The organism is Shewanella sp. MF05956, assembly GCF_059758055.1.
Map to the genome: position 1 here is coordinate 57672 of NZ_JCAYNV010000016.1, position 52887 is coordinate 110558.

Sequence of the window (52887 nt, forward strand, 5' to 3'; positions counted from 1 at the left end):
AGATGCACTTAAACTGTTGTCTGATAAGCTCGATGAACGACGAGAGTCTATTGTATTGCTAGATAATGCACTCGGAGTTGATAACGCGCTCGGTCGATACATTCGTCTGCGACCCAACGCTTTGATGCGCTGTTGTAGCAAACTAATTGCATCATCTTTATTGGTCGCGATGTCTTCAAAACGTTTCGGGAGAAAGTCGAGCGCGCCAGCTTCTAGCGCATCAAGTGTCGCTTTAGCTCCGTCATGTGTTAACGAAGAAAACATTAAAATAGGTGTAGGATTGTTAGCCATGATCTCACGGACAGCACTAATACCGTCCATAACCGGCATCTCGATATCCATCGTGATCACTTGAGGGTTTAACTTTGCAGCCATCTCAACCGCTTCTTTGCCATTAACAGCAACAGCAACGACTTCGAGATCAGGATCTTGATTAACAATTTCACTGACTCGACGTCGAAAAAAGCTAGAATCATCTACAACTAATACTTTTATGGCCATTTAATTCCTTAATTTATGGAACTTTTTTATTTTTTGTTTTTATTTTTGGCGTAATGTTTAAGTAAACCGGGAATATCTAAAATAAGCGCAATGCCGCCGTCTGAAGTAATTGTTGCTCCAGCCATACCAGGCGTGCCTTGCAACATACTGCCTAAGGGCTTAATCACCACTTCTTCTTGACCAATAAGTGCGTCGACAACAAAACCAATCTGCAAAGTGCCAAGCTGCACAATAACAACATGGCCATGCTTTTTATCACCATGCTTAAACGTCGTTTTCTTGCTATGAAGCCAATGCTCAAGATAAAACAATGGCACAGCTTTATTACGGAAAATCACCGTTAATTGGCCATCGACAATATTAGTTTTAGTTAAATCTAAATTGAATATTTCATTCACACTCGACAGCGGCAATGCGAATACTTGCTTAGACACATCGACCATTAAGGTTGGCATAATCGCCAAGGTCAACGGCACTTTAATTTCAAGAACCGTGCCTTTGCCTTTCATTGAATCAATGTGAACAGTACCGTTTAACTGATTAATGCGAGTTTTAACCACATCCATGCCCACACCACGGCCTGAAATATCAGATATCTCAACTTTAGTTGAGAAGCCTGGTGCAAAAATCAGATTATACGCTTCGTTATCAGTCATTCTTGATGCGGCATCTTCGTCTAACACGCCGCGAGTGATAGCAATTTGTTTTAGCTTTTCAGGATCCATCCCTGCGCCATCATCCTCAATTTTAAGCAGGATATGGTCACCTTCTTGACTCGCAGAAAGCGTAATGGTGCCTGTTCGAGGCTTGCCATTGGCTTCACGCGTAATCGGCATTTCAATACCATGGTCTACCGAGTTTCGCACTAAGTGGACTAATGGATCGGCTAGTGCCTCAACTAAATTTTTATCAAGATCGGTTTCTTCACCAATCATGATCAAATCAATTTCTTTATTTAATGTTCGAGCTAAATCGCGGACAACCCTTGGGAAACGGCCAAACACTTTCTTAATTGGCTGCATGCGGGTTTTCATTACCGCACCCTGCAAGTCAGCGGTAACGAGATCAAGGTTGGCCAACGCTTTAGACATTTCTTCGTCTTCGCGGGTAATGCCTAAACTCACCAGGCGATTACGCACTAACACTAATTCGCCAACCATATTCATAATCTGGTCTAAACGAGCAGTATCTACACGAACCGTCGTTTCGCCTTGTGGGACTGCATTGGCTTTAGCCGCGACAGGTACAGGCGCTTTATCTTTGGCGACTTCAGCTTTAGGTACGGGCACTGCTGCCGGCGCGGCTTTGGCAACGGGGGCTGGTGTAACAGCTTTCGGTGCGTCAGGAACTTTAGGAGGTGTAGGCGTAGCCGCTACGACAGGGGCTGCTGGTTTAGCAACGACTGGAGCACTGCCTTTACCATGTAATTCATCTAATAAGCGTTCAAATTCATCATCGGTAATTTCATCAGAGTCGACTAATGGTTCAACAACCGGTTCTGCTGGCTTAATGGGTTCGCTAGTGGTTTCAGCTTTGGCTTTAAACGATCCAGAACCATGAAGCTCATCAAGTAATGCTTCAAACTCATCATCGGTAATTTCATCACTATTGCTTGATGATGCACTGGCCGATTTAGGTGCTATGGTGTCTTGATTTACAGCGGATGTAGCTGTTGAGGTTGGGCTTTTACCTGAGCCATGCAAGGCATCGAGTAATGCTTCAAATTCAGATTCGTCAATTTCATCAATACCAGTTGAGCTAGGTGCAGAAGTAGATTGCACACTAATGTCTTCGACATATTCAGGTTCAGAGACTTCAGCGGCTTCTTCTATGATTTCAGGTTCAGCAGTTGATTGACCCATTTCAGACGGCAGTGGAGCGCCAGAGCTTAATAATTTTAGTTTTGCTAACAAGTCTGAATCGGCAGGGTCTTGTTGTTGTCCCTGTTGAGTTTGAGCAAACATGGTATTAATTGCATCAACCGCTTGCAAAATTATGTCCATTAGCTCTGCATTGACTACACGTTTACCAGTACGTAAAAGATCAAACGTGTTTTCTGCTTCGTGACACACATCAACCATGGGTTTAAGGCTTAGAAAACCTGCCCCACCTTTGACGGTGTGAAATCCACGGAAAATAGCATTAAGTAAATCACTGTCATCAGGATTATTTTCAAGAGCGACCAGCTGCTCTTGTAGAAGCTCTAAAATCTCACCAGCTTCAATTAAAAAGTCCTGGAGTATCTCTTCATCAACATCAAATGACATTAAATTGACTCCTAATTAGAAACCCAGACTTGATAGCAGATCATCAACTTCATCCTGACCCGTGACCACGTCTTCACGTAACTCAGCGTTCATGATTGGGCCTTCTGCCTCTATCTTATTATCTTTAATTGTAGGTAATGACTCAGTAGTATGGTCACCAAAAACGGTCAACATGGATACTAAATTACTCTCTACTTCGCGCACTAGTTCAATCACTCGGCGGATCATCTGACCGGTTAAATCTTGGAAGTCTTGCGCCATCAATATCTGAGTGAGCAATTCACGAAGACGGTTAGAATCATGCTCGCTATTAGACATAAACTGCTGAACATCATGACAAAGTGATTTAAATTCACCCAGTTCGATGTCGCGACGCATCAGTTTATCCCACATAGGCGTTACAGATTGAATGTTGCTTATAATGGTATCGGCCAAAGGCAAACATTCTTCAACCGCATCCATGGTTTTATTAGCAGCTTGTTCTGTCATCTCAATAACATAGTTTAATCTTTCTTTAGCATCCGGAATTTCAGTGTTCGCTAATTCAGATAAACGGTTATCAACTTGGAAATCTTTTAGTGCGCTGTGCAATTGGCGAGTGAGTTTACCGACCTCTTCAAACAGCTCACGCTGCAGAGGAGTCGCTAAATCTCTAATTAATTCGTCAGCTTTACCTTGCTCTCCCGCCGATAGCAGTTCAACAAGTTGCTGGGCCTGTTCGAGAGTAATTAACCCCGATATTGATGCCTGCATGACTTATCCTTGCTTAAGCGAGTCGTTCAAAGATTTTGTCTAACTTTTCTTTTAACGTAGCGGCTGTGAACGGTTTAACAACATAACCATTAACACCAGCTTGAGCCGCAGCAATGATTTGCTCACGCTTAGCTTCAGCCGTAACCATTAATACAGGTAAATGTTTTAGTGAATCGTCTGCACGGATTGCTCTAAGTAAATCAATACCCTGCATTCCCGGCATATTCCAGTCGGTTACAACAAAGTCAAAATGACCTTTTTGTAACATAGGTAGGGCTGTTGAGCCATCATCTGCTTCTTGGGTATTATTAAATCCCAAGTCTCGCAACAAGTTCTTAATGATACGTCTCATTGTTGAAAAATCGTCAACAATAAGAATCTTCATATTCTTGTCCAAGGTTTCCTCCGGTGAGCTGACACTCGTTTGCTCTATAATTAGTTATTATTCTTGTGTCCAATGCTTGAGTTTGGCTTTTAGTCTGAGCATGGCCTGACTTAATATCTGGCTAACTCGCGACTCACTTACCTCAAGGATGGCACCGATTTCTTTTAAGTTTAATGCTTCGTCATAATATAACGACAGCACTAAAGCATCTCTTTCTGGCAAGGTTTTAATTGCTTCAACCAGTGCAGATTGGAACTGAGTCTCGGCGAGAGAATCAAAAGCTTCATTTGGGGATTCGTCGTCTGTGGTTAACACATCCTGGGAAACACCAAGGTCTTCTATGCCTATGATTTTACCGACAGAAACATCATTTAAGATATGATGGTACTCATCGAGAGACATATCAAGTTTTTCAGCAATTTCTGTGTCTCGTGCATCGCGCCCTAACACTTGTTCAAGTTCGTCAATGACATGGGCTACACGGCGATTATTACGATGAACTGAGCGTGGAACCCAGTCACCGCGGCGAATTTCGTCAATCATTGCGCCACGAATACGAATGCCAGCAAAGGTTTCAAATTTAGCCCCTTTGGTGCCATCAAATTTTGATGATGCTTCTAGAAGCCCCATCATACCTGCTTGTAATAAATCATCCAGTTGCACTGATGCTGGCAGCCTTGCCAACATATGATGAGCAATGCGTTTCACCAACGGTGCATACTGTTCAACAATCGATGTTTTGTTATCGAACTGAGTATACGCTGCGGCTTTATTCACTCGCTCTCCCCTCTTCTACTGGTTTACGTTGTACTAAGCGTTCAACAAAAAACTCTAAGTGACCACCAGGTTGTTGCGGTACAGGCCAGGTCATAATTTTATTGGCCAACCCTTGGTATGCAATCGCAGAAGGTGATTTTGGAAAGGCTTCTACGACCAGTTTTTGTTTACGAACTGCTTTGCGCAAATTTTCATCGAAAGGAACACTAGCGACAAGCTCTAAGGCCACATCTAAAAATCTATCTGTTACTTTACTGAGTTTAGCAAATAATTCCATGCCTTCGCGTAAACTACGCACCATATTTGCCACAATTTTGAAGTGGAACACACCGTGTTCACGACTTAAAATTTTAATCAGGGCGTAAGCATCAGTAATCGATGTAGGTTCATCACATACAACGATTAATACATCTTGTGACGCCCGCGAAAAACTCAGCACCATATCTGAAATACCCGCAGCCGTATCAACAATTAAAATGTCGAACTGGGTGCGCATTTCACTAAAGGCACGAATTAAACCGGCATGCTGCGCTGGGGTCAATTCAACCATCGCTTGTGAACCAGACGTGGCCGGCACAATACCGATCCCTTTTGGCCCACGGACAATGATGTCATCTAATTCGGCATCGCCAGACAAAACATGAGATAAATTTTTCTCTGCACGGATCCCTAGCATCACATCAACGTTGGCTAAACCTAAGTCAGCATCAAGCACCAGTACACGCTTGCCCTTTTCGGCTAATGCGACTGCGGTATTAATTGATACGCTTGTTTTACCGACTCCGCCTTTACCACCGGATACGGCAATTACTTTAACTTTATCGTTATTTGGTTGATTCATCATACGTAAACCACTTGCTTGATCCCGAGTCATATCTTTACTCAAATGCATAGGCAGTGTCATTTGACCATGCCGTGTCTTGTGACGTTGGTTGTTCTGTTTCGTTTAATGCGGCTAGTGCTTGTTTGGCTAATTCTAGTGTATCAGCCACTTTCATGTCTTCTGGAACACGTTGACCGTCAGTAACATAACTCAATGGTAACTCATTTTGAATCAATACGCTCAATGCACCTGCAATTGATACTGATTCATCTAATTTAGTCAAAATAGCACCCGATAACGGAATGCGTTTAAAGTGTTCAACTGCATCTTGCAATACACGACGCTGGCCAGTGGCAGACATCACTAAATAACTGCGAATTGGGATCCTACTATTTGCAGTCAAATTATCAAGTTGTTGATAAAGACGCATGTCTCGTTGTCCCATTCCCGCAGTATCAATTAACACTAGCTTACGATTTCTAAATTGATATAAAATCTGCTCTAATTCGCTTAAATCATGTGCTTGCTTAACAGGGCAGCCCATAATTTTACCATATGTCGCTAATTGCTCATATGCTCCAATTCGATAATGGTCTGTCGTAATCAACGCGACTTGTTCAGGACCATGATGTGCAGCAAACCGCGCAGCAATTTTTGCTAAAGAAGTCGTTTTACCGACACCCGTTGGGCCAACAAAAGCAACTACACCACCACGTTTAACAATATCATCACCTTGATTATCAAGTAAATTAGCTAAACTTTGTGGTAATGCTCGCACTAAGTCTGCTGGCGTGTAGTGTTGGCTCAGCCCAGCTAGTTTAGCAGCAACAGCGGGAGAAAACTCAGCTGCAATTAATTTACTTTCTAACATGGCGCCAACTGGATCAGAGCGCTTTTTGTGATCTTTCATTAAAGAAGACACCTGGTGGGTCAGTAAGCTTCTTAACGATGCCATTTCCTCACGCAATGAGTCTAGCTCGGCAGATTGATTTTTATTACTTTTATTGGGTTTTTCAAGATGATTTACCTGTGGCGCACTTGGGGTAGGCTTAGCCGTTTTAGCCCCTTGTAATTGGCGAGCCCATTCAGGTAACTCTGGTTCATCTTGATGCACAGACATTTGCTGTGCCATGCGATTGTGCTGCTTTTCAAGTAATGCTTGTAACGAGTCCGCTGCAGGCGGTGGGCTCACTTTTGAATGTGCCTTAACGGCAGGTTTAGCGCCCAATGAAACTCTATCTTCACTGACATCCATAAAGCTATTCGTTGGCGCTTGCGACGCCATAGCGGCTTTTGGTTCGTCATAATCAACCGCGGCAACAATTTCGATGCCACCAGCCACTTTTTTATTAGACATAATGACAGCGTCAGACCCTAAGGTGTCTTTAACTTGTGCCAATGCTGCACGCATATCTTTGGCAAAAAATCGTTTAATTTTCACGTACGCACCTCTTTAAACTGACGTTATCACTATTGACCTACTGCAGAAACAATTCTGATTTGTTTCTCGTCGGGGATTTCTTGGTAAGAAATCACTCGTAAATTTGGAATAGTGTATTTAACAAATCGTGACAGCGTGGATCTCAGCATACCAGATGTCAATAATATGGCTGGTTGCCCAACCATTTCTTGCTTCTGTGCAGCATCTAAAAGTGACTGCTGCATGCGTTCTGCGAGTCCGGGTTCAATATTTGGCCCTTCTCCACCTGTCGCCTGCATAGACTTATGCAACATCTGTTCCAACTCAGGCGCCAATGTAATGACAGGGATTTCAAGTTCTGGTCCAGAGATCTCCTGGACTATCATCCGTTTTAGGGCGATACGCACTGCGGCTGTCAATACTTCAGTATCATTACTCTTACTACCATACTCTAATAACGTTTGGACGATTGTGCGTAAATCTCGAACCGATACACCCTCATTTAATAAGTTCTGCATGACTTTAACCACAGAGCCTAAAGGCATAACGTCGGGTACAAAACCATCTACTAATTTTGGTGAGTTCTTTGCCAGCATATCCATTAACTGCTGCACTTCTTCGTAGCCTAATAGTTTAGCGGCATTGTTGCTTAACAACTGGCTAATATGGGTTGCGACAACGGTCGCGGTATCTACCACTGTGTAGCCTAATGTTTGTGCATGCTCACGTTGCTCTGGCGAAATCCAAACGGCCTCTAAACCAAATGCAGGATCGCGAGTTTCAATACCGTCGAGCTTGCCATAAACTTGACCTGGGTTAATTGCCAGTTCACAGTCATGTCTCACTTCGGCTTCACCCACCACAACCCCCATCAATGAAATCCGATAAGCATTGGGTGATAAGTCTAGATTGTCACGAATATGCACTGCTGGCACTAAAAATCCTAACTCTTGAGATAATTTCTTACGAACACCCTTAATACGGCCTAATAATTCGCCACCCTGGGATTTATCAACCAATGGAATTAACCGATAGCCGACTTCAAGACCGATGGTGTCAACGTGGCGCACATCATCCCAGCTCAAATCTTTAGGTTCTTTATCTTTGGCTTCCGCAGGGCCTTTAGTCGCGACGACTAACGCGGCTTGCTTTCTTTCAATATTACGTTTGTAAACAAAATAAGCGGCGCCGGCGGTGATAAATGCAAACGTTAAAAATGCCACATGCGGCATGCCGGGTACAATACCCATAATAAACAGTAGACCTGCGGCAATCGCTAAAGACTTATGATTGTCAAACATCTGACTCATCATCATCTGGCCCATATCACCAGATTCATTTTGACGCGTTACCATTAAGGCCGCAGCAATAGACAATAGTAAGCCAGGTATTTGCGCCACTAAACCATCACCAATGGTCAGTAAGGTATAAATTTCTACCGCACTTGAGAAATCGAGATCATGTTGCACTATACCAATAACAAAACCGCCGAGGATGTTGATCACTAGGATCATAATACCGGCAATAGCATCACCTTTTACAAACTTAGATGCACCGTCCATTGCGCCATAAAAGTCAGCTTCACGGGTCACTTCAGCACGGCGAATACGCGCTTGGTCTTGAGTAAGCGTTCCCGCATTTAAATCTGCATCAATGGCCATTTGTTTGCCGGGCATTGCATCGAGGGTAAAGCGAGCACTCACTTCTGCAATACGCCCAGCACCTTTAGTTACTACAGCAAAGTTAATGATAATTAGGATAATGAACACCACCAAACCCACAGCATAATTGCCGCCAATTACCACAGAGCCGAAGGCTTCAATCACCTTACCCGCGGCATCTCCACCGTTATGGCCTTCTAACAATACAATTCGAGTTGAAGCGACGTTTAACGCTAATCGCAACAACGTCGCGACAAGTAACACGGTAGGAAAGGCAGCAAAATCAAGGGGTCTGTCGGTATAAATCGCGACGAGTAACACCACTAACGCTAAGGCTATATTGAAAGAAAACAAGATATCGAGCAAGAATGGCGGGATAGGCAAAATCACCATCCCTAATGCAGCCAAAACTAATACAGGCGTACCGATACCTTTAAAAGTAGATGGTCTTATTTGTTTAAATTGCCCAAAAGCTGCTTTTGCATCCATATTTAGATGAACCCTTTCTGTCAGTCTACTGCGTCAATGGACTGTTAATTGACGCGAATAAACTTAGAAAGCAAGAATTAAGCCAAAAATAGCATTATCTAAAAACACGCTGAGCTTAATATTTTAAATCATCGGGGATAGGCTGTTTGTAAGGAATAGGTTTAGGCTTACGTCCCTTACCTTTTTGATACTGTCTGAGTTGAAACACGTAGGCTAATACTTGAGCTACTGCAGTAAAGAGCCCTTCTGGCACTTGTTGGTCAATCTTGGTGGTATGGTAAATAGCCCTGGCAAGAGGAGGAGCTGACACAATAGCGACGTTATGTTCACGAGCAATTTCTCGTATTTTAAACGCAACATCGTCTACGCCTTTGGCAATTAAAAATGGAGCCGATGAACGGGTCACATCATATTTAACCGCTACTGCATAATGCTCGGGGTTAACCACAATCACATCCGCTTTTGGCACTTCTGTCATCATTCGGCGCTGAGCCAATTCATGCTGCATTTGCCTAATACGCCCTTTGACTTCTGGTTTACCCTCAGAGTCTTTATATTCATCTTTGACTTCTTGCTTGGTCATTTTAAGCTGTTTATTGTGATTCCAAATCTGGAACGGCACATCAATAATGACAATCAGCAACATTGAACTGCATAAAACAATAAACATCCATACCAGCAGATCTAACGCATGGTACACATTACCCGGCAAATGGTCGTTCGATAACATTAAAATATCGTAAAAATAAAACCTTAATAAAAAATATGCCGACAGCGCAACAACAGCAAACTTAGCGATACCTTTAGTTAACTCAACCAACGCTTGAGTACCAAACATGCGTTTAAAGCCATTCATCGGATTAAGCTTACTGCCTTTAGGCATAAATGCTTTGACCGAAAAAGACATTCCACCTAATACGATATTGCCTAAGAAAGACACAAACGCCAACAATACAATAAAACTCAACAGTGGCCAGGCAAGCTCATTACCCACGACGCCCCAAACACGAAACATCGAGTTGGTATCGAATATTTGATCGCGCTCCATGGAGAAAATTTGTTTCATGATGTTGTAAAGACTAATCGCAATAGAAGGTCCAGTCATGGCAAAACCTACTGATGCAGCCAATAACACCGCGGCGGTTCCGAGTTCTTTTGAGCGAGCAACTTGACCCTTTTCACGTGCTTGTTCAAGTCGCTTACTGGTGGGTTCTTCTGTGCGTTCTTGACTGCTGTCATTTTCGGCCATTTTCCCTCCTTAGAACACGATTGCAGCGTCGGTTTGACATTGAAGTTGTAACACATCACACATCAACAGCTGTGCCGCCTGCCAGACTTCATCAAAATGCGCCATGATAGGGCCAAGGGTTAACCATAAAATCAGCAAACCACTGACCATGGTAACGGGGAAACCAATAGAGAAAATGTTTAACTGAGGTGACGCTCTGGTCATCACACCAAAAGAGAGGTTAATCAGTAATAAGGCCACAATCGCCGAGATTGACATGGTTAATGCCGCCCCAAACATATAACTGCCCCATTCAGCTAACGCGCGGTAATTGGCAATTGAAATACCTTGAGTCGATATAGGGATCGTTTCAAAACTGGCCACCAGCATTCTGAACATTAATAAATGGCCATCAACGGCTAAAAATATCAGCGTCGCGAGCAGTAAAAAAAAATTACTCACCACAGGTACTTGCTCACCTGAACCAGGGTCGACCATAGAGGCAAACCCTAAGCTGGTTTGCATACCAATAATTTGCCCTGTTAACACAAATGTCTGCATCACCATTAAAGTAACAAACCCCATCGACACACCAATAAGAATTTGTTGAGCAATCACAAATACTGAGCTAAACGCCACGAGCTCAATGGATTCTACTGGTGGTAATACCGGCGCAACAGCAACGGTAATGGCAACCGATAACATTAAACGTACACGCGATGGTGTAGTATTAGCACCAAAAACTGTCATCACCATCAACATCGATGAGATGCGAAAAAACGGCAACAGGTATGCGGCAATTGTTTGACTTATTTCATCAAACAAAATATCCATAACCTAACCTATCACTAAAGGAATGAGGTTTACCATATCAAGGAAAAAATCCATCATCGTTTGTACTAGCCAGTGACCTAAAAACATTAGTGCAAACAAGGTCACTAAAAGACGAGGTAAAAAACTTAAGGTTTGTTCATTAATCGAGGTTGCCGCTTGAAACACTGCCACAATCAAACCAATAAACAAACCGGGCAAAATAATCGCCGACACAATCAGTACAATGACCGACAATGCTTCTCTAAAGATATCTATTAGCGATTCTGGAGACATAAATAGGCGGCCTTATATTCCGAAGCTATTCGCTAATGTGCCCATCACTAGGCCCCAACCATCAACTAAAACAAATAACATAATTTTAAAAGGTAGTGACACAATCATCGGCGATAACATCATCATACCCATAGCCATTAAGATACTGGCGACCACTAAATCGAGCACTAAAAACGGCACGAACAACATAAAACCAATCTGAAAAGCGGTTTTTAGTTCACTGGTAATAAACGCAGGGATCACCACGCTCATTGGCGCTTGCTCTGGAGATTGAATGTCTTTGTAGCCCGAAATTTCAATAAAGGTTTGTAAGTCTGTGGTGCGAACTTGCGACAACATAAACGTTTTTATCGGTTCTTTGCCAACATCATATGCCTGGGTTAAGGTCATGGTTTCATTAACATATGGTTCAACCGCCTCGACATAAATCTTATCAAATACTGGCGCCATAATAAAAAACGTCATAAACAAGCTAATGCCAATAAGCACTTGATTTGATGGTGTTTGCTGTAAACCCAATGCTTGCCTTAATATCGATAACACCACAATGATACGCGTAAACGATGTCAGCATAATCACCATTGCTGGGATAAAGCTCATCGCCGTCATCAGCAATAAAATTTGTAATGTTACTGAATATTCTGTTGCACCGTCGGCGCCTGTGGTCACAGTAACAGCCGGTAAAATACCATCTTGCGCGAACGCATCAGGAGCCATCAATAACCCGAGCATTGCCATAATGGCCATCAGCAACATGCTAGTGTATTTATTCATTATTGCTGTTCCTTAGCTTTTCTCAAACGGCTGGCAAATGAAGTTGCAGAGACGTCTACCGCGGTGTCTAATTTGTCGATGAGATTAATACTTTGCGGAGTAACACCGAGAAGATATTGCTGGCCATTAACGTCAATAAGCATCACTTTTTCACGTTGGCCAATGGGCGTCACCGCAAGTGTTTTAATGACCCCACCATTTGATGGCACAAGATTTAGACGTTTTACAATGTAAGCTAAGACAAAAATGATCGCCAGTACCACAATTAATCCACCCACCATATTGGCAAGTGTTGCAGTATTTGAAACTTCAGAGGTGCGAGTGAGTACAGCGGTAGTTGCAGAGTTTGCAGCATTGGGCACTTCGGCATCGGTCAATGCTTGGGCCATCACACTGAGCATTGAGATCATATTTGCCACGGTCATTCCTTGTGTTGTGAACCTTTAGCAAAACCTGTACAAGGCCGGTTTTGCTCATCAAGATTATTTAAGCTTTTTAATACGTTCAGTTTGGCTGATCACGTCGGTTAAACGGATACCAAACTTATCGTTCACGACCACCACTTCACCATGCGCAATTAACGTACCGTTTACCATCACATCAAGCGGCTCACCGGCAACACGATCAAGTTCAACCACTGAACCCTGGTTTAGCTGCAATAAATTACGAATGCTAATAAAACTGCGGCCCACTTCCATTGAAATGGTCACCGGGATATCAAGAATCGAATCCAGTTTAGCGGCTTCTTCTTTGGTTATCGGTTTAGAGTCATCAACTAACTCATCTAGCTCAACCTGCTGCGCTTCTTCTAATGCTTGCTCAGCCATCGCTGCAGCCCAATCATCACCAGTATCTTCTGTACTCATTTATATCACCTTATAAATCTGAAATTTCACGAGCCTTACCTTTACGCGTAACCAGTTGGAGTTCTGATTTGACCGTTTCTGGTCGAGCTATTTTCTCGCTAATTTTTAATGCTAAATTATCGCGTGACTTACCGAGTTTACAACGATAAGTCGGCAAGTCTTCAATGCGCATCATAATATGTTCAGGCAAGTCGATAGGAATAATATCCCCGGCTTTAAAGCCCATCACGTCGCGTAATGTCACTTCGTGTTCAACGATATTGGCATCAAAGCCAACCTGTACGTCCATAATTTCATCACGAAGCGCTTGCGACCAACGCATGTCAGTATCTTGCTTATCACTTTGCACACCCGCGTCTAATAACTCACGAATAGGCTCAATCATCGAATACGGCATGGTAATATGGAAATCACCGCCGCCGCCGTCAACTTCAATGTGAAATGAGTTAATGACTACCACTTCAGTTGGGCTGACAATGTTAGCCATTGCAGGGTTCACTTCCGAATCAAGATATTCAAACTCAACATCCATCACTGGCGCCCATGCATCTTTATAATCTTCAAAGATGATTTTTAGCAACAACTGAACAATGCGACGCTCTGTTGGGGTGAATTCTCGCCCTTCAATTTTGGCATGAAAACGGCCGTCACCACCAAAGAAATTATCAACCAAAATAAACACTAAACGTGCTTCCATGGTGATAAGTGCAGTACCCTTCAACGGGCTAAAACGCACCATATTTAAACTGGTAGGGACAAATAACGTATGAACGTACTCGCCAAACTTAAGCATTTGTACGCCATTAATAGACACTTCTGCCGCGCGGCGCATCATGTTAAACATGCTTATCCGAAGATGACGTGCAAAGCGCTCGTTAACGATTTCGAGCGTGGGCATACGTCCACGTACAATTCGGTCTTGAGACGAGAAATCATAAGAGCGCGCATCTTCGCTATTCTCTTCAATATCATCGTCATCAACGTCGTCTACTCCATGAAGTAGCGCATCGATTTCATCTTGGCTTAATAAATCACTCACATCGTAGCCTTAGCAGTTAATGCATTTGGTTATTGCATCACAAAACCAGTAAACAGGACTTTTTCAACCACTTTTTTGCCCGTTATTGGTTGCAGCGTATTTTGCACATTAAGTAATGCTAATTGACGAAGCTCATCTTTACCGGCTTGGGTACTGAGCTTTTGCACATCTGCACCACTAAATGTAGTTAACAGTGCATCTTCAATTAAAGGAATATGTTTCTTAGTTAAGATACTGTCGTCTTCACCGCGTACCATTAGCTGCACTTTAATCTCAACTAACCGCGCACGATCAACGCCAGGCAAGTTGAATAAAAAAGGTCTCGGCATACCGACATAATCTGCTTGAGCAGAGACAACCGCCTCAGCTTCTGACTGGGTAGCATCTGCACCTTCAGCAACCGGTGTAACAGGAGCAGGATCATCTGACCCCATAAAAAACCAGGCACCACCCGCGGCTAATAAAAGCACAACCAAACCTATGCCACCAAATAACACCAGCTTGTTCTTCTTTTTCCCGCCGGTTGCAGTCTCTTCTAACTCTAATTCTTCAGCCATAAAGGTTCCCAATAAACAATGTGACTAACTTGATGACGAGCTCAATAACCCATTGTTATTAAAAAGTCATATTATGTGTATAGGTTACCTGCTTAAGCATAATAATCTATAGCAGAATGTAAACTCCTTGATGTATTTGTCATCAAGCTGATGTCTTGTGTTGATATTTCGTCCAATTGACCATCAGATGACTGGCCTTGATGTTCAGATGACTCTTGTTGCTGCTCTCGTCCGCTACCGCCTTGCGATACCTTGCTGTCGGTCAGTTGTAACCCTTCACTTGCAAGCATGTCACGTAAACGAGGAATAGCTTGCTCAACAAGATCGCGAGTTTGCGACTGCGCAACATGGAATTGCACTTGAGTTTGATCACCCTGAATTTGTATTTTTACCGTTAAATGACCTAGCTCTGGTGGATCAAGACGAATTTCGGCTTGCTGAATACCATTACTCACCATGGTGATTAACTGTTGCTTCATGACAGGAGAAAACTTTTGGATCATCTCCTGCATCTGGCTGCCCGCCTCCGACTGTGGCCTTAATGAGAGTTGAAATTGCGGTACCTCACTCTTGTGCACAGGCGTAAAGCTACTTTGATTTTGTAACGACTTATTGTCAACTTCACTGACATCAGCAAACATATCAAGTCCGTTATTGGCGGAGTTAACGTTTACACTAGATTCATTAGCACGCTTACCTGCAACAGAATCTAACACCACCGAAAAATCAGCTTTTTCTAAGGCTTTTACCTCAGCAGCAACAGGTTGAATATTACCATCGATCCGCGTTTTATCACCTAAAATAGCTTTAGCATCTGCAGCCAAAGTTGATGTCATATTCTGATCAGACTGAGAGGCGCTTAACTCCGCGCTGAATGATGATGCGATACTCGCACTCAGTGTCACTGAAGATGGGATTGATGTTAACTCAACATCCAATTGCGCCATAGTAGCGCCTTGATCTTTAACTCTCGCATTCACAACAAGCGCTTTATCTATCTCGCTTTGCTGGTAAGTATTAAGCACATTAACCGAAGTATCATCAATACTTTCAAGTTCGAGCTCAGCCATCGCTAAAATAGACTCATCCACAACGGGCATTTGTAAATTAAAATCGCTCACTAACTCACCTAATGCTTCAGCATCTAGTGCTTGTAATTCAGTGCGAGAAAGTTTGCTAAATGCCATTAAATTGGCTAATTGCTCGGGATTAAGCTCTGAGATAACGAGTGAAGATGAAGACGAAGGAGATAAATGAATTGTTTCGGTAAATAACTCATCGACATTGAATTCACTGCTTTTACTATCAAGAGAATCTAAATCAATTTGTTCAAACGTTAAGTCACCTAATGTATTTCCGATTACATTAGGCGAATTAAAAATGGGTTCTAAAGTGGCGCCCTGTTGCGTGTAAACACCGCTCTTATCGACATACGGCAATTCATTTCCGCCATGAGGATTACGCTTACCTAAAGTATCGGCCATCGTCAGCTGAGCAAAAATCATCTCTGCATCTGAATTTTCATCAGAAAGTTGCTCAGCTGTTTTATTGAGTTCGTTTTCGATATCGGCATCATATATTGGCACTTCGACATTTGAGTCTACGGTTTTAACGCTAGCATTTTTTACTTCTGCACTTGATTCGCTCGCCTGATTAAAAGTAGATAAGAATGACGTATTTTCAACATCTTGCTTGTTACCTTTCAAACCCACATCGGCAGATTTACTGCTATTGCTAAGTAAGATATTGCTCATCTGCTGCATAATCGGCTCCACTTAAATCAAATCAAGTTTGGTGAAATATCATCTCGAAAGGGGTCAATATCAAGTACGTTATGCACTGTCACATTGGTATGTAGATAACCCGACAGCAACTAACATGGACTTTAAAAATCCACTTAGTACTGTCACTTCGCTGACGATGTGTTTTTCTATGAACAGAATCAAGCAATTTAAGTGCCACTTGTTTAAAAACACTAAAGTTAAACATTGAGGCCAAAAACTGAGGTAAAAATAAGGTAAAAATACTAATAATCTAATGCTGACAATCTAATGCTGACAATCTAATGCTGATAATCTACTGCTGACAAGCAAACCTTGATAAATTCTGATTCAACAAACTACTTCATCTTCTGCCGAAAATATTGCTGCATCGCAAACTCATCAGACATTTTTTGTTCGCGTTTTGACTCAGCCATTTGCTCTTTGGTGGCTTTTTTAGCCAACAACATCTCAACCGCTTTACGCTTTTGTTGAGTCTCTTGCCAATGTTGCTGACGATAACCCACTTGTTTTTCACCGTCTTTAACCACGGCCACTTGTTGTAAAATGGCCTGATCAACCTGGCGAATAAATTGATGAAACTGATGATATTGATTAGCACGTAATGTGGTGCCGGTGTGGCCTTCCATTTGCTTCATGTAATCTAAGCGGTAATTATTTAGCGCATCAAGCTGCCCCTGGCGCTTTTGGCGTTCAAATTGAGCGGCTTTTAATTGCAACGCGGCTTTCTCTTCTGCGGCAACAGCTAATTTAAGTACGGTGACTAACGGATCTGTTTTAGCCATGGATTAACCTTGGCACTGCGCGGCAATTTGCGTCAGCATGAGTTTACTGTCATCAAAGCTCACAGGTTCTTTAAAGCCCTGACGTAAAAATGCATTCATTGCAGGCTGTAAACGAATGGCATTATCAATGCGCGGATCGCTGCCTTGTGAATAAGCGCCGATAGAAATCAAATCACGATTTTGCTGATACAACGAATACATTTGTTTTACACGACGCATCGCTTCTAGATGCTCACCACTTATCACCATTGGCGCCACACGACTAATAGAGGCTTCCACATCAATAGCCGGGTAATGCCCAGAGTCTGCGAGCTGGCGAGATAACACCACGTGGCCGTCTAAAATGGCACGAGAAGCGTCGGCAATCGGATCTTGCTGATCATCACCTTCTGTTAGCACAGTATAAAATGCGGTAATAGAGCCTTGACCAGGACCGCCATTACCCGCTCGTTCAACGAGTCTGGGTAATTTTGCAAACACCGATGGTGGATAGCCTTTAGTGGCTGGCGGTTCACCCACCGCTAACGCAACTTCACGCTGAGCCTGGGCATAACGGGTTAAACTGTCCATCAGCAATAACACGTCATAACCTAAATCACGGAAATACTCGGCAATACGCGTAGAGGTTTCACACGCGCGTAAACGCATTAATGGTGAAGTATCTGCTGGCGCGGCAACGACAACAGAACGTGCTCGGCCTTCCTCACCTAAAATCTCTTCAATAAATTCTTTAACTTCACGGCCACGCTCGCCCACCAGCCCAACCACAATAATGTCAGCGGTAGAACCGCGAGTCATCATGCCAAGGAGCACACTTTTACCGACACCAGAGCCAGCAAACAAGCCCATACGTTGACCTTTACCAACGGTGAGCATCGAGTTAATCGCTCTTACACCGACGTCTAAAGGCTCGGTAATCGCTCGTCGAGACAAGGGATTAATATTGGGTCCGTGACGAGCAGCTTGGTGGTCAGTATTCAATGGTCCTAAACCGTCTAACGGTGCACCACTGCCATCGAGCACTCGTCCGAGTAACGACATGCCTACATTTAAACTCGATTGCTCACCTAACGGTGTCACTCGAGCGCCTGGTAATACGCCGCGCAGCTCTTCAATTGGCATCAAGTACAGTAATTTATCATCAAAACCGACCACTTCAGCCACTAACTCGCCCACCATGGTTTCAATTGAACACAAGCTGCCTACAGGCGCACGACATCCAGTGGCTTCAAGGGTTAACCCGACAACACGCACTAATTGACCACTGGCCACAGGGCGCAGAGGCAACACTTTTTTGTGATGAACGCTAAATTTATTCAGCAACTGCTGTTGACGATGGTTCATCCATTGTCCTTAGCAGTATCAACATTAGTGGCATCAACATTAGTGGCATCAACATTAGCGGCTTCATCAACTCTCGCAGTATCATCAACACTAATCGTATCTGGCGTTATCGGGACTTGTTGTGATGGATCATTTACATTTTGTTGTTCATTAATGGCAGGCGATAAAGCCGCTTTCGCATGGCTATCTTCTATGCGATCGATTTGTGAAGAGTCCGTTTGTGATGAGTCAACTTGATCAACTGATGATGTACTCTCATCGTCAACATGAGCCTGCTCAGCAGATGCTTGCGTATAAGCAGCTAAATCTTCAACTTCAGATGATTGATAATTAGGGGTTGTAGTTTTTAACTGTTGGGCATTTTTAGTCAGCTGAGTGGCCTGCTCTTCAAGCTCAGTAAACACTTGATCAATACGTTGTTTAACCCGTAAGTCGACTGAAGAACGCACGCTTTCAATCATGCAATCACCGTTTGATAACGTCGGGTCGATATCGATTTGCCATTGATTTTTTAGCAGTTGTTCTGGCGGGTAGTTTTGCGACACGATATCGGCATCGTGCTGGTTTAAGCGTAGCTTAACCCTTTGCTCTTTTAACGGCAGTGCGTCAACACCTTGACGAAGTGCCGACAAAATATGCTCTGGATGGGTTTTTAATTCATGACCAATCACTGACTTAGCTAAACTCATTGTCATCGCCAGTAATTCCGCTTCAATCTCAGCGTCTAAAACAGATAACGGTTGTTCGAACTGAGCGATAAGCTGCGTGAGTTGCTCAACCAATTGGTTAACGGCTACTTGCCCAGCTTCAAGGCCCTGTTGTTCACCTTGAGTAAAACCTTCACTGTGGCCTTGCTCTAAGCCTTCTAAACGGCCTTGCTCTAAACCTTGTTGATAACCGTCTTGCTTGCCCTGCTCAAACCCTTCTTGTTCCGCAGCAGCGCGAATATCTTCAATTTGCGCCATGGTTGGCGGAGCCATTGATTTTTCAGCGGTCACAGGTTTGGTTTGGTAAGGCTCAGATGACTTACCAAACATATTAGAAGGATCTTGGCTTTTATCTCGCGTGATATCAGGAAGCTGCCAATGACTGAATTCAACTTCATCATCGACACTGAGGACATTTTTAGACGATTTGGATTCAGACATAATCAATCACTTGTATTGTTAGTAAATTAGCTATCGGAAATAACGGCACTCAAACGACCGATTATAAGAACTCGTCACCGCCACCACCGCCCAGCATAATTTCACCACTGTCGCTTAAGCGACGTGCAATAGACAGAATTTCTTTTTGAGCCACTTCCACTTCACTGATACGAATGGGACCCATGGCTTCAAGATCGTCACGCAATAATTCTGCAGCACGTTTAGACATATTGCCTAAGATTTTCTCTTTTAAGGCTTCATCAGCCCCTTTAAGTGCCTTCATCAGCACATCTTGCTGCACTTCACGTAACAAGGCTTGAATACCCCGATCATCAACATCAATCAGGTTTTCAAACACAAACATCATATCTTGAATTTGCTGCGCCATCTCTTCATCAGACTCACGCATGGTTTCCATAATCTGGCTTTCTACGCCGGTATCGAGGTAGTTCATAATGTTTGCAGCCGCTTTTAAGCCGCCCATTTTCGCCGCTTGTGCGCCACCTTGACCCGCAAATTGTTTCTCCATAATGTCATTCAACTCTTGCAATGCTGCAGGCTGAACTTCTTCAAGATTGGCAATACGCATCATTAAATCTAAACGAGTGTTTTCAGGGAACTGGCTAAAAATTTCAGCCGCTTGATCGGGTTCTAAATAAGACAACACAATGGTTTGAATTTGTGGATGTTCGTTTTGAATAATAGTCGCCACCTGGCGAGCGTCCATCCATTTTAACGAGTCTAGTCCTTTGGCACCGCTACCCATAATAATTTGTTCAATCAAATTACCGGCTTTGTCTTCGCCTAATGCCGCGGTTAACGCTTTGCGCACAAACTCTTCGCTGTTAAAACCAATTGAAGAGAATTTTTGAATATCATCTAAAAATAACTTGTGCACACCAATGACTTTTTCTTGACCAAAGTCATCCATGGCTGCCATCGCCATACCCACTTTTTGCACCTGCTTAGGCTCTAAGTGTTTTAAAATTGACGCGGCATCGGCTTCACTCAAACTGAGTAGCAAAATAGCGGTTTTTTCAACACCGGTTATCGACCCTGGGTCAAATGCAGCCGGTTTTGCCTTTTCTTTATCTTTTTCATTAGCCATTGTCTTGTAACCAATTCTTAACTACTTGAGTGGAAAGCTCAGGCTCATTGGCCACGAGTGCTCTAATTGCCTTAATCATATCATCATCTTTATGCAAATTAGGTATATGAATTGAACCATCATCGGCATAACTATATTCAGCTTCTTTAGTGTTGAGCATGCCCAGGGTGTCTGCGGCATATTGATCTTCAATTTCAGCTAACTCATGACCAGGTCGAGTGTCCGCTGGCATGTCGCTACCTTGTGGATTAGTGAGTTTTTTCAGCATTGGACGAACCACGGCTAAAAACAACACTAAGATCAATAAAGCACCTAACACTAATCTAATGGCGCGCCAAAACCAAGGCTGCTCCCACATGTCTGGCTCTGGTAGCGCTTCAATTAACTGGTCCATAAACGGCACGGTGACCACTTCAAGCGCATCACCGCGTTGAGTGCTAAAGCCCACCGCACCTTCAAGTAAACGACGAATATTAGTCATCTCTTCTTCTGTGCGAGGCACTCGAGACACTTGACCATTCTCATCAACTTGACCCGGTTTAAAGTCAATGGCAACCGACACACTCACCCGGCGCACTACACCAATTTGTTGGCGAGTATGGCTAATGGTGGTATCGAGTTCATAGTTACGAGTCGCTTCTTTAGACATATCGCCAGAGGCTGTTGACACACTGCCCGCTTCACCCGCCACTTGAGGAATGTCAGCTTCCATTGGTGGTTGATTACTCAACGCCCCTGGGATACCGCCAGAACTTTGACCCGACGAGTTACGCTCAATGGTCATTTCGCTGCGAATAGCCGGTAAATCAGGTGAAAAACGCTTAGCCGTTTGCTCTACCGCAGTGAAGTCCATGTTGACATCAACTTGCGAGGTAAAGTTTTCAGGGCCAAGAATAGGCATTAAAATCGATTCAATTTTGCGACGATATTCCGCTTCTTTTTGTTGTACCAGTTCAAGTTCGCGGCGCGCTCTAGCTGAGGTACCGTCCTGGCTACCAGAATTTAATAAACGACCATTTGAGTCGGTGACGGTGACGCGTGATGGCTCAAGACCTTGTACAGCAGAGCCAACAATATCAACAATCGCGTCAATTTCTTCCTGGCCTAATCCGCCACGGCGTACATTAACCACAACCGTTGCACTTGGCTTTGATGCATTGCGGGCAAAAACGTTTTCTTTTGGTAGGGCTAAAATCACTTTCGCGCGGCTAATGCTTTTAAGCTCTTCAATGGCGCGAGCCAGGTTTAACTCCTGGCTGTGCTTTAAACGCGCTTGCTCCATACGTTGGCTCACACCAAAACCACTGTCCTGACTTAAATAATCATTGGCTTGAGTGCTGCTTTCAATGCCTGCGCGGCTTAGGAGTAATTTTACTTCTTGATATTTGTCTTCAGGCACTTTGACAACATCAACATTAATTTGATAATCAATTTGGCTTTTATCCAGTACATCAAGTACCTGGATCATTTCAGCCGTTTCCATTTTACCCAATGGACGATATTCCGGCTCTTGTGCCCACATCATCACAAAAACAGCCAATGCAAGACACACAGCTAAAGCCAAAATCATGATCACCTGGCGCATCATGTCAGCCCCGCCGACGTTGCCCATTAGCCCAGACTTGTTCTCCTGCTGGACACCGGCGTCAACTGTTGAATCTGAACCTACCATTATGTCTGTGCTCACAATATGTACCTGCTATATGTCTGATGTTTGGGATTACCTAGCGCTTAAAACCGACAGCGGCTAAACAGGCATACTCATGATTTCTTTATACGCTTCAACTAACTTGTTACGCACTTGCACGGTGGCTTCAAATGCCACACCGGCTTTTTCACGCGCAATAACGGTGTCAGACAAGCTCACAGTCGTGTCGCCCATGTCTAAACGTGAAGCTAAACTCGATGATGTTTGTTGCAGTCCATTCACGCTACCTACCGCTTGCGATAACAGCTGGCTAAAATCAGCGCCAGTGGTGTTATTCACTTGCTGAGTTAAGTTAGGGGCAATTGATGAACCAATAGAAGGGGCGATTTCGCCACGAAGCGATTGCATTTCTTGTAATAATGGATTGGCGCTAATCTGCATGGTGTCACTCCCTTTCGTCGACTTTTTGACGACAACAATAATCTTATAAGGAGTTAAAGCAATATAGATGCCAAGATGTAAAACAGAAGGGATAACATCAACAAAACCAACTTACCTACATATATGCAGATAAGTTGGTTTTTATTTAAATACTTTATAGTCAGATAGTTATAGATTTAATAACAACATTACGCGGGTAATTGAATACCCATGTCGCGCATTTTTGCCATTTTATAACGCAACGTACGCGCACTGATCCCGAGTTTCTCAGCGACCATTTTCCGACTCCCCTGACATTGATTCAGGGTTTCTAAAATAATCACGTGCTCTTGCGCTTTAAGCTCATCGCCTAACCCTTCAACATCACCAGACTTATCAACATCGAGGATATCGTTAGATAATAGGTTTACGTCTGCAGAATCAATAATAATGTCATTGACGCCAATATCGTCATTCACGCGTAAAATCAGCGCACGTTGAATCACATTATCGAGTTCACGCACGTTACCCGGCCAACGATAAGTTAATAAACGTCGAGTAGCGGCATCATCAAGTTTAGGGACTGACGTCATATTTAAGGCTTTAGCATGCTTAGCCAGTAAATGGCGCGCCAGCGGTAAAATATCCGCAGGGCGTTGATGTAATGCAGGCCAGGTTAACGGAAACACGTTAATACGATAGTATAAATCTTCTCTAAACTCGCCAGATGTTGCCATGGCTTTAAGGTCGCGGTTTGAGGTCGCTAATACGCGTACATCTAACTTAATGGTTTTACGGCCGCCTAAACGCTCTACTTCACGCTCTTGCAATACTCGTAATAATTTGGCTTGTAAACCAAGCTCCATTTCCGATATTTCATCGAGTAATAGTGTGCCGCCCTGGGCCTGTTCAAATTTACCCGGGCATGCTTGATACGCGCCGGTAAACGCGCCTTTCTCGTAACCAAATAGCGTGGCTTCGAGCATGTTTTCAGGAATAGCCGCACAGTTAATGGCAATAAACGGCTGTCCATTACGCTGGCTGTGTTGATGAATATAACGTGCTAACACTTCTTTGCCTGAGCCACTTGGGCCCATAATCATCACCGAAGCTTCAGACACTGCAACACGTTGAGCAAGTGCCAATAACGCCAGGCTTTTGTCATCGGCTACCACAGGTTTATCGTGATGTTGCTTTAACGGCAAATAACGAGACACTTGATTGAGTAGCACTTCTGGCGCAAAGGGTTTGGCGAGGTAATCGACCGCACCTAACTTCATCGCACTAACCGCGCTGTTAATCGTGGCGTAAGCCGTCATCAACAATACCGGTAATTTAGGTTGGTGCTGCTGTAAATAACCGAGCAACCCCATACCGCCGATGCCGTCCATTTGCACGTCACTGATCACCATATCAAACTGGTTGGCTTTTAAGGCGATAATCGCCTCTTCAGCACTGCCAACATCAACGCACTCATAGTGAGCTAACAACAAGGTGTCGAGTAATGCCTCGCGTAAATCAGCATCATCTTCAACTAATAGAATATGTGCTTCAGCCATGTGTCACCTCCTGATGATGTGCTTTTTTGGCATGTGGAAAAATCAATCGAATATGGCAGCCCATTCCGGGTTTGCACGATAACTGAATGTGTCCGCCATGATTGCGTACCACAGACTGAACCACTGCTAACCCAAGGCCTGTGCCCTGACTTTTGGTGGTAAAAAACGGCTCTAGCACTTGCTTTTGCATGGCAGGGTCTAACCCTTTGCCATTATCAATCACATCTAATAATAGTCCGTCAACGGTTTCACTGGCAGACACTTTAATTTTTGTCGCGCCTGCTTCAAGGCTGTTCATCACCAAATTGTTCACCGCAGAACTTAACGCATTGGCATTGGCTAACATCCTCGAATGCGAAGTGTCTTGTGCTTCTAACTGACACTGCTTTTTGTCTGCTATAGGCTCACAGTTAGCCATCACTTGAGTGATAATATCATCCATAGTCACCGACTCTGCCATGCTGTCCTGACGACCTCTGGCCATCAGTAACATGTCATTAACTTGACGCTCTAATTCGTTTAAGCGGTCAACCAACTTAGATTGAAACTTGCTTCGCGCTGCATCGGTTAACTTTGGGCTAGCCAGATTTGAGGCATACAACAACGCCGCCGACAACGGCGTACGCACTTGATGCGCCAGGGTTGCGACCATTTTGCCTAAAGACGACAAACGTTGTAAATGAGATAAATTCTTTTGTAATAAACGGGTTTCAGTTAAATCGGTAATAACGATTAACTGCCCAGGTTCTGGTGCTAACGGCGTAATCGCCAATTTAACACGGCGACCATTTTTTAAAGACACTTCATGGCCGTCATCGTCTTGCGGCGCAAAGGCGCGGTGAATAATGTCAAACCAACGCGCCCCTTGTAGCGGACGCCCTAATAGCTCTGTAGCCACAGGGTTTGCTAGCGTCACTACGCCATCACCATCAATAATCACCACGCCTGATGGCATAGCCTGAAGAATATGCGCCATTTGATTAGACATATTGGCAGCCTTACTTGAATAATCGCTTACAACCGGCGTAAATACCGGTGCTTTCGCATGCGCAATGCTTTGACGTATGGCACTCTCACTCGGCCTATAATCAGCATGAGCCTCAGCCGCTGCATAAGGTGTGGCTGTAAGCGGAGTGGCAATAAGTGGGGTGGCAGAAAGCGATGCTGTCATCGGCAACTCAACCTCCGCTCCACGCGGATTTGATAACACTCGAGCTGAATACATGGCCACTCCGTCAAAAGAATTACATTTGAACTGGTGGATGCATTTAGTGTGCCAAGGCGAGGATCTATGATTAAGGGGGGGCTAGGAACTCGCAGGCTCGCCTGAGGGCGGACTGCGTCCTGCTAGGTTCTAGGTGCTAGGGTGGACTGCGTCCTGCTAGGTGCTAAGTGCTAAGCAACACCTGGATCCCCGATAAAAGCACTCGAGGATGACGTGCGCGGTGGTGCTAGTTCTAGAAGCAAAAAACACATCTGTGGATGTGTTTATAGGTTAATTGCTAATGACGAATCAAAGCAATAATCAGCTATTGGTTATTCTTTGCTCATGCCGTATTTACGCATTTTTTCAACGAGGGTGGTTCGGCGAATGCCGAGCATTTCGGCGGCGCGGGCGACGACATTGTCTTGTTGCTCTAATGCCTGGCGGATCATGTCGATTTCAAGCTCAGCTAGTAGGTCTTTAAGGTTGACCCCTTCAGGCGGTAACTCGCTTGGGAATCGGGTTTCAGGAATATCTACAGGCTCTTCATCGCTGAATATCGATGCGAGTGCATCGCGTTCGAGTTGCTCTTCGCTAATTTCAACGCAGTATTCGGGTACATCAATGTAACGGTATTTATGCGGTAAATCGTTTACATCAACTAGGCCGCCTGGATACAGAATCGTTAACCGTTCAATCAAGTTAGACAATTCACGGACGTTACCGGACCAGTTATGTTCTTTTAACGACTCAATGGCGCGTTGGGTGAAGCGTACTTTACCGCGGCCTTCGTTAAAGACGCGATTCACTAACTCGTGTAATAACAAGGGTACGTCGTCACGACGCTCACTTAAGGCTGGCATTTCGATTGGGAATACATTGAGGCGGTAATATAAATCTTCACGGAATTCATTTTCAGTGATCATGGTTTCTAAATCACGATGGGTTGCCGCTACAATTCGCACATCGGTTGCAATGGTTTTACTGCCACCGACGCGCTCAAACACCCGCTCTTGCAATACACGTAATAACTTAACTTGCATTTGCAATGGCATGTCGCCAATTTCATCTAAAAACAGTGTGCCGCCTTCGGCAAGCTCAAAGCGACCTTTACGGGCAGATATCGCGCCAGTGAACGAGCCCTTCTCATGGCCAAACAATTCACTTTCAAGCAGTTCTGGCGGAATAGCACCACAGTTAACCGGAATAAACGGTCCATCACGGCGCTCAGACAAATAATGAATATTACGCGCCACCACTTCTTTCCCGGTACCCGACTGGCCTAAAACCAGCACGGTAGCATCAGAGCCAGACACCTGATTGATTAAATGTCTTACGTTGGCAATGCCTTCGCTGCGGCCGACTAGGCTGCGGAATAATTTGGTTTGATTGCCACTGGTTAAGGTGTGTTCTCGTTTGGCCTGGCCAAAAACCTGACAAAAATGCAGTAACTCAGTTAATTGCGGGTAATTTACCGGCTCTTCTATCTGCCCTAGCACATTAGACAAATGGATCTCAGATTCGCCAAGCAACAGCATAGGTTGCCAGGGCGCTATCGCGGAAATATTTTTAATGCTCTCTACGCTGATGTTGTCATTAACAATCACTACGGCACGAAAACGCGATTGCTCAATTAACGGCAATAAAGATTGATGAGAGACTATTTCGCATTGCTCCCCCAGGAATTCGAAAATGCAGCACAAACGAGTCACGCGCTCTGATGGGGTACCGACAATTAACATTCTTTGTTCTATTTGCATCATTCAGAAGGCCAAAAGCTCTTGTTATAGGTTTTTATCCAGGATGATTATGCCACAAAAAACAGCCACATAAACCAAAATACATTGTATCAAAAATAGTCGTCAAAAAAGTCGCCAAAAAACTGACCACTTTACAATATTCTATCATTATCGCTCAATCGGCTCGTTAATCTGCAATTTAGCAGCAAGAAAAATGAGTTTACTCATAAATATTGTATTATCAGCGTGGCATAAGCAAGCAACAGTTACATATTATCTACATCAAGGCACATTTTTAATGAAAATGCTGATTTTTCAGTCTAAAAATACCGCGTAAACTCAATAAATCATCTTTGCGCCTACCTGTATGAGTAACTTAAATGAGTAACTTAAATGAGTAACTTAAATGAGTTACTTAAATGAGTTACTTAAATGGACTGCTTAAATGAACAACTGATACAAAGTCATTATTTTTGGTCTAATAGCAAAAAAGACGCAAAGCGTCTTTTTTAATTTACATACAGTATGCCGTAACGATTAACTTGCTTCAGAGGTCAAGTGATGTTGGTCTTGTGGAATGGCATCCCAACCTTCTTTCAAGGTTCTCAACACGCCCACAGCATCATCAATAGCTTTTACATCATTATTTAAATTAGCTTCGGTTATTTTCATAATTATAAAATCATATAATTGGCTTAAGTTACCAGCAATCTCTCCACCAGCTTCCATGTTTAAGCTATTGTTTAAACCATTAACGATCCCAATGGCTTTACCAATAAACACCCCCTTATCTGACATATTTTTATTTTCAATCGCATAACGACTCTGTGCAAGTCTCTCAAGACCACCAGCAAACATCATTTGAACAATTCGATGTGGTGACGCTATTGATATTTCACTATCAAGAGACACCTTGCGATATGATTGTAAAGAACTTCTCATAATAACCTACCTATATACCATCAATATTCTGATAAATCTTAATTTGTCTTTGATGAGACTGTTTCAAACTCAACAAACTCTGTTGATGAGACATAACTTTTGATGATCTACTTATAAAGCACTGAGTAAGCTTTAACTGTTCAGACAAACAAGTTGAAAATGAATCATCGATAGCGTCAGTTATTAATAAATTGATATATATTTGACGCTCACCAATGTACTTTTGCAATAATAACACCAAGTTGTCGGACTGCTCATTTTCAGCAGGAGTGTTCTCGAGTTGACTTAACATACCTTCAATAGTTTCGTTAATTACCTCAAGTTTAGGGCTCAATTTATACATGCGTTTTTACTCCCTAATGACGCCAGGTAACGATGCTAAACTGTTGGTCAAACTTGAGCTTTGGGAATTCAACTGAGAAACAATCAAATCCATTGCATTGAATTGTTTAAGTAATCGAGCTTCTAATTGCTCCATTTTTAATGTAAACGCTTCTCTTTGATCTGAAATGCGACTTTTTTCAGATGTATAAGTGTTATTTCGAGAATCAATAACGCCACCGCTTTTAGTGTAAGTCTTAACTAACTCATCGAATTTATATGCAACTCCGGTATCGCTAGTTGAAAAAACCCCTTCGATAAGCGACATATTATTTGTCACTGCATCAGTCAACTTATCATCATCAATCGACAATTTACCATCACGGTCAGTAGAAATACCTAACTCGTATAAAGCTGATTCAACACCGTCGACACTAACCCGTTCACTTACCATTTTTCGAAGTTGTGACTCTAAAGAACGAATAATTGAATCGCCTTGTAAAGCAGAAGCAGTCCCTTCGTCGACATCGAAAGAAGATAAGCTATCCATGGATGTTAGTAACGAATTGTATGCACTAACAAATGTTTCAATATTTTTCTTTACAGATTCTGTATCCTGGGCAATTGTTAATGTCGATATTGAGCCAACCTCTGCTTTTGTTAAAGAAAAAGTTACACCACTGATGGCATCATCAATAGTGTTACTCTGAGAGGTTAATGTTTGACCATCTATAGATATGATTGAGTTTTTAGCCTCTTGTAAGGTTTCTAAACTCGCACCGTTAAACATATTTGATAAACCTGTACCAGATGAGTCTGTTGCTAATACGGTCATCTGATTATCAGTTCCCGTGTCTTTCGAAGTAAATATAAGTCGGCTACCGGCATCGCTCTTAATAACAGTAGCTGTAACACCCGAGTTCACCGATGAACTATTAATTTTAGAAGCTATAGATGAAAGGCTATCTGTGAATTCAATCGCAATAGAAAAACTTTCACCATTAACTGAAAAATCAAGGCTTCCTTCGCCCACACCCAATGTAGGGTCAGTAACGTTGGCTCCTGCCAACTTTTGAGATTGTGCTAATTGTTCTACCTTAATCTCATAACTACCAGGTTGTGAGTATTGATCTGCTTTTGCAGTAAAAAAATCACTATCACCAGTTGAGACAGTGCGAATATTTAAAAACTCACCACTTTGCAGCTTTTTAACTGCATCTTGAAAGGTAGACAAACTACTCTTTAAAGTCCCCATGGCAGAGACTTTAGCATCTATTTTAGTTTCTGTTTTAGTGAACAATGTCTCTTTGGGTGTTTTCTCAGCATCAACAAGCACACTGACGATATTTGAAATATCCAACCCTGAACCAATACCTGTCGCGGTTAAAGCCATGACCTTGCTCCTTATAAACTGATACTAATAATCAAAGTAAAAAAGAAACCATTTTAAATGAATGTTAAATTCAAACTTCAATTTTCATCAAAATTCCTGACACTTCACTTAATTTTTCTGCCAACTTAAGCGCTTCTTCACTAGGGATTTGCCTAATGATATCACCTGAACTAACATCTTGAACTTTAATCACTTGTTTACCTGAAGCATCATCTACAGAAAACTTTAAGCCTTTCTGCATCATAGCAACCATATTAGTTAAATCAGAAGCAACCTGTTGCAATTGGGCTTTATCAACCTCTTGCTCAGCTTCTTGAACAAACTTGTCATTTGCAGCAGTGTCCGATACTGACGATAACTCATTCACTTTATTTTTCTCAGCCTTTTGTTCATTTAACACTGGCTGAGTACTTATATTATTTTTACTCATTTCTGAAGATCGAGTAAATTGAACAGTATTATTAACTTCCATCATACACCTCGGCGTACTTTGTAACCACCAGATATTATTTATCTTGCAGTAACAATAAAGGGAGAACCGTAATGGATCTCCCTAAACACTGCTAAAACAAACTTATTTAAAGTAGCGATAGAGCGATCTGAGGTAACTGGTTTGCTTGAGCTAACATCGCAGAACCTGTTTGTTGTAGAACCTGATTCTTCGTCATGGTTGATGTTTCTTTAGCAAAATCCACATCTACAATACGAGACTTAGCATCTGCAACGTTTGCTTGAGTATTGGCACTGTTACTAATGTTATACGCTAAACGATTTTGAATAGCACCTAAGTCCCCTCGTTGACTGTCAATTTTTGCTATTGCTTTATCAATTGCAGCTAACGATGATTTACGATTCGCCGAAGTAACATTCGTTATACCACTGATTGAAAGTGTAGCTTTATCGGTTTTAGCAACTTTAACTGTAGCATTTTCACCATTTTGATGACCAACTTGAAAGTTTTTTCCTGCAGAGAAGGTTCCAGTCATTAATTTTGTAGTACCAAATGCAGTCGTAGTACCAATATTATCGATTTCGGTAACCAATTGATCCATTTCTGCTTTTAGTGACTTCAAATCCGCAGTACTATTTGCACCGTTTTCGGATTGCACGGTTAAATCACGCATACGTTGAAGCATGTTAGTTTGTTCTTGCATTGCACCTTCTGCAATTTGAGCAATTGAAATTGCATCGTTTGCATTACGCATACCCACTTCCAAACCGTTGACTTGAGAGTTCAAACGGTTAGAAATGGCCAGACCTGCTGCGTCATCTTTAGCACTATTAATACGCAAGCCGCTAGATAGACGTTCCATAGAAGTTGCAAGTGCACCACTTGACGAATTCAAGTTTTTCTGTGCTTTTAACGACGTTACGTTAGTGTTTACTGTGATAGCCATGATTGCTTCCTCATATATTTCTGACTTGGGAGATGCCTGTATGCTTTGTCTCAAGTCAAACAGGTCTTGCTCGTTACAATATAATTAACGGCAGCAAAACCCTTACCTTTAGCTTTTTTTTTAAAAAAAACAAAAAAACATAGTAATACCTCTAAGTATCTTCGTAAAATAAATGATGTAAGTTAGTTCATTAGCATATTATGTTTTTCTGAATGCTTGGTGAACTTATCACCGCGACAAACTAGTACTATTTCGCCGAGCTAAAGCATGATTCAAGTTCAGTCGAAACAATCTTGTACTAATTTCATTTAATTCTGACTGTTTAAAAGTTTATAAGCTCGGTTGAGTTTCAACCGAGCGTTATCTACATCAAACATCCACTTAATACGTGCATGTTCGTTATTTCTGCCGTTTTCCCAAGCCGTAAGCGAAAGTCGTAGATCATCCCAAGTGGCGATTCGTCTATCCAAACATTGTCTGTTCATCACGCCAATCTCAATTTCTACCATATACAACCAACTGGCATGTTTTGGGGTGTAGTGAAATTCAATTTTCTTCAAGTTACGCCTAGCTTCTTCTGCTCAATAAGCTTTGTATAAAGGACCGGCGGTGTGCGTTGTATAGTTGTCTAAAACCACGTGGATTTTATCCGCATCAGGATAATGAACATCAACAAAATTCCGCATACACGCTGCAAAGTCCTCTCATGTTTTGGTTGCAGTTGCTTTAGCATGCCGCCAGCCTCGATGCCTGTCGAACATCAGATAGATATTGGCCAAATCTTCACGTCGGTATTTGTAATCATCTTTAGCTAAGTGCCCTGGTTAAGCTAATTTGGGCGGTTTTAGATGTGACACTAGTTGTTTCATTGCTTCATCAAAATTAACCACAGGATGTTTTTCATCTGCAGGCATTGCATAAATTTCCAGCATCTCTTCCATCTGCGCAATGAAGTCGCTGTTTAACTCGCCAATACACCACATCTTCTTTTGCCATGGTTTTAATTCATTGTGTTTCAGTCTTTGGCGGACCGTTTCTAGCGATACGCTTTCTAGTTCTGTCAGCGTAATTAATTTGTCTGCGATGAGCGCTAATGTCCAACGAGCGCGGCCATCTGGCGGCTCGCTACAAGCAATGCTGATCAATTTAGCATCTTCATTGGCGGAGAGTAATTTGGGTTGCCCTGTTCGTTTCCCTTCGGAGAGTGCAGCTTCCAGTCCGTCTTCAACGAACCGTTTTTTGGTTCGGTAAATCGTTGAGGTACTGGTATTAAGTAGCTCAACGATGTCTTTATCACTGTGCTTATGTTCGTTTGCAAGCAACAGAATGTTGGCTCGTTTTAACAAGCGAGCATTGTGTATGCCTTTGCTTAGTAAAATCTTTAAGGAGTGCAGTTCTTCTTGGGTCAACTCTACAAAGTAAGTGATATTCATGGCATGATACTCTCAACTATCAAAGACGATAATTGATCACAAAGCCTTGAGAATGTCGATCACCACAGAGAAAAAAATCAACCCCGCATTGAGCGTGAAACAAGGCCAATACCTCGATTTTATTTATTATTACAGCAAAGTGAACGGTTATCCGCCAGCTCAGGCAGATATCCAGAAGTACTTTGGTGTTTCAGCACCTACGGTTCATCAGACAATTTTGAAGTTAGAAGCAGACGAATTGATCAGCCGAACCCCGAGAGAAAGTAGCTCTTTGAAAGTGTTAATAAAAACCGATGAGCTACCGCTGGAATGGTAGCTCAATCGATCAAAACTAAATTGAAACGGTACTAGGTAGTGTAGAGTTAGTTAAAGCACTACGCAAAAAAGGGGTTAGCATCATGCTTTATCACAGCATTAAATTAATGGCGTGATTGAAACTGGTGGTGACGCAAGGCCTAGCTTGTAAAGTCACAACAAAGCCTAAGTACAGTGATAATGTGGCTGAAACTTGCTTAATATTAATTTTATCCAGTTGGGCCGAACCAAGTCTGAACAGGTGATGTGAGCCACTTTAAAACAGGTGAAGATAGGCTATATCTCGCGGTTGTTATAGATATGTATTCTCGCAGAATAGTCAGCTTGCGCATGACGCGAAGTTTAGTTGATAAAGCATTTTTGAAGACTTGCAACTTGCGAAAGCCACCCAAGGGCTTAGTGTTTCATAGTGGTAGAGGTTATCTACATTTGTTAAAGCAATTAAACTGCCAAAGCAGTATAGGTGAGTGCGTGTGGGAACAACATTGCTGTGGAGCGTCTCGTTGATAGTTTAAAGCATGATTGGTTCTTAAAAAATACCACAACATACTCGTCAACATATGTGTGATGATGAGGTTAAATATATGAACTATCAAATTGTAGAACGACTATAAACGACAAATACAGGCCTCTCGCCGATAGAATTTGAATCTGTTTAGAGCTGAGCATGGTTTGAATTGACCATAATACCTAAAGTAAAAATAAGAACTGGGAAGTCAAAGAAATAGGGTAAGGACATTTAGATATTCCGTTACTTAGCAGTTAAAGGCTAAGTAACGGAAAATATGTTACCCAAGTAATGATAATGCAACTTGCGGTAATTGATTAGCCTGGGCCAACATTGCTGAACCTGTTTGTTGTAGCACTTGATTCTTGGTCATTGTTGAGGTTTCTTTAGCAAAATCCACATCTACAATACGGGACTTAGCATCTGCAACGTTTGCTTGAGTATTGGCACTGTTACTAATGTTATACGCTAAACGATTTTGAACAGCACCTAAGTCCCCTCGTTGACTGTCAATTTTTGCTATTGCTTTATCAATTGCAGCTAACGATGATTTACGATTCGCCGAAGTAACATTCGTTATACCACTGATTGAAAGTGTAGCTTTATCGGTTTTAGCAACTTTAACTGTGACATTTTCACCATTTTGATGACCAACTTGGAAGTTTTTCCCTGCAGAAAAACCACCTTGCAATAGCTTAGTATTACCAAATGCCGTTGTAGTGCCAATATTATCGATTTCGGTAACCAATTGATCCATTTCTGCTTTTAGTGACTTCAAATCCGCAGTACTATTTGCACCGTTTTCGGATTGAATGGTTAAATCACGCATACGTTGCAACATGTTAGTCTGCTCTTGCATTGCACCTTCTGCAATCTGAGCTATTGAAATAGCATCATTCGCGTTACGCATACCTACTTCTAAACCACCAACTTGTGAGTTTAAGCGGTTAGAAATAGCCAAACCGGCTGCATCATCTTTTGCGCTGTTGATGCGAAGACCACTCGATAGACGCTCCATCGAAGTTGAAAGAGCCTGGCTCGATGTATTTAAGTTTTTTTGCGCTTTCATTGATGTAACGTTGGTATTTACTGTAATAGCCATAAATAATTCCTCATTCCTAGTTTTGTTGCCAAGACTGTGGAGCTTGGCTAAATTTTACAATTTAACGTGATTGCTTTTTTGTTATATGTAATCAAACAATGAAAGCGAACCCACTTTACTAAACACACTCGATACAGCATTAAGTGCAAGTTGTTGTTTTTCAAACTCAGTAATAGCTTTGGCAAAATCCAAGTCTTCTAACTTAGAAAGCGCACTGCTATTAATGATTTTTTCTTCCGAATGATTTGAAGAAATACTCTCTAAACCTTTCAAATTGTTGCCTGCAATACTTCTAGCGGTACTGACTTGATTTTGACCACTACCAATATCATTCAATAGTTGTGCCAACTGTGATTGGCTTTGTGCAGTAGATGTTGCGTCAGGGCTTTCTAAGAAAGCTATCGCTTGATTAAAAGCATCAAAAATACTTACTGTCTCTTTAGGCTCAATCGTAAAAGAGTCGCCAGCTGCAGGTACTCCCGTTAATTTCACTTCAATGCCATTGAAAGATAACGAACTTGTTGCGTCAAAATTAGTCACAGTTGTTGCAACAGTCCCTGCAGAGTTGACCACCTGCAGATCAACACCAGCGCCATTATCAATAAAGTTAAATGTATATGAATCAGGAGTATGAGGTGAATTTGTTATTTTGGCGCTTGCAACGGTAAAATCACCTTGCTGTGAAGACAAATAATTGACACCATAATCACCTAAAGGATTGGCGGCATTCATGAACGCTGTATCGCCAGGAACATTTGTTGACATCGCGACTCCGGATGCCACAACACTTTTTCTGATACCTGAATCACCGCTATAAACAATTTCACCATTCGTATCAAAAGCAAAAGGTTGAGAATTAGTTTTATTACCTGCAAAAATGTAATTACCCGATTCGTCTTGGCTATTAGCAATAGAAAGTAATTCTTGTAAGCTTTGCTTCATTTCATCGGCAATCATTTGCCGCTCATTTGAACTCAGGCTGCCGTTAGCACCACGCAATAACTGTTCTCGCATAGAGTCCATCAAAGACTCTGTGCTACCAATTTTACTCTCAGTTAGGCCTAGGCGATTTGTTGCGTAATCAATGTTCTTCTCATATTGATCAACCAAAGTGTTTTTTTGTTTAAGATTATCAATCGCTATGGCGGCTACTGGGTCGTCACCTGCGGTTTCGACTCTTTTGCCGCTCGAAATCTGCCCCATGATGCTATTAGTGGCTGATTGCTTTTCTAAAATGCTGTTGGTGCTTTGCTGAAACATTTGTCCGGTAGAAATTCTCATGGCTTATCTCCTAGCGAACCGAGCTTAATAAGGTGTCAAAAATCGTTTGCGCGGTAGACATAATCCGCGCGGCGGCCTGGTATGACTGTTGAAAGCGCAATAAATTGGCGGCTTCTTCGTCTAGATTAACGCCAGATTCGCTTTGTACTCGATCATACGCTTGCTGATAAATAGCTGATGCGGAGTCCATGCGTACTTCTGCGGCTTTGGTTTGGCTGCCGATATCTAACTTGGTGTTTTCAAATACGCTGGTTAAGGTGCCCGTGCCGTTGTTCATTAATTTGACGTCCGACAATTTAGCCATTTCGACTGCGTTGCTGTTGTTGCCTTCGGCAAAGGCTAAGTCGAACGTAAAGCTGTCGGCAGTTGCGGTACCACTTGATGTAATATCAAAGTCCATACCAAAGGCATTAATGTTGTTACCTGTATATGAGGTGCTTGGGCCTAATGACGCTCCAGCACTATCAAATGCTTGATAAGTATTGGCGGCGGTATCAATAGTAAATGTAATTGATGAACCGGTTGCAGTACCTTGAAAACCGGTCACACTTGAGTCCATGCTGTTTAAGCTAACTGAAGTATTACCCGAGTTTGTTGTGGCAGAGGTTAACGTCGGCCCAGCAGCTGCAATGCCTTTAGGGTCGGTCATTATCACTTTTAACCCCGCGGCTGCACCTGCTGTTGGGCGAATTTCAAATTTATCTCCAACATCCATTGCGCCACTGGCAATATTAATGGTGAAGCCTTCGCCACTCACAAGCTGACTGCCGGTTTGGGTTAATGTTGTCACACTGCCAGTTTGAGTATCTGTTAATTCAAAATCGCCTGCGGTAGTAAAGCTCAATTCATAACTGCTACCAGACAATGCACCGACATCGTCAATATTGACAGACATGGCTGCATTACCGGTGTTAGTTGAGTAACCGCCTGCGCGGCCTGTTGCCATTAACGGATTATTGATATCACGGAAAATATCGCTGCCCACGTCGCCATTTAAATCAAAACCACTTGATTGCATTTCATTAAAGGTATCGGCAACCCCTAATGCTAGCTGGCCTAACTCGTTGCTGGCTGGGATTAAGGTGTCGTCGCGATAAGCAAATAACGCCCCTAATTGGCCGCCTAATTTACTTGGGTCAACATTGAGGGTTTTATTACTAATCGATGCGGTGAGTTTGGGTTCGTTAGGGAATGGATCGCCGGCGCTCACACCGATGCTCATTGCCACTTCGCCCGACACTAACATGACCGAGCCGCCTAACATGATTGACTTGGCGCCAGTATCTAGAGGAATAACGTTAACTTGCGCGTATTCGCTTAGCTCTAAAATCAGTGCGTCTTGCTTGTCTAAAATCTCGTTGTTGTCGCCTTGACCTTTCATCAATTCTAAATTGATGTTGGCCAGCTCTTTACTGATTTCGTTTACGCGGGTGGTCACCGACTCAATTTGGCTATTGGTTTGTTTAACCTGGTTATCAAGCTGCGACTGCATTTGATTAATGTTGATGGCCATTTGCTCAGCCGAACTTAAACTATTACTGCGAATGCCTAAATCGGAAGGTAAATCGGCCACACTGTTAAGGCTAGCAAAAAAATCATTGATGCTATTGGGCACCATGCTACCGATTTGCGAGTAAAGCTCGTCAAGTTCGCTTAATTTTGAATATGTGGTTTCGGCAGCGCTCATGCTGGTTTGGCCGATGCGTAACTCGCGCGCGGCAAATTCGTTGTACACACGTTTTACGTCAGACACATAAGTCCCTGTACCGTAAAAGCTGTCGCCAAGACTTTGTGATTGTAAGGTTGCTTGAGTTGCCGTTTGGCGGTTATAACCTTCGGTATTGGCATTGGCGATGTTATTACCGGTTACCCCAAGTTGAGATTGAGATGCCATAACGCCGGTGCGCGCGATGCTAAGTAGATCAATCGCCATTATTTAGTCTCCAGGGGTAATACAGATTTAAGGCCTTCTTTTACCGACTTCATCACGTTAATCACCTTGTTGGCATATTGTGGGTCGGTGGCGTAGCCCGCCTTTTGCAATGCGCGAATAAACTGAGTTGGCTCGCTGGCCACTTTGCGCGCATCTTCGTAACGATCGCCTTGGCCAATAAATGACACAAAGTCGCTAAAGCTTTGTTCAAGGTCGTCGTACATTCTAAAGTCTGCTTTTTGTTGCACCGGAATGCCTTTTTCAAACTCTAGTGTGTTGACCGAGGTTTTTTCGCCTTGCCAACGCTTGTCGGCTTTAATATTAAATAAGTTGTGGCTCATGGTGCCGTCGTTACGGCGAACCACTTTTTGGCCCCAACCGGTTTCCAGTGCCGACTGGGCAATGAGCACTTCGGCTGACGTACCCAGGGTTTTAGCCGCTTTTTCTGCATGCGGATACAACACTGAAATAAAATGCTGTGGACTGGTAAACTCGCTCACTGCCACGCCTTTAGGCTTTAATTTGTTGGTCTCTTGCGGCAAGTTATTGCCTGCGCTTATCGCCGCACTCTCCGGTGTGGCAGCTTGCTTGTTTGCAAACGGTTGGCTTGCTAACTGCTCGCCGCGTAATACACTGGCCAATTGCTGTGGCATTACCGCAGCCATGTCGCTGTGATTAATGGCCTGGTGCGATGTTGCGACTTGCTCAGCAGGCGCGATAGTGTCTAAGGTGTCTTGATCAAGCTCGCTTGGCTGCGGCACAAACATGGTTGGATTGACTTTGTAATTGCTGTCACCACGCAATACCGACGCTGGCGTAACAGGGCTGTTGTTTGGGTCAAGCTGCTGCACCATTAAGTCAGCGAGGCCTAGCATGCCTTTGTTTGACAAATCGACCGACATTTGTTGATCAAGCATTTGCTCAAAAAACGCGGTGGTTTCGCTGTTCATCGGATTGTCTGACTTAAAAGCGGCATTGGCATCGCGCATGCTTTTCATGAGCATTTGAACGAAAATACCTTCAAATTGCTTTGCCGCTTCTTTAAGTGCCCCCTTCTCGTCTTTCTGGGCCTGGACACGAAGTGAATCTAGTCCTCCTAGATCCAGAAAGTTCGATGAATTTGACAACTTTTCCATAGTCATACCGACAATTTTTAGATGATGATAAGTTCACCATGCAAAGCCCCTGCCATTTTTAACGCTTCGAGTATGGCAAGTACATCGGATGGTGCTGCACCCACTAGATTGACGGCTCTTACAAGCTCATCAAGGCTGGTGCCTGGATTAAACATAAACATACGACGGTCTTTTTCTGACACATCGATAGTGCTATTGGTGGTGACCACGGTATCGCCACCCGCTAATGCGTTAGGTTGTGACACTTGAGTGGCCTCAGCGATGGTGACGGTTAAGCCGCCATGGGTTACCGCTGCAGGTAATAACTTAACGTGCTGACCGACCACAATGGTGCCGGTTCGTGAGTTAACAATGACTTTGGCTGACTCGTCTGCTGGCTCAACTTCAATGTTTTCAAGGGTTGATAAAAACGACACTCGTTGTGATGCATCACGCGGCGCACTGACCTGAATAGAAGTTGCGTCAATGGCTTTAGCCATGTCTGGGCCAAGTAAGTCGTTAATGGCGTCTGCTGTACGCTTTGCGGTAGAGAAGTCTGAGCGACGTAAATTAAATGTAAGGTAGTCACCACTTGCAAATGGGCTGGCAACACTGCGTTCAACAATCGCGCCACTTGGGATACGCCCAACCGTAGGGGTGTTTTGAATCACTTGTGAGCCATCTAGGCCTTCGGCACTAAAACCACTCACTATAAGGCTGCCTTGTGCAATGGCATAAACGTTGCCATCAACCCCTTTTAAGAAGGTTTGAATGAGCGTACCGCCACGTAAACTTTTGGCTTCGCCTAAACTCGACACGGTAACGTCAAGGTTTTGACCCGGCTTAATAAACGCTGGCATGTCGGCATGCACTGCCACTACCGCGACGTTTTTTGAATTAGGTTTTACCGAATCGGGTAAATTAATGCCAAAGTTTTTAAGCATGGTGCGAAAAGTTTGTTCGGTATATTTGGTTTTTTCACCGGTACCAGGTAAACCCACCACTAAACCATAACCAATTAACTGGTTACTTCTTACGCCTTGAATATTGGCGATATCTTTTATGCGCTCTGCATGAACAGGGGCTGTTAGGATTAACAGCGAGGTCATTAGCGACACCAGCAATTTGATTTTCATGTATTACTCCTTAAAAAGGCCACCAGTCACCCAAGAAAAACGAATTCAACCAACCCACTTTTTGTGAGTCTGCAAATGTGCCAGTGCCGCTGTATTGAATACGAGCATTGGCAACACGGGTTGAATCGATGGTGTTGTCTGGATTGATGTCTTGGCTGCGAACCATGCCGGTAACGCGAATAAACTCATCACCGTTATTAATTGAAATCCATTTTTCGCCGCGGATAACCAGGTTGCCGTTACTGAGCACTTGTATGACGTTAGCCGAAATGCTGCCATCTAAACTGTTAGATTGGTCGGCATCTGCTTCACGCTTGGTGTTCATGCTATCTGAGTAGCCTAGGTCAATTGGCACTCCGCCAATAGACACATTTTTACCGCCGGCATAGACAGGTGTAACATTTAAGTCACTGCCTTTAGAGATGTCATTATTGGCGCTTTTTTTGGCTTGAGTAGACTCTTTTAGCGTGACGGTGATGATGTCGCCGACGCGATGCGCACGAATGTCGGAGAACAAGCTCGATGCTTGCGTATCAAGAAAAATAGATCCCGTTGCGGCTACCTGCGTCGGCGGCGTGTCTGGGTATACCGGCGCATAGAATGGGTCATCGGCAATGGGCTTTTTTTGTGTAGAACTGCAGCCTGCCAATAAAATCATCGACGCTAACGTTATGTATTTAATCATGATAGCTCCTTAGAGATTCTGATTAACGTAAGACAACATTTGGTCAACCGCTGAAATGACTTTTGAGTTCATTTCGTAAATGCGCTGACCTTGAATTAAGTTCACTAGCTCTTCTGTCACGTTGACGTTAGAGGTTTCTAACGCGCCCTGACGAATGGCACCTAAACCATCTTGCGATGCAGTGCCTTGAATGGGCGTACCGCTGGCACCGGTTTCGGTGTAGAGGTTTTGCCCTAATGGGTCTAACCCTGACGGATTAATAAAGTCGGTCATGGTTAACTGGCCAATCACCTGGCTTTCTGCAGTGCCTGGAATTTGCACCGACACTTCACCTTCTGCTGACACAGTAATACTGGTGGCATCGTCTGGGATAGTAATGGCGGGTTGCACCACATAGCCTGAACCAGGAGTCACAATTTGGCCGGTATCATCCAGGCTAAATTGACCATTACGGGTGTAAGCTGCGGTGCCGTCTGGCATTTGCACTTCAAAGAAGCCTGAGCCTTCAATCATTAAATCTAATGAGTTGTCGGTGGTGAGCATGCTGCCCTGGGTAAACATTTTTTGGGTGGCGACCACTTTGGTACCGGCACCAATGTTTAAGCCATTAGGTAACTTGGTGTTGTCGGCACTGACGCCGCCGGCTTGATTGACTGTTTGATACAGTAAATCTTCAAACACAGCGCGACTTTTTTTGAATCCAACCGTACTGGCGTTAGCCACGTTGTTAGAAATGACCGCGATGTTTGTTTGCTGCGCATCAACACCAGTTTTACTTATCCATAACGCTGGAATCATAATAATTACTCCTAACTAATTTTCATCAAGGAAGTCGACGCACGATCGATTTCTTCGGCGTTCTTCATCATTTTGACTTGCATCTCGTATTGACGCTGGATCTCAATCATTGCGACCATTTCATGTACTGGGTTGACGTTACTGCCTTCAACGGCGCCGCTTTCTACTGCAACATTGGGATCGGTTGGCGCGTTACCGCCGGCCATAAGACGAAATAAACCGTCTTCACCGCGCATCATTTGATTGTTACCTGGATTAACCAGTTTAATGCGGGCGACTTCTTCGATGACTTCTGCGGTTGCGCCTTGAGGTCTCACTGAGATAATGCCGTTGGCAGCAATTTCGACGTGTTCAATGGGCAGTGGTAATACGATTGGCCCTGCATCGCCCATTACCGGGCGGTTGCTGCTGTTTACCAGCAAACCAGTACTGTCAAATTTTAAGCTGCCTGCTCGGGTATATGCTTCTGAGCCATCGGCGGCTTGTACGGCTATCCATCCATCGCCTTTAACGGCGACATCAAGATTACGACCCGTGGTGACAATGGGACCGCTTGCAAAGTTACTGCCTGGGCTTTCAATCATTGAAAACACGCGGCTGGGTAAACCTTCACCAAACGCCTGCATAGAGCGAGCTTGAGTCATGTCAGCCTTGAAACCGTCAGTATTGGCGTTGGCAAGGTTGTTAGCACTGACCGCTAAGGCATTCATGCCTTGCTTAGCGCCACTCATGGCAACATAAAGAAATTTGTCCATTTGCTGCTCCGTCAAACTTTCTACAAAATGAATATATGTAGAGTTATAGCAAGCATCATGCCAATGAAGTTTGTTGCTAGTGAGTTATATTCAACACGCTGAATGTAAAGGAGTAAAAATAGAAGGAGGGAGTGATTAAGAGTCAAAAAAACAGCAGTTTTACGATAGTGAAGGCGGTGTATTATTTAAATGGCAAGGTGTTGCCGACAACGGCAACACCTTGTTTATCGATTACGCGGAGTAATAAATAATTATCGGATCTGTAACACTGTTTGGTTTAGAGTGTTGTTCACTTCCAGGGTACGAGAGTTAGCCTGGAAGTTACGCTGAGCGGTAATCAAATCAACCAATTCTGTGGTTAAATCAACGTTTGATTGCTCAAGCGCAGAAGACTGAATGCTACCAAAGGTACCACTATTAGCTTCACCGGCTAATGCTTCGCCTGAGTCTAAACTGGCTTTCCATGAGGTGTTACCCACCTGGGTTAAGCCTTGCTCATTAGCAAAACGTACTAACGCAACACGCGCTAATGGCACAGTTGAACCATTGCTGTAACTGGCAGTAATTAAGCCATCCGAGCCAATGCCTACGTTGGTTAAACGGCCAACGGTAATACCGTCTTGGCTTAATGCAGTCACTTCAAATGGCGAAGCATATTGTGTTGGGTTATCAAATCTGACTTCAAGTGTTTGAGTACCGTCTGAGCCTGGGTCTAATACACCGGCACCTGGTGTGCCAAGTGTTACAGTAGTGATCGGCGAAGGATTAGTCCCTGTATAAGAACCAACATTGTTAAACGAAATCACTGCACCATTCCAAGCTCCTGTACCACTTGGGTTAGTTGCTGTTGCAGTTTCGCTAAGGGTACCATCACCAACACCATCGCCATCTGCATCTATTTGATAACTCCCTGGAGTTTCCACACTAACCGGCTCACCATCAACAGCATAAAATGCAAGCCAGTTACTCTCCCCTGTATATGAGCCACCTGTAGGTTTCACAAAATAGGTGGTCATAATATGCGACTCACCTAATGAGTCATAGATGGTTACTGAGGTTGAATTGTTGTAGGTGTCAGAATTGTCTGGGTCAAATGCGCTAGGATCTAACGCATCTTCGCCGACATTTAAATTCATTTGCAATTCAACCACACCCGTTTTAACTGGACTACCAGCAGTATCTGGAATTTGAATAGGTTTGGTTGTGGTTAAGCTTACTGAAGTTGAGTTACCTTCGTCATCTACAGGGAAACCTTGTAAAAAGTTACCTGCGGCATCGACCATATAGTTGTCTGAATCGACTTTAAAAGCGCCTGCTCGAGTGTATGATAAATCTTGAGTGCCAACACCAGAAGAGGTAACAAAAAAGCCGCCGCCACTGATCGCCATATCTAATGAGTTGCTGGTAAATTGTAAACTACCTTGGTGAAATTGCTGTGCCACTTGCGAAGTTGATACACCGCCGCCGACCGCCGTTTTACCATTAGAAAAAATTGAGTTTGCGTACACGTCAGCAAATTCAGCACGCGACTCTTTAAAGCCGACAGTGTTTACGTTGGCAATGTTGTTTGCCGTTGTGTTTAAGTCTTTTTGCGCGGCAGAGATACCACTCAATGCAATGTTAAATGACATAATTCACCTCAAAGGTTTTATTCATAATCAACACGTTTATTTAGTAAACTGTAGATAATGTTAAGTTTCAGATACGGCAAGTACGTCAGATAACTTAATACCGCCGACTCCGCGCAAATTCAAAATAGCCCCTGTTGCAGCGGTGCCTAACGACACACTGCTAACATGGGCATAAGTAGATACTGCTAAGTCCTGGGCTTCGCCATCGACTTTCCCGCTCGCCTTAATAGAGTACAATCCCTCTTTTACTGGCGAACCATTTTTATCCAGTCCATCCCAAGACACATCAATGTTACCGCCGGCGCTACCATCAACACTAAAGGTTTTAATGAGCTGTCCGGATTCATCTTGTACACTCACGGTAATAGTTTCCATGGCCGATGGCGTACTAATCACGCCATTTATACCAGGACTCTCAGCGGAAATAATCCCAGTATCAGAAGGGATTAATACCTTACGGCCAACGAGACTCGATGCTTGCAATGCCTGACTTGAGCTCATCACAGTATTGAGGTTTAAAATTTCATCGTTAAGATTTGAAATACCATCAACAGTAGAAAATGATGCCATTTGGGCAATCATTTGATCATTGTCTACAGGCTCAAATGGGTCTTGCATTGATAACTGCTGACTGAGCAATGCAAAGAAGTCTTCTTGCTTTAACAGCTGATCATTCGCTTCAGGAACCGCGCTCTGCTCAGGTAACCGAATTGAATCGAGAAACGAATTACCCGTGGTTAACGTAGTAGTGCTCTGCACTGAACTCTTGGTCACTGCACTCGTATTTGATGCACTGCTTGACGTTTGCGGTAAAGACTGACTGTAAGAATTAATTAGGCTCATAGCTGCCTCCTTGAAAAATCAAAACTATTTACCCATATTGAGCGTTTGTTGCAGCATTGATTTAGTGGCATCTGCTACCTGAACATTCATTTGGTAAGACCGCGAAGCTGAAATCATGTCAGCCATTTCTTCCATTACATTCACGTTTGGCTTGTAAATAAATCCGTCAGCATCAGAAAGTGGATGATCTGGCGAGTACTCTTTAATTAGCGGTTTATCACTTTCAACAATGCCCTTCACCGACACTCCAGGAGATTGATTTTGCTGATTGCTGGCTTTGGCCATTTCTGCTTCAAAAACTGGATGACGTGCACGATAGGTTTTATCGACACTGCTCGACACTGAGTCTGCATTGGCAATGTTACTGGCCGTGGTATTAAGCCTGACAGATTGCGCCGACATCCCTGAACCAGAAACATTAAAGATATTGAATAAACTCATGATTAATCACCTCGCAATGCTTTACGCATGCCACTAAATTTACTTTCAAGAAAACCCAGTGACATTTGATATTCGAGCGCATTTTGCATAAATGCAGATTGTTCTTTTTGCGTGTCGACTGTGTTGCCATCGCCGGTGTCGGGTTGAGTCGGCACACGGTATTGCACGTGTTGCTGTGTTAATGACGTTAAATCAAAGTGCTTTTCGGTGGTTTGACTCATGCTTAAGCCATTTTGATGAGAGCTCGCGGCTTTCATCGCAGAAGCAAAATCCACATCCCGCGCTTTGTAATGAGGAGTATTGGCATTGGCGATATTACTTGAAATCACTTCTGCTCTTTGAGAACGTACGCCCAACGAGTATTGGTGAACACCTAATGCATTATCGAAATTAATCGCCATAAAATTGCCTCCATCAGCTAACTGATAGAATTAAAGCAAGGGTTATGCCAACAATTTCAATAAAGGATGAATAAGTATTTTAAATGAACATGCCGACGAATGCCGGCATGATAAAGCTAGTAAGCTATTTATTTAACTAGGTTTTCTTTTGATAGTAAATACCAGGATTACAACGAACCATATTAAATTCTTCGGTTAAACCGGCAATAGATTCTGACGCACCTAAGAATAAAATCCCTTTAGGGTTAAGTGCGGCAGCAAATTGCCGCAAAATTTTAGCCTTTGCCTCTGGTGCAAAGTAAATCAGCACATTACGACAAAAGATAATGTCGTATTTACCTAATAAACTATAACTTTCAAGAAGATTATGAGCTCTAAAGTTAACCAGACGCTTCACATTGTCTTTCAGTTTCATGTTGCCCGACGGTAAAGCATCAAAAAACTGACGCTTACGTTCATCAGATAAACCACGCGCTAACGCTAAACTGTCGTATTCAGCATTTTTACAACGTTCAAGCATAGAAGGCGATAAATCCGTTGCCTGAATAGATGCTCCGCCAGGCAGTGCGCCAGGCTTACGTTGTTGGTATTCAAGTACCGTCATGGCGAGAGAATAGGGTTCTTGACCTGATGAGCAAGCAGCCGACCAAATCTTTAATGGACGACCTAACTTACTGTACTCAGGTAATAAGGTATTATGCAGTAACTCGAAAGGATAACGGTCACGAAACCATAAGGTTTCATTGGTTGTCATCGCGTCGATCACTTCAGCACGTAACTGGCGCTCAGTCGGTTTCATCGACTTTTTAACCACCTCTGATAATGAGGGTAAGTTATGCTTACCCATCAAAGGGGCCAAACGGCTACGCACTAAATATTGTTTATTCTCGCCTAACACAATACCGCTATGCTGTTCTAAAAACAGTCTAAATTGATTGTACTCTGCTTCAGCAAGTGATTTATCTGTCACATTAACATCCTAAAATAAGTAAGCTTATAGCGCTTAATAATTTACACGCTGTCATTATAGACAGTTATAAGCTCAAATGTTTGTTTACTGCGGCGGCCAATTCATCTGGGTTAAATTTCGCAATAAAATCGTTTGCGCCCACTTTTTGCACCATCGCCTGATTAAATACGCCACTGAGTGAAGTGTGTAGTACCACTTTGATATTCTTCAATTTTGGATCGTCACGAATTTCAGCCGTTAAGGTATAACCGTCCATTTCTGGCATTTCGATATCGGAAATAATTAACGGGATTTCGTGCGATACATCGTCCATTTCAGCCGCGATAGCTTTAAGTTTATTTAAAGCTTCTCGGCCATCTTTGGCAGTATCAATCTGTAGATTTAGCGATTCGAGTGAGCGAATAATTTGCTTGCGTGCCACGGCTGAGTCGTCAATCACCATAATGTGGTAATGCTGTTCTCTATCGATGGTTAGCGTTTCGTTCACTTCTTTACTGATCGCGGTTTTAACCGGAGAAATCTCATCAAGGATTTTCTCTACGTCTAAAATCTCAACCAACTCGCCTTCAATTTCGGTTACTGCCGTTAAATAAGAATAACGCCCTGCACCTTGTGGTGGTGGCATGATTGCAGCCCAGTTCATATTGATAATACGCTCAACGGAACTCACCAGGAATCCTTGCACACTGCGGTTGTATTCAGAAATGATAATGAAACAATTTTCAGTCGACGTGAGTGGACGGCCACCGGTTGCAGCACTTAAATCAATGACCGAAATGGTTGTACCACGAATGTGAGCGACACCTTTAACAAATCGATTTAATTTAGGTAATGTGGTTAATGGAGGACATTGCAGGACCTCTTTAACTTTAAACACGTTAATACCGAAGCGCTGACGACCATTAAGCCTAAACAGCAGTAATTCTAATCTGTTTTGCCCAACAAGTTGGGTACGTTTGTTTACTGAATCTAAAATGCTCGACATAGCGGGGCCTTGTAGTTAACTGTCACCCAAAAGGATACATTTGTTATTAAAATTATCGTAAAGCCTAATTCTTGATAATAAACTTAATTTGTTGATAAAGTTCAATTATCGATAGTAAAACCCGGTTCGCAGTACCCAGTTGCAATATCCACACTACCCGGTTGCAATAATGAATACGTTGTTGATAACACATTTTACTGGCAACGCACACCAGTTAACCATTGCCAGGTCGACTACACAATGAATACTTATCGCCACAACTTATCAACACAAATAGGCATACAACTTGCTTAGATTAATAAACTAGCCGATACGGTATTTTTTTGACGGAGGATAATGAACATGATTCGCCGCCATACCCATCGATTATTAGTCTATTCAATACGTCTACATTATCCGCGTATTAATCGTTTTTCAAAGTATAGGTGCATTCTGGCAAAACAAGCTAGTATCTTCATTATGAAAGTATTTTTTTTATGTTTTTTGTGCTTACTCTCGCTTTCTTTACCGGTATTTGCCAGTGAAGAAGCCACTGCTCCTTCATTATCGACCATTTATCAATTAGCTAAAGAGGCCGTAGAAAAAAAAATTGATGTAGAGTCAAACGCTAAGGTCGAAATTACCCCACAAAATTTAGAAGGAAGGCTGACACCGCCACGCTGCTATCCTCCAATATCGGTTGAGTTAGCCAGCGAACGAGATGTCACTCGAAATAACACCGTTAAAATAAGCTGTGAAACTCCAGATTACGACTACCCGTGGCAGATGTACTTGTCTGTAAGAGTTGATATTCAATATCCTGTTATTGTCGCGACTGAATTATTGTCACCCAATCAGATTCTTAATTCTGATGACTTAGCCATTATGTATGTAGACCAATATAGTTTGAAGGGACAATTCTTTTCAGATAAAGCGAGCCTACTCGGTTCGCGCGTAAAACGTCGAGTCGCTAAAGACTCACCGATCATTGGCAGTAATCTTTGTTTTGTCTGTAAAGGAGACATGGTCTCTATATATGCTAAGACACAGAGTATCGAAATTAAAACCTTGGGTGAAGCATTGCGTGACGGCAATATTGGAGAAGCTATTAAGGTCAAAAATAGCAAAAGTAACAAACGACTAGAAGCTGTAGTGATTGGTGTTGGTGAAGTTGAAGTTAGGATGTAAAATAGATTAAAGTTTTTTCCACGAGCGCCGATAGCCTGTATGGAAAACCTAATACATTACGCTGGAGCCTCACATGGCAATTGATATTAAGCACAATACTGCGACCAATACACAGATGCGCACAGCACGTGACACGCAGTCTACTTCACAAACAAACACTGCTGCGCCACAAAAATCGGCTGCACCCGTTAAAAGTGATTCGGTAAGCATTACTTCGCAAGCGCAACAGCTGCAAAGTGCTCAAGGCAAAATGGCTGCATTACCTGAAGTGGATCAAAAAAAGGTCGCTGAAATTAAACTGGCTATCTCAGAAGGTCGTTATAAAGTCGACCCAGAAAAATTAGCTGCGAATATCGCTAGTTTTGAAGCTGAACTGAGCGGCCTATCGTTCGATAAAGAGTAGCCTAGTCCGTTACTCTTTATTGTATTTTAACCTTTGTTATCGGTGCACTTTTGCATCATAGGAAAGTGTTGACTACGTAAACCAAAGAGTAATATATGACCGATATAACTGTGCTACTTGATGCTCAACATCAAACTCTCACTCTGCTTAAACAGCTCATTACTGAAGAAAAAGACGCATTACTCAAGCAAGATGCTGACAAACTGTTAGCGCTCGCTAAAGATAAATTGCAGCGCATGAGCTTACTCAAGGCAACGGATGAAAAGTTAGCTGCCCACCCAGAGGCGGAAAAGCTGACCTCTGTACCTGAACTTGCCCAAAAAGTTGAATCGGCCAAAGCTATCCTTGCCGAGTGCAAACACATCAACACGCAAAACTCTAGCTTAATAGAGCATAATATTGCCACGATAAATCGTTTAGCCCAGGCGCTACAAGTGAGCCGTAATGCCACTAGCCTCACCTATAACGATAAAGGCAAAACCTCGACAATTTCGAGCTTAGGTAATGATTTTACTGCCTAGGACTAGGACGCTTCGCTGCTAGAGACGCTTCGCTGCTAGAAACTATTAAATCTGATCTAGCACCTAGCAGGACGCAGTCCGACCTAGTATCTAGCAGGACAAAGTCCGTCCTATCAGCGCAGCGACCCTAGCACCTAGTAGAGAATTTACTGCGCTAACATATCCTGCTTTAAACTGTCTTGCGCTGGATTATCACCCAACCAAATCTTTAATAACGCCTGACGAAATGCCTCTCCTGCAATGTTACCTTGAACATGGCCATTTTTAATACTGGTCACGCCCTTGCCTTTTTGAGTCACAAAAGTAAATTGATCGCCCTCAACAATTTCATCGGCAAACAATTGAGTAAATTGTTGAATATCCGTTTTAATCGAACCAATATTGTTATCGGTTGCCGCATCAAAGCCTTCTTCAATCGCATTGCGCATTTTATCTGAGGTGATCATCCCAGAGGTAATGGTTAATTGAATCACCGCAATCGGTTGCTCAAGCACGCTATCTAATTGGTTTACTGTTGCAGGCAAATATAAATTGCCGACATATAAGTCCATAAAAAACTTACTGCGCACGCCTGCACCATTCAGCACTAAGGTTTGATCTGCAAACATCGCTTGATCCGCAACATTCACATCAGCAACCATTTTTGCCTGTACTGCAGTTGGTGCTAACGTTGGCAATAACACCGAAAAAGCCAAACCGATTAACGCATAAAGTTTCATGTCATCTCTTTTAAATAATCTGTTATTCATAAAAGTGGTTATCATCTGTTTTAGTAGAGTCTATTAATCTCGAGTAGACACATAAGCTCTACATACAAATGATTTCAACACCAGGTTGTCATTCATAGAATATGTAGCTCTAACCTCTAACACCTAATTTATATTGACCATTTTGCTCAAACATCAATGCTTGTTTGTGTTTTTGCGCCATTAAAATTGGACCATCATCAAAAAATAAAAAGCATTTCCAGTTACGAACAAACACATCCCAACGGGTTTCTAACACTTGATATTTTTCATAACAGAAATAAATCACAGTATCATCTGGCCATTTAATGTGTTCTAAAATAGCTTCAGGCAATGCATTATCATGAGAATCCCACGCCGACTGCCAATGCTCAGTCGCACTCCAAGCATCCTGCTTTGCTGGCCAATCACCTTTTTCGAATAGTTCCGCACGGCTGCTTTTATTGCTTATCCACTTATTCCATACTTCCATGGCACTTTTATCAGCCAATGGCTTGATCAACGCCTTGTCATCGTCTGACACCGGCAAATCTTTATGGTTAAAAATCCACTTACGCTTATAAAGTTCAAACGGAATATATGAGTGTGACAAACAACTGCTCCTGGCAACATAAAATGAGGCGCAATTATAGCGTTAAAACAAGGTAAACTGCGATAGAGTACAGCAGAAAATAAAGACAAAGATTTAAATGGTCATTACCCAGTAAACGAGGCGGGCGGCAATCACAAAAATCAAGATAAACAAAGTAGAAAAGCATTAAAGTATATATGCATTGCATTTCAGATCATGTTATTGAAAATGCAGGTAAAAGCAGCTTTGGGCATCACAACACGCAGAGCTTCGCGACACTAAAAAAGGCCTACACGTTCAAAAAGAGCGCGATTTAGAACGAACCATCGAAAGCAGGAACGTTATGCGTAGTGGCAACATTCAAACCATTAGTTAGACCTGATAACAATATCATGGTTTTAGGGCGTAGATCTTGCTGAGCTAATGACCAATCTGGAAGTAAAAATTCTTTTCATCGAGGATTTATTTTTAAAAACGCTTTTTGCAGAGACGAACATCCCACTGGTCGTCAAGTGGCCAACGAGTAATGCCTCGTTTGGCTGATTTACAGGCATAACGTGATACGATTGAGGGGGAACAGACAAGCTATTAACTATCTTACGATGGCGAGTTTTCAGCCATATTTTAATCTTGAAACCTCTTTAAGTTTACGCATAGAAATAGGTGGCGTGCCATGGTTATTCTTAATCATCAAAAAAGAAATGAATCAGGGTGATAAAACACCTACTGGCTGGGCGAAAAGTATAAAAATAGAACTATACCATTTTGGCCGAACAGTAATCTGTATCGATGGTATTGAGTGTTCGCAAAACATCAGGGGCTGATCATACTCGATCGCTTTTCATACATCCTTTTAAAAACAAAGAGATAAAAATAGCTTGATTGATCTCGCCAGTGTGATCAAATAGCGCTCTTTTTCTTTGTCTTTATACTTAATATGCTTAAACATCTCGATAAGATTACTGATTGCCGTTCCCATATAAATCAAGAACATGATGTCATTGATATCTGCTTCCTCGTCCTAAGCGCAGTGATATCAGCTGCGCAAAGTTGGGCCGATTGCCACGAGTTCGGGACATTAAAACTCATGTGGCTGCGTAAATATCGCCCCTTCGCTAATGGTATTCCCAGCCAGCAGAGCATTGGTCTCATCGTATGCGTCCGGCGAACTACGTCTTGTCTAGACTAACCTGCCAGGGTAAGAGACTGTTGAGGTCACAATCAGGGTAGGATAATTGTTCTAAGCAGTGTTCGATGTAATCGAACGGAGTAAGTCCATTCGCTTTAGCCGTTTCTATGATGCTGTACAAAATTGCACTCGCCTCAGCGCCGCGATGGTTGTGATTGAATAGCCAGTTTTTACGCCCTATCACAAACGGTTTTACTGCCCGCTCTGCACGGTTGTTGTCGATATTGAGTCGGCTGTCTTCTGTATAACGGCTCAATGCTGACCATTGATTGAGGCTGTAATGGATGGCCTTTCCTAGCGGACTTTCCTTTGATACTTGCTGCACTGATTTATCCAACCATTGCTTAAATAACCCCAGCTGAGCACGTGAGTGGGTGCGCCTAAAATACAATCGCTCTTCCAGGCTCAGTGCTTGTATTTGGGTTTCAATACGGTACAGCCTGGCTATCATGTTCAGTGCCATATCCGCTTTACTGATTTTGCCTACTTTGGGCTTGCCTTGTGCTATTAGCGCTTCTTTGA

At 43.0% G+C, this 52887-nt stretch carries 52 protein-coding genes and 3 pseudogenes (1 of these 55 cut by a window edge); 5 read left to right on the forward strand and 50 right to left on the reverse strand.

Translation table 11 applies throughout. The features are described from left to right. The 32 genes and pseudogenes from AC19MX_RS16825 to AC19MX_RS16980 form a co-directional block, all read right to left on the reverse strand. A protein-coding gene (locus AC19MX_RS16825) for a protein-glutamate methylesterase/protein-glutamine glutaminase (protein ID WP_432403543.1) crosses the window boundary here: on the reverse strand, positions 1-501 show its 5' portion. Its footprint begins 726 nt before the window's first position; only the first 501 of its 1227 coding nucleotides appear in the window; the start codon lies at positions 499-501; its stop codon lies beyond the left edge, outside the window. Positions 502-527: 26 nt separating this feature from the next. Next, positions 528-2768, reverse strand: coding sequence for a chemotaxis protein CheA (locus tag AC19MX_RS16830; RefSeq protein WP_432403540.1), 2241 nt, complete (start codon positions 2766-2768; stop codon positions 528-530). Between the two features lie 15 nt (positions 2769-2783). Continuing rightward, positions 2784-3521 (reverse strand): protein phosphatase CheZ, encoded by a 738-nt coding sequence (locus tag AC19MX_RS16835; protein WP_432403538.1) that lies wholly within the window; start codon positions 3519-3521, stop codon positions 2784-2786. Positions 3522-3534: 13 nt separating this feature from the next. Beyond that, on the reverse strand, positions 3535-3918 hold the full coding sequence (gene cheY, locus AC19MX_RS16840) for a chemotaxis response regulator CheY (RefSeq protein WP_432403536.1): 384 nt from the start codon (positions 3916-3918) through the stop codon (positions 3535-3537). A gap of 45 nt (positions 3919-3963) precedes the next feature. Continuing rightward, entirely contained in the window at positions 3964-4683 is a 720-nt protein-coding gene (locus tag AC19MX_RS16845) for an RNA polymerase sigma factor FliA (protein WP_432403534.1), read from the reverse strand. Further along, on the reverse strand, positions 4676-5557 hold the full coding sequence (locus AC19MX_RS16850; protein WP_432403623.1) for a MinD/ParA family protein: 882 nt from the start codon (positions 5555-5557) through the stop codon (positions 4676-4678). The genes AC19MX_RS16845 and AC19MX_RS16850 overlap by 8 nt, the downstream gene beginning before the upstream one ends. Before the next feature lie 4 nt (positions 5558-5561). Continuing rightward, positions 5562-6947, reverse strand: coding sequence for a flagellar biosynthesis GTPase FlhF (flhF, locus tag AC19MX_RS16855; RefSeq protein WP_432403532.1), 1386 nt, complete (start codon positions 6945-6947; stop codon positions 5562-5564). A gap of 29 nt (positions 6948-6976) precedes the next feature. Further along, positions 6977-9076, reverse strand: coding sequence for a flagellar biosynthesis protein FlhA (flhA, locus tag AC19MX_RS16860; RefSeq protein WP_432403530.1), 2100 nt, complete (start codon positions 9074-9076; stop codon positions 6977-6979). Between the two features lie 115 nt (positions 9077-9191). Beyond that, positions 9192-10325 (reverse strand): flagellar biosynthesis protein FlhB, encoded by a 1134-nt coding sequence (gene flhB / locus AC19MX_RS16865; protein ID WP_432403528.1) that lies wholly within the window; start codon positions 10323-10325, stop codon positions 9192-9194. A gap of 9 nt (positions 10326-10334) precedes the next feature. Continuing rightward, positions 10335-11138 carry a flagellar biosynthetic protein FliR gene (fliR, locus tag AC19MX_RS16870; protein WP_432403526.1) on the reverse strand — a complete coding sequence of 268 codons (804 nt, stop codon included), beginning with the start codon at positions 11136-11138 and terminating at the stop codon, positions 10335-10337. 3 nt (positions 11139-11141) lie between these two features. Continuing rightward, complete coding sequence (fliQ, locus tag AC19MX_RS16875) at positions 11142-11411, reverse strand: flagellar biosynthesis protein FliQ (protein ID WP_432403524.1); 270 nt, start codon at positions 11409-11411, stop codon at positions 11142-11144. A gap of 12 nt (positions 11412-11423) precedes the next feature. Beyond that, positions 11424-12167 carry a flagellar type III secretion system pore protein FliP gene (gene fliP, locus AC19MX_RS16880; RefSeq protein ID WP_432403621.1) on the reverse strand — a complete coding sequence of 248 codons (744 nt, stop codon included), beginning with the start codon at positions 12165-12167 and terminating at the stop codon, positions 11424-11426. Positions 12168-12184: 17 nt separating this feature from the next. Continuing rightward, complete coding sequence (fliO, locus tag AC19MX_RS16885) at positions 12185-12595, reverse strand: flagellar biosynthetic protein FliO (protein WP_432403619.1); 411 nt, start codon at positions 12593-12595, stop codon at positions 12185-12187. 72 nt (positions 12596-12667) lie between these two features. Continuing rightward, entirely contained in the window at positions 12668-13051 is a 384-nt protein-coding gene (fliN, locus tag AC19MX_RS16890; RefSeq protein WP_160054621.1) for a flagellar motor switch protein FliN, read from the reverse strand. A 10-nt stretch (positions 13052-13061) separates the two neighbouring features. After that, positions 13062-14090 (reverse strand): flagellar motor switch protein FliM, encoded by a 1029-nt coding sequence (fliM, locus tag AC19MX_RS16895; RefSeq protein WP_432403521.1) that lies wholly within the window; start codon positions 14088-14090, stop codon positions 13062-13064. 29 nt (positions 14091-14119) lie between these two features. Continuing rightward, entirely contained in the window at positions 14120-14647 is a 528-nt protein-coding gene (gene fliL / locus AC19MX_RS16900; protein ID WP_432403519.1) for a flagellar basal body-associated protein FliL, read from the reverse strand. A 92-nt stretch (positions 14648-14739) separates the two neighbouring features. Continuing rightward, a complete protein-coding gene (locus AC19MX_RS16905) occupies positions 14740-16410 on the reverse strand; it encodes a flagellar hook-length control protein FliK (RefSeq protein WP_432403517.1) in 1671 nt (556 codons plus the stop codon). A 356-nt stretch (positions 16411-16766) separates the two neighbouring features. Further along, entirely contained in the window at positions 16767-17213 is a 447-nt protein-coding gene (fliJ, locus tag AC19MX_RS16910; protein ID WP_432403515.1) for a flagellar export protein FliJ, read from the reverse strand. Positions 17214-17216: 3 nt separating this feature from the next. Beyond that, positions 17217-18557, reverse strand: a complete 1341-nt coding sequence (gene fliI / locus AC19MX_RS16915) for a flagellar protein export ATPase FliI (protein WP_432403513.1) — start codon at positions 18555-18557, stop codon at positions 17217-17219. Continuing rightward, complete coding sequence (gene fliH / locus AC19MX_RS16920) at positions 18554-19705, reverse strand: flagellar assembly protein FliH (protein ID WP_432403511.1); 1152 nt, start codon at positions 19703-19705, stop codon at positions 18554-18556. Before fliH ends, fliI begins: the two co-directional genes overlap by 4 nt. A 61-nt stretch (positions 19706-19766) precedes the next feature. After that, on the reverse strand, positions 19767-20813 hold the full coding sequence (fliG, locus tag AC19MX_RS16925; protein ID WP_432403509.1) for a flagellar motor switch protein FliG: 1047 nt from the start codon (positions 20811-20813) through the stop codon (positions 19767-19769). After that, positions 20806-22488, reverse strand: coding sequence for a flagellar basal-body MS-ring/collar protein FliF (fliF, locus tag AC19MX_RS16930; protein WP_432403617.1), 1683 nt, complete (start codon positions 22486-22488; stop codon positions 20806-20808). The genes fliG and fliF overlap by 8 nt, the downstream gene beginning before the upstream one ends. A 72-nt stretch (positions 22489-22560) precedes the next feature. Next, a complete protein-coding gene (fliE, locus tag AC19MX_RS16935) occupies positions 22561-22902 on the reverse strand; it encodes a flagellar hook-basal body complex protein FliE (RefSeq protein ID WP_160054603.1) in 342 nt (113 codons plus the stop codon). A 188-nt stretch (positions 22903-23090) separates the two neighbouring features. Continuing rightward, on the reverse strand, positions 23091-24440 hold the full coding sequence (locus AC19MX_RS16940) for a sigma-54-dependent transcriptional regulator (protein WP_432403507.1): 1350 nt from the start codon (positions 24438-24440) through the stop codon (positions 23091-23093). Next, entirely contained in the window at positions 24433-25665 is a 1233-nt protein-coding gene (locus AC19MX_RS16945; protein WP_432403505.1) for a sensor histidine kinase, read from the reverse strand. The genes AC19MX_RS16940 and AC19MX_RS16945 overlap by 8 nt, the downstream gene beginning before the upstream one ends. A 311-nt stretch (positions 25666-25976) precedes the next feature. Next, positions 25977-27407 carry a sigma-54 dependent transcriptional regulator gene (locus AC19MX_RS16950; RefSeq protein ID WP_432403503.1) on the reverse strand — a complete coding sequence of 477 codons (1431 nt, stop codon included), beginning with the start codon at positions 27405-27407 and terminating at the stop codon, positions 25977-25979. Positions 27408-27920: 513 nt separating this feature from the next. Next, entirely contained in the window at positions 27921-28325 is a 405-nt protein-coding gene (gene fliS / locus AC19MX_RS16955) for a flagellar export chaperone FliS (RefSeq protein ID WP_432403501.1), read from the reverse strand. 10 nt (positions 28326-28335) lie between these two features. Beyond that, complete coding sequence (locus AC19MX_RS16960; RefSeq protein ID WP_432403499.1) at positions 28336-28668, reverse strand: flagella biosynthesis chaperone for FliD, FliT; 333 nt, start codon at positions 28666-28668, stop codon at positions 28336-28338. A gap of 6 nt (positions 28669-28674) precedes the next feature. Next, the gene (fliD, locus tag AC19MX_RS16965; RefSeq protein WP_432403497.1) at positions 28675-30039 is read right to left on the reverse strand and encodes a flagellar filament capping protein FliD; all 1365 of its coding nucleotides are present in this window, start codon (positions 30037-30039) and stop codon (positions 28675-28677) included. A 70-nt stretch (positions 30040-30109) separates the two neighbouring features. Continuing rightward, complete coding sequence (locus AC19MX_RS16970; protein WP_432403495.1) at positions 30110-30514, reverse strand: flagellar protein FlaG; 405 nt, start codon at positions 30512-30514, stop codon at positions 30110-30112. Between the two features lie 103 nt (positions 30515-30617). Beyond that, positions 30618-31436, reverse strand: a complete 819-nt coding sequence (locus tag AC19MX_RS16975) for a flagellin N-terminal helical domain-containing protein (RefSeq protein WP_432403493.1) — start codon at positions 31434-31436, stop codon at positions 30618-30620. Positions 31437-31744: 308 nt separating this feature from the next. Further along, positions 31745-32869 (reverse strand): annotated as a pseudogene (locus AC19MX_RS16980) (IS630 family transposase). A gap of 52 nt (positions 32870-32921) precedes the next feature. Here AC19MX_RS16980 and AC19MX_RS16985 point away from each other — a divergent pair. Then, a complete protein-coding gene (locus tag AC19MX_RS16985) occupies positions 32922-33185 on the forward strand; it encodes a LexA family protein (RefSeq protein WP_432403491.1) in 264 nt (87 codons plus the stop codon). 787 nt (positions 33186-33972) lie between these two features. Here AC19MX_RS16985 and AC19MX_RS16990 read toward each other — a convergent pair. The 14 genes from AC19MX_RS16990 to AC19MX_RS17055 all read right to left on the reverse strand — a co-directional run bounded on the left by AC19MX_RS16990 (position 33973) and on the right by AC19MX_RS17055 (position 47768). Further along, on the reverse strand, positions 33973-34794 hold the full coding sequence (locus tag AC19MX_RS16990; RefSeq protein WP_432403486.1) for a flagellin N-terminal helical domain-containing protein: 822 nt from the start codon (positions 34792-34794) through the stop codon (positions 33973-33975). An 81-nt stretch (positions 34795-34875) separates the two neighbouring features. Further along, the gene (gene flgL / locus AC19MX_RS16995) at positions 34876-36075 is read right to left on the reverse strand and encodes a flagellar hook-associated protein FlgL (RefSeq protein WP_432403483.1); all 1200 of its coding nucleotides are present in this window, start codon (positions 36073-36075) and stop codon (positions 34876-34878) included. A gap of 10 nt (positions 36076-36085) precedes the next feature. Next, the gene (gene flgK, locus AC19MX_RS17000; protein ID WP_432403481.1) at positions 36086-38008 is read right to left on the reverse strand and encodes a flagellar hook-associated protein FlgK; all 1923 of its coding nucleotides are present in this window, start codon (positions 38006-38008) and stop codon (positions 36086-36088) included. Next, the gene (gene flgJ, locus AC19MX_RS17005; RefSeq protein WP_432403479.1) at positions 38008-39144 is read right to left on the reverse strand and encodes a flagellar assembly peptidoglycan hydrolase FlgJ; all 1137 of its coding nucleotides are present in this window, start codon (positions 39142-39144) and stop codon (positions 38008-38010) included. Before flgJ ends, flgK begins: the two co-directional genes overlap by 1 nt. Before the next feature lie 17 nt (positions 39145-39161). Next, complete coding sequence (locus AC19MX_RS17010; RefSeq protein ID WP_432403477.1) at positions 39162-40259, reverse strand: flagellar basal body P-ring protein FlgI; 1098 nt, start codon at positions 40257-40259, stop codon at positions 39162-39164. Positions 40260-40269: 10 nt separating this feature from the next. After that, positions 40270-40944 (reverse strand): flagellar basal body L-ring protein FlgH, encoded by a 675-nt coding sequence (flgH, locus tag AC19MX_RS17015; protein ID WP_432403475.1) that lies wholly within the window; start codon positions 40942-40944, stop codon positions 40270-40272. 9 nt (positions 40945-40953) lie between these two features. Then, positions 40954-41742, reverse strand: coding sequence for a flagellar basal-body rod protein FlgG (gene flgG / locus AC19MX_RS17020; protein ID WP_160054578.1), 789 nt, complete (start codon positions 41740-41742; stop codon positions 40954-40956). Positions 41743-41753: 11 nt separating this feature from the next. Then, complete coding sequence (gene flgF, locus AC19MX_RS17025; protein WP_432403473.1) at positions 41754-42497, reverse strand: flagellar basal-body rod protein FlgF; 744 nt, start codon at positions 42495-42497, stop codon at positions 41754-41756. 251 nt (positions 42498-42748) lie between these two features. Further along, entirely contained in the window at positions 42749-44128 is a 1380-nt protein-coding gene (gene flgE / locus AC19MX_RS17030; protein ID WP_432403471.1) for a flagellar hook protein FlgE, read from the reverse strand. Between the two features lie 60 nt (positions 44129-44188). Further along, on the reverse strand, positions 44189-44971 hold the full coding sequence (flgD, locus tag AC19MX_RS17035) for a flagellar hook assembly protein FlgD (RefSeq protein WP_432403469.1): 783 nt from the start codon (positions 44969-44971) through the stop codon (positions 44189-44191). Between the two features lie 24 nt (positions 44972-44995). Continuing rightward, positions 44996-45412 (reverse strand): flagellar basal body rod protein FlgC, encoded by a 417-nt coding sequence (gene flgC, locus AC19MX_RS17040; protein ID WP_432403467.1) that lies wholly within the window; start codon positions 45410-45412, stop codon positions 44996-44998. Between the two features lie 2 nt (positions 45413-45414). After that, positions 45415-45813 (reverse strand): flagellar basal body rod protein FlgB, encoded by a 399-nt coding sequence (gene flgB, locus AC19MX_RS17045; RefSeq protein ID WP_432403465.1) that lies wholly within the window; start codon positions 45811-45813, stop codon positions 45415-45417. Positions 45814-45949: 136 nt separating this feature from the next. Further along, positions 45950-46783, reverse strand: a complete 834-nt coding sequence (locus tag AC19MX_RS17050) for a CheR family methyltransferase (RefSeq protein WP_160054565.1) — start codon at positions 46781-46783, stop codon at positions 45950-45952. 64 nt (positions 46784-46847) lie between these two features. Next, positions 46848-47768, reverse strand: coding sequence for a chemotaxis protein CheV (locus tag AC19MX_RS17055; RefSeq protein WP_432403463.1), 921 nt, complete (start codon positions 47766-47768; stop codon positions 46848-46850). Positions 47769-48227: 459 nt separating this feature from the next. Between AC19MX_RS17055 and flgA the strand changes: the two genes are divergently transcribed. The 3 genes from flgA (at position 48228) to AC19MX_RS17070 (ending at position 49859) form a co-directional block, all read left to right on the forward strand. Continuing rightward, entirely contained in the window at positions 48228-48935 is a 708-nt protein-coding gene (gene flgA / locus AC19MX_RS17060) for a flagellar basal body P-ring formation chaperone FlgA (protein ID WP_432403461.1), read from the forward strand. Between the two features lie 73 nt (positions 48936-49008). Continuing rightward, complete coding sequence (flgM, locus tag AC19MX_RS17065; RefSeq protein ID WP_432403459.1) at positions 49009-49338, forward strand: flagellar biosynthesis anti-sigma factor FlgM; 330 nt, start codon at positions 49009-49011, stop codon at positions 49336-49338. A gap of 95 nt (positions 49339-49433) precedes the next feature. Then, a complete protein-coding gene (locus AC19MX_RS17070) occupies positions 49434-49859 on the forward strand; it encodes a flagella synthesis protein FlgN (RefSeq protein ID WP_432403457.1) in 426 nt (141 codons plus the stop codon). A gap of 146 nt (positions 49860-50005) precedes the next feature. Here the strand turns inward: AC19MX_RS17070 and AC19MX_RS17075 are convergent, their stop codons facing one another. The 3 genes and pseudogenes from AC19MX_RS17075 to AC19MX_RS17085 all read right to left on the reverse strand — a co-directional run. Then, positions 50006-50578, reverse strand: coding sequence for a chalcone isomerase family protein (locus AC19MX_RS17075; RefSeq protein WP_432403455.1), 573 nt, complete (start codon positions 50576-50578; stop codon positions 50006-50008). A gap of 139 nt (positions 50579-50717) precedes the next feature. Then, positions 50718-51197, reverse strand: coding sequence for a DUF2947 domain-containing protein (locus AC19MX_RS17080; protein ID WP_432403453.1), 480 nt, complete (start codon positions 51195-51197; stop codon positions 50718-50720). 361 nt (positions 51198-51558) lie between these two features. Next, positions 51559-51867: pseudogene (locus AC19MX_RS17085) on the reverse strand (IS21 family transposase); the annotation flags it as partial. Positions 51868-52113: 246 nt separating this feature from the next. Between AC19MX_RS17085 and AC19MX_RS17090 the strand changes: the two are divergent. Then, positions 52114-52329 (forward strand): annotated as a pseudogene (locus AC19MX_RS17090) (transposase family protein); the annotation flags it as partial. A gap of 16 nt (positions 52330-52345) precedes the next feature. On the opposite strand, the gene AC19MX_RS17095 reads toward AC19MX_RS17090, so the two are convergent. Continuing rightward, positions 52346-52887: IS66 family transposase (locus tag AC19MX_RS17095; protein ID WP_498299255.1), on the reverse strand; the 542-nt coding region annotated here is incomplete at its 5' end.

What these genes read in the sequence shown, in the direction of transcription:
- AC19MX_RS17075 (WP_432403455.1), bottom strand. Translation starts at nt 50,578, where the DNA reads ATGAAACTTTATGCGTTAATCGGTTTGGCTTTTTCGGTGTTATTGCCA.
- fliH (WP_432403511.1), bottom strand. Translation starts at nt 19,705, where the DNA reads ATGTCTGAATCCAAATCGTCTAAAAATGTCCTCAGTGTCGATGATGAA.
- AC19MX_RS16975 (WP_432403493.1), bottom strand. Translation starts at nt 31,436, where the DNA reads ATGGCTATCACAGTAAACACTAACGTAACGTCGTTAAAAGCACAGAAA.
- flgD (WP_432403469.1), bottom strand. Translation starts at nt 44,971, where the DNA reads ATGAGCCTAATTAATTCTTACAGTCAGTCTTTACCGCAAACGTCAAGC.
- fliD (WP_432403497.1), bottom strand. Translation starts at nt 30,039, where the DNA reads ATGGCTTTAACCGCGACAGGTATTGGTTCAGGGTTGGATATTTCAAAT.
- flhA (WP_432403530.1), bottom strand. Translation starts at nt 9,076, where the DNA reads ATGGATGCAAAAGCAGCTTTTGGGCAATTTAAACAAATAAGACCATCT.
- flgF (WP_432403473.1), bottom strand. Translation starts at nt 42,497, where the DNA reads ATGGACAAATTTCTTTATGTTGCCATGAGTGGCGCTAAGCAAGGCATG.
- fliS (WP_432403501.1), bottom strand. Translation starts at nt 28,325, where the DNA reads ATGAGAAGTTCTTTACAATCATATCGCAAGGTGTCTCTTGATAGTGAA.
- AC19MX_RS16835 (WP_432403538.1), bottom strand. Translation starts at nt 3,521, where the DNA reads ATGCAGGCATCAATATCGGGGTTAATTACTCTCGAACAGGCCCAGCAA.
- AC19MX_RS16830 (WP_432403540.1), bottom strand. Translation starts at nt 2,768, where the DNA reads ATGTCATTTGATGTTGATGAAGAGATACTCCAGGACTTTTTAATTGAA.
- flgA (WP_432403461.1), top strand. Translation starts at nt 48,228, where the DNA reads ATGAAAGTATTTTTTTTATGTTTTTTGTGCTTACTCTCGCTTTCTTTA.
- AC19MX_RS16985 (WP_432403491.1), top strand. Translation starts at nt 32,922, where the DNA reads ATGTCGATCACCACAGAGAAAAAAATCAACCCCGCATTGAGCGTGAAA.
- AC19MX_RS16940 (WP_432403507.1), bottom strand. Translation starts at nt 24,440, where the DNA reads ATGGCTGAAGCACATATTCTATTAGTTGAAGATGATGCTGATTTACGC.
- flgM (WP_432403459.1), top strand. Translation starts at nt 49,009, where the DNA reads ATGGCAATTGATATTAAGCACAATACTGCGACCAATACACAGATGCGC.
- AC19MX_RS17010 (WP_432403477.1), bottom strand. Translation starts at nt 40,259, where the DNA reads ATGAAAATCAAATTGCTGGTGTCGCTAATGACCTCGCTGTTAATCCTA.
- AC19MX_RS16850 (WP_432403623.1), bottom strand. Translation starts at nt 5,557, where the DNA reads ATGACTCGGGATCAAGCAAGTGGTTTACGTATGATGAATCAACCAAAT.
- fliJ (WP_432403515.1), bottom strand. Translation starts at nt 17,213, where the DNA reads ATGGCTAAAACAGATCCGTTAGTCACCGTACTTAAATTAGCTGTTGCC.
- flgE (WP_432403471.1), bottom strand. Translation starts at nt 44,128, where the DNA reads ATGTCATTTAACATTGCATTGAGTGGTATCTCTGCCGCGCAAAAAGAC.
- flgG (WP_160054578.1), bottom strand. Translation starts at nt 41,742, where the DNA reads ATGATTCCAGCGTTATGGATAAGTAAAACTGGTGTTGATGCGCAGCAA.
- AC19MX_RS17070 (WP_432403457.1), top strand. Translation starts at nt 49,434, where the DNA reads ATGACCGATATAACTGTGCTACTTGATGCTCAACATCAAACTCTCACT.
- AC19MX_RS16905 (WP_432403517.1), bottom strand. Translation starts at nt 16,410, where the DNA reads ATGCAGCAGATGAGCAATATCTTACTTAGCAATAGCAGTAAATCTGCC.
- AC19MX_RS16945 (WP_432403505.1), bottom strand. Translation starts at nt 25,665, where the DNA reads ATGTATTCAGCTCGAGTGTTATCAAATCCGCGTGGAGCGGAGGTTGAG.
- fliG (WP_432403509.1), bottom strand. Translation starts at nt 20,813, where the DNA reads ATGGCTAATGAAAAAGATAAAGAAAAGGCAAAACCGGCTGCATTTGAC.
- fliI (WP_432403513.1), bottom strand. Translation starts at nt 18,557, where the DNA reads ATGAACCATCGTCAACAGCAGTTGCTGAATAAATTTAGCGTTCATCAC.
- fliN (WP_160054621.1), bottom strand. Translation starts at nt 13,051, where the DNA reads ATGAGTACAGAAGATACTGGTGATGATTGGGCTGCAGCGATGGCTGAG.
- AC19MX_RS16990 (WP_432403486.1), bottom strand. Translation starts at nt 34,794, where the DNA reads ATGGCTATTACAGTAAATACCAACGTTACATCAATGAAAGCGCAAAAA.
- flgB (WP_432403465.1), bottom strand. Translation starts at nt 45,813, where the DNA reads ATGGCGATTAATTTCGATAATGCATTAGGTGTTCACCAATACTCGTTG.
- fliE (WP_160054603.1), bottom strand. Translation starts at nt 22,902, where the DNA reads ATGCAGATTAGCGCCAATCCATTATTACAAGAAATGCAATCGCTTCGT.
- fliR (WP_432403526.1), bottom strand. Translation starts at nt 11,138, where the DNA reads ATGGATATTTTGTTTGATGAAATAAGTCAAACAATTGCCGCATACCTG.
- AC19MX_RS16970 (WP_432403495.1), bottom strand. Translation starts at nt 30,514, where the DNA reads ATGATGGAAGTTAATAATACTGTTCAATTTACTCGATCTTCAGAAATG.
- fliO (WP_432403619.1), bottom strand. Translation starts at nt 12,595, where the DNA reads ATGATCTCAATGCTCAGTGTGATGGCCCAAGCATTGACCGATGCCGAA.
- fliQ (WP_432403524.1), bottom strand. Translation starts at nt 11,411, where the DNA reads ATGTCTCCAGAATCGCTAATAGATATCTTTAGAGAAGCATTGTCGGTC.
- flgC (WP_432403467.1), bottom strand. Translation starts at nt 45,412, where the DNA reads ATGAGTTTATTCAATATCTTTAATGTTTCTGGTTCAGGGATGTCGGCG.
- fliP (WP_432403621.1), bottom strand. Translation starts at nt 12,167, where the DNA reads ATGTTGCTGATGGCCATTATGGCAATGCTCGGGTTATTGATGGCTCCT.
- AC19MX_RS17055 (WP_432403463.1), bottom strand. Translation starts at nt 47,768, where the DNA reads ATGTCGAGCATTTTAGATTCAGTAAACAAACGTACCCAACTTGTTGGG.
- flhB (WP_432403528.1), bottom strand. Translation starts at nt 10,325, where the DNA reads ATGGCCGAAAATGACAGCAGTCAAGAACGCACAGAAGAACCCACCAGT.
- AC19MX_RS16960 (WP_432403499.1), bottom strand. Translation starts at nt 28,668, where the DNA reads ATGTATAAATTGAGCCCTAAACTTGAGGTAATTAACGAAACTATTGAA.
- AC19MX_RS16950 (WP_432403503.1), bottom strand. Translation starts at nt 27,407, where the DNA reads ATGATGCAAATAGAACAAAGAATGTTAATTGTCGGTACCCCATCAGAG.
- flgL (WP_432403483.1), bottom strand. Translation starts at nt 36,075, where the DNA reads ATGAGAATTTCTACCGGACAAATGTTTCAGCAAAGCACCAACAGCATT.
- fliL (WP_432403519.1), bottom strand. Translation starts at nt 14,647, where the DNA reads ATGGCTGAAGAATTAGAGTTAGAAGAGACTGCAACCGGCGGGAAAAAG.
- flgJ (WP_432403479.1), bottom strand. Translation starts at nt 39,144, where the DNA reads ATGGAAAAGTTGTCAAATTCATCGAACTTTCTGGATCTAGGAGGACTA.
- flgK (WP_432403481.1), bottom strand. Translation starts at nt 38,008, where the DNA reads ATGGCGATTGATCTACTTAGCATCGCGCGCACCGGCGTTATGGCATCT.
- flgH (WP_432403475.1), bottom strand. Translation starts at nt 40,944, where the DNA reads ATGATTAAATACATAACGTTAGCGTCGATGATTTTATTGGCAGGCTGC.